Annotated in this window: 56 protein-coding genes (2 of these 56 cut by a window edge); 35 read left to right on the top strand and 21 right to left on the bottom strand. The window is 38.7% G+C overall.

What is annotated here, in order from left to right:
• Together M0G43_RS15250 and rlmB are read left to right on the top strand one after the other, a co-directional pair.
• A protein-coding gene (locus M0G43_RS15250) for an aryl-sulfate sulfotransferase (RefSeq protein ID WP_248027937.1) crosses the window boundary here: on the top strand, positions 1 to 753 show its 3' end. It extends 825 nt beyond the left edge of the window; 753 of the gene's 1578 nt are visible here — the last part of the coding sequence; its start codon lies off the left edge, out of view; it ends in the stop codon at positions 751 to 753.
• A gap of 63 nt (positions 754 to 816) precedes the next feature.
• Complete coding sequence (gene rlmB, locus M0G43_RS15245) at positions 817 to 1551, top strand: 23S rRNA (guanosine(2251)-2'-O)-methyltransferase RlmB (RefSeq protein ID WP_248027934.1); 735 nt, start codon at positions 817 to 819, stop codon at positions 1549 to 1551.
• Here the strand turns inward: rlmB and M0G43_RS15240 are convergent.
• Positions 1548 to 2294 carry a rhomboid family intramembrane serine protease gene (locus M0G43_RS15240; RefSeq protein WP_248027932.1) on the bottom strand — a complete coding sequence of 249 codons (747 nt, stop codon included), beginning with the start codon at positions 2292 to 2294 and terminating at the stop codon, positions 1548 to 1550. The genes rlmB and M0G43_RS15240 overlap by 4 nt on opposite strands.
• Before the next feature lie 86 nt (positions 2295 to 2380).
• Here M0G43_RS15240 and M0G43_RS15235 point away from each other — a divergent pair, with 86 nt between their 5' ends.
• Entirely contained in the window at positions 2381 to 3661 is a 1281-nt protein-coding gene (locus M0G43_RS15235; protein ID WP_248027930.1) for a replication-associated recombination protein A, read from the top strand.
• On the opposite strand, the gene M0G43_RS15230 is transcribed toward M0G43_RS15235, so the two are convergent.
• The 5 genes from M0G43_RS15230 to radC all read right to left on the bottom strand — a co-directional run bounded on the left by M0G43_RS15230 (position 3658) and on the right by radC (position 7951).
• Positions 3658 to 4503 carry a hypothetical protein gene (locus M0G43_RS15230; protein WP_248027928.1) on the bottom strand — a complete coding sequence of 282 codons (846 nt, stop codon included), beginning with the start codon at positions 4501 to 4503 and terminating at the stop codon, positions 3658 to 3660. The two genes, M0G43_RS15235 and M0G43_RS15230, sit on opposite strands and share 4 nt — an antisense overlap.
• Positions 4504 to 4590: 87 nt before the next feature.
• Positions 4591 to 5151: a hypothetical protein gene (locus M0G43_RS15225; RefSeq protein WP_248027926.1), complete on the bottom strand. Its 561-nt coding sequence runs from the start codon at positions 5149 to 5151 to the stop codon at positions 4591 to 4593.
• Between the two features lie 46 nt (positions 5152 to 5197).
• Positions 5198 to 5887 (bottom strand): YjjG family noncanonical pyrimidine nucleotidase, encoded by a 690-nt coding sequence (locus M0G43_RS15220; RefSeq protein WP_248027924.1) that lies wholly within the window; start codon positions 5885 to 5887, stop codon positions 5198 to 5200.
• Positions 5877 to 7178 (bottom strand): polysaccharide deacetylase family protein, encoded by a 1302-nt coding sequence (locus tag M0G43_RS15215; RefSeq protein WP_248027922.1) that lies wholly within the window; start codon positions 7176 to 7178, stop codon positions 5877 to 5879. Before M0G43_RS15215 ends, M0G43_RS15220 begins: the two co-directional genes overlap by 11 nt.
• Positions 7179 to 7252: 74 nt before the next feature.
• Positions 7253 to 7951: a RadC family protein gene (radC, locus tag M0G43_RS15210; protein WP_248028123.1), complete on the bottom strand. Its 699-nt coding sequence runs from the start codon at positions 7949 to 7951 to the stop codon at positions 7253 to 7255.
• A 54-nt stretch (positions 7952 to 8005) separates the two neighbouring features.
• On the opposite strand from radC, the gene M0G43_RS15205 reads away from it, so the two are divergent.
• The 5 genes from M0G43_RS15205 (at position 8006) to M0G43_RS15185 (ending at position 10729) form a co-directional block, all read left to right on the top strand.
• Positions 8006 to 8458 carry a DUF1569 domain-containing protein gene (locus tag M0G43_RS15205; protein WP_248027920.1) on the top strand — a complete coding sequence of 151 codons (453 nt, stop codon included), beginning with the start codon at positions 8006 to 8008 and terminating at the stop codon, positions 8456 to 8458.
• 115 nt (positions 8459 to 8573) lie between these two features.
• Positions 8574 to 9167 (top strand): FMN-binding negative transcriptional regulator, encoded by a 594-nt coding sequence (locus M0G43_RS15200; RefSeq protein WP_248027918.1) that lies wholly within the window; start codon positions 8574 to 8576, stop codon positions 9165 to 9167.
• Positions 9168 to 9180: 13 nt separating this feature from the next.
• A complete protein-coding gene (locus M0G43_RS15195) occupies positions 9181 to 9390 on the top strand; it encodes a putative signal transducing protein (RefSeq protein ID WP_248027916.1) in 210 nt (69 codons plus the stop codon).
• Between the two features lie 26 nt (positions 9391 to 9416).
• Positions 9417 to 9785, top strand: coding sequence for a DMT family protein (locus M0G43_RS15190; RefSeq protein WP_248027913.1), 369 nt, complete (start codon positions 9417 to 9419; stop codon positions 9783 to 9785).
• A 56-nt stretch (positions 9786 to 9841) separates the two neighbouring features.
• Complete coding sequence (locus M0G43_RS15185) at positions 9842 to 10729, top strand: dienelactone hydrolase family protein (RefSeq protein WP_248027911.1); 888 nt, start codon at positions 9842 to 9844, stop codon at positions 10727 to 10729.
• 110 nt (positions 10730 to 10839) lie between these two features.
• On the opposite strand, the gene M0G43_RS15180 is transcribed toward M0G43_RS15185, so the two are convergent.
• Positions 10840 to 12270: a hypothetical protein gene (locus M0G43_RS15180; protein ID WP_248027909.1), complete on the bottom strand. Its 1431-nt coding sequence runs from the start codon at positions 12268 to 12270 to the stop codon at positions 10840 to 10842.
• A gap of 297 nt (positions 12271 to 12567) precedes the next feature.
• On the opposite strand from M0G43_RS15180, the gene M0G43_RS15175 reads away from it, so the two are divergent.
• A complete protein-coding gene (locus M0G43_RS15175; RefSeq protein ID WP_248027907.1) occupies positions 12568 to 12852 on the top strand; it encodes a helix-turn-helix domain-containing protein in 285 nt (94 codons plus the stop codon).
• Positions 12853 to 12985: 133 nt separating this feature from the next.
• On the opposite strand, the gene M0G43_RS15170 is transcribed toward M0G43_RS15175, so the two are convergent.
• Positions 12986 to 13627, bottom strand: coding sequence for a DUF6266 family protein (locus M0G43_RS15170; RefSeq protein ID WP_262917188.1), 642 nt, complete (start codon positions 13625 to 13627; stop codon positions 12986 to 12988).
• Between the two features lie 411 nt (positions 13628 to 14038).
• Here M0G43_RS15170 and M0G43_RS15165 point away from each other — a divergent pair, with 411 nt between their 5' ends.
• The 5 genes from M0G43_RS15165 to M0G43_RS15145 all read left to right on the top strand — a co-directional run bounded on the left by M0G43_RS15165 (position 14039) and on the right by M0G43_RS15145 (position 16820).
• Complete coding sequence (locus tag M0G43_RS15165; protein WP_248027905.1) at positions 14039 to 14821, top strand: DUF6090 family protein; 783 nt, start codon at positions 14039 to 14041, stop codon at positions 14819 to 14821.
• 113 nt (positions 14822 to 14934) lie between these two features.
• On the top strand, positions 14935 to 15441 hold the full coding sequence (locus tag M0G43_RS15160; RefSeq protein WP_248027904.1) for a hypothetical protein: 507 nt from the start codon (positions 14935 to 14937) through the stop codon (positions 15439 to 15441).
• A 123-nt stretch (positions 15442 to 15564) separates the two neighbouring features.
• Entirely contained in the window at positions 15565 to 15975 is a 411-nt protein-coding gene (locus tag M0G43_RS15155) for a hypothetical protein (RefSeq protein WP_248027902.1), read from the top strand.
• 60 nt (positions 15976 to 16035) lie between these two features.
• On the top strand, positions 16036 to 16479 hold the full coding sequence (locus M0G43_RS15150) for a VOC family protein (RefSeq protein ID WP_248027900.1): 444 nt from the start codon (positions 16036 to 16038) through the stop codon (positions 16477 to 16479).
• 2 nt (positions 16480 to 16481) lie between these two features.
• A complete protein-coding gene (locus tag M0G43_RS15145; protein ID WP_248027898.1) occupies positions 16482 to 16820 on the top strand; it encodes a hypothetical protein in 339 nt (112 codons plus the stop codon).
• A 123-nt stretch (positions 16821 to 16943) separates the two neighbouring features.
• On the opposite strand, the gene M0G43_RS15140 is transcribed toward M0G43_RS15145, so the two are convergent.
• Positions 16944 to 17657 carry a hypothetical protein gene (locus M0G43_RS15140; RefSeq protein WP_248027897.1) on the bottom strand — a complete coding sequence of 238 codons (714 nt, stop codon included), beginning with the start codon at positions 17655 to 17657 and terminating at the stop codon, positions 16944 to 16946.
• 178 nt (positions 17658 to 17835) lie between these two features.
• On the opposite strand from M0G43_RS15140, the gene M0G43_RS15135 reads away from it, so the two are divergent.
• The 3 genes from M0G43_RS15135 to M0G43_RS15125 all read left to right on the top strand — a co-directional run bounded on the left by M0G43_RS15135 (position 17836) and on the right by M0G43_RS15125 (position 19523).
• Entirely contained in the window at positions 17836 to 18291 is a 456-nt protein-coding gene (locus M0G43_RS15135) for a hypothetical protein (RefSeq protein WP_248027895.1), read from the top strand.
• A gap of 77 nt (positions 18292 to 18368) precedes the next feature.
• Positions 18369 to 19097: a phosphatase PAP2 family protein gene (locus M0G43_RS15130; protein ID WP_248027893.1), complete on the top strand. Its 729-nt coding sequence runs from the start codon at positions 18369 to 18371 to the stop codon at positions 19095 to 19097.
• Between the two features lie 81 nt (positions 19098 to 19178).
• Positions 19179 to 19523 carry a glyoxalase gene (locus tag M0G43_RS15125; protein WP_317231462.1) on the top strand — a complete coding sequence of 115 codons (345 nt, stop codon included), beginning with the start codon at positions 19179 to 19181 and terminating at the stop codon, positions 19521 to 19523.
• A gap of 48 nt (positions 19524 to 19571) precedes the next feature.
• Here M0G43_RS15125 and M0G43_RS15120 read toward each other — a convergent pair whose 3' ends face one another.
• Positions 19572 to 20927, bottom strand: coding sequence for a UDP-N-acetylmuramate--L-alanine ligase (locus M0G43_RS15120; RefSeq protein WP_248027889.1), 1356 nt, complete (start codon positions 20925 to 20927; stop codon positions 19572 to 19574).
• A gap of 91 nt (positions 20928 to 21018) precedes the next feature.
• Complete coding sequence (locus M0G43_RS15115) at positions 21019 to 21972, bottom strand: tetratricopeptide repeat protein (RefSeq protein WP_248027887.1); 954 nt, start codon at positions 21970 to 21972, stop codon at positions 21019 to 21021.
• 199 nt (positions 21973 to 22171) lie between these two features.
• On the opposite strand from M0G43_RS15115, the gene M0G43_RS15110 reads away from it, so the two are divergent.
• The gene (locus M0G43_RS15110) at positions 22172 to 28234 is read left to right on the top strand and encodes an alpha-2-macroglobulin family protein (RefSeq protein ID WP_248027884.1); all 6063 of its coding nucleotides are present in this window, start codon (positions 22172 to 22174) and stop codon (positions 28232 to 28234) included.
• A 171-nt stretch (positions 28235 to 28405) separates the two neighbouring features.
• On the opposite strand, the gene M0G43_RS15105 is transcribed toward M0G43_RS15110, so the two are convergent.
• The 3 genes from M0G43_RS15105 to M0G43_RS15095 all read right to left on the bottom strand — a co-directional run bounded on the left by M0G43_RS15105 (position 28406) and on the right by M0G43_RS15095 (position 31403).
• Complete coding sequence (locus tag M0G43_RS15105; protein WP_248027882.1) at positions 28406 to 29125, bottom strand: SDR family oxidoreductase; 720 nt, start codon at positions 29123 to 29125, stop codon at positions 28406 to 28408.
• 267 nt (positions 29126 to 29392) lie between these two features.
• Positions 29393 to 29920 (bottom strand): DUF4136 domain-containing protein, encoded by a 528-nt coding sequence (locus M0G43_RS15100; RefSeq protein ID WP_248027880.1) that lies wholly within the window; start codon positions 29918 to 29920, stop codon positions 29393 to 29395.
• Positions 29921 to 30668: 748 nt separating this feature from the next.
• Positions 30669 to 31403, bottom strand: coding sequence for a hypothetical protein (locus tag M0G43_RS15095; protein WP_248027878.1), 735 nt, complete (start codon positions 31401 to 31403; stop codon positions 30669 to 30671).
• Between the two features lie 156 nt (positions 31404 to 31559).
• Between M0G43_RS15095 and M0G43_RS15090 the strand changes: the two genes are divergently transcribed.
• The 3 genes from M0G43_RS15090 (at position 31560) to M0G43_RS15080 (ending at position 34081) form a co-directional block, all read left to right on the top strand.
• Positions 31560 to 31877, top strand: a complete 318-nt coding sequence (locus tag M0G43_RS15090) for a hypothetical protein (RefSeq protein ID WP_248027876.1) — start codon at positions 31560 to 31562, stop codon at positions 31875 to 31877.
• A gap of 371 nt (positions 31878 to 32248) precedes the next feature.
• Positions 32249 to 33076 carry a helix-turn-helix domain-containing protein gene (locus M0G43_RS15085; RefSeq protein ID WP_248027874.1) on the top strand — a complete coding sequence of 276 codons (828 nt, stop codon included), beginning with the start codon at positions 32249 to 32251 and terminating at the stop codon, positions 33074 to 33076.
• A 60-nt stretch (positions 33077 to 33136) separates the two neighbouring features.
• Positions 33137 to 34081, top strand: a complete 945-nt coding sequence (locus tag M0G43_RS15080) for a hypothetical protein (protein WP_248027872.1) — start codon at positions 33137 to 33139, stop codon at positions 34079 to 34081.
• Between the two features lie 444 nt (positions 34082 to 34525).
• Here M0G43_RS15080 and M0G43_RS15075 read toward each other — a convergent pair whose 3' ends face one another.
• Entirely contained in the window at positions 34526 to 36595 is a 2070-nt protein-coding gene (locus M0G43_RS15075; protein WP_248027870.1) for a T9SS type A sorting domain-containing protein, read from the bottom strand.
• Between the two features lie 188 nt (positions 36596 to 36783).
• On the opposite strand from M0G43_RS15075, the gene M0G43_RS15070 reads away from it, so the two are divergent.
• The 4 genes from M0G43_RS15070 (at position 36784) to M0G43_RS15055 (ending at position 40959) form a co-directional block, all read left to right on the top strand.
• Positions 36784 to 37479 carry a cyclase family protein gene (locus M0G43_RS15070; protein WP_248027868.1) on the top strand — a complete coding sequence of 232 codons (696 nt, stop codon included), beginning with the start codon at positions 36784 to 36786 and terminating at the stop codon, positions 37477 to 37479.
• Positions 37480 to 37641: 162 nt separating this feature from the next.
• Positions 37642 to 39042 (top strand): fibrobacter succinogenes major paralogous domain-containing protein, encoded by a 1401-nt coding sequence (locus M0G43_RS15065; protein ID WP_248027866.1) that lies wholly within the window; start codon positions 37642 to 37644, stop codon positions 39040 to 39042.
• Between the two features lie 126 nt (positions 39043 to 39168).
• Complete coding sequence (locus tag M0G43_RS15835; protein WP_248027865.1) at positions 39169 to 40095, top strand: helix-turn-helix domain-containing protein; 927 nt, start codon at positions 39169 to 39171, stop codon at positions 40093 to 40095.
• 96 nt (positions 40096 to 40191) lie between these two features.
• Entirely contained in the window at positions 40192 to 40959 is a 768-nt protein-coding gene (locus M0G43_RS15055) for an SDR family NAD(P)-dependent oxidoreductase (RefSeq protein WP_248027863.1), read from the top strand.
• Positions 40960 to 41026: 67 nt separating this feature from the next.
• Here M0G43_RS15055 and M0G43_RS15050 read toward each other — a convergent pair whose 3' ends face one another.
• The 5 genes from M0G43_RS15050 to M0G43_RS15030 form a co-directional block, all read right to left on the bottom strand.
• Positions 41027 to 42085, bottom strand: coding sequence for an NAD(P)-dependent alcohol dehydrogenase (locus M0G43_RS15050; protein ID WP_248027861.1), 1059 nt, complete (start codon positions 42083 to 42085; stop codon positions 41027 to 41029).
• Positions 42086 to 42199: 114 nt separating this feature from the next.
• Positions 42200 to 43108, bottom strand: coding sequence for an NAD(P)/FAD-dependent oxidoreductase (locus M0G43_RS15045; protein ID WP_248027859.1), 909 nt, complete (start codon positions 43106 to 43108; stop codon positions 42200 to 42202).
• 34 nt (positions 43109 to 43142) lie between these two features.
• Positions 43143 to 44141, bottom strand: a complete 999-nt coding sequence (gene obgE, locus M0G43_RS15040; RefSeq protein WP_248027857.1) for a GTPase ObgE — start codon at positions 44139 to 44141, stop codon at positions 43143 to 43145.
• A gap of 85 nt (positions 44142 to 44226) precedes the next feature.
• On the bottom strand, positions 44227 to 44439 hold the full coding sequence (locus tag M0G43_RS15035; protein ID WP_248027855.1) for a PLD nuclease N-terminal domain-containing protein: 213 nt from the start codon (positions 44437 to 44439) through the stop codon (positions 44227 to 44229).
• Positions 44439 to 45548, bottom strand: coding sequence for an adenylate kinase (locus tag M0G43_RS15030; RefSeq protein WP_248027853.1), 1110 nt, complete (start codon positions 45546 to 45548; stop codon positions 44439 to 44441). Before M0G43_RS15030 ends, M0G43_RS15035 begins: the two co-directional genes overlap by 1 nt.
• 162 nt (positions 45549 to 45710) lie before the next feature.
• Here M0G43_RS15030 and M0G43_RS15025 point away from each other — a divergent pair, with 162 nt between their 5' ends.
• The 8 genes from M0G43_RS15025 (at position 45711) to M0G43_RS14990 (ending at position 52851) form a co-directional block, all read left to right on the top strand.
• Positions 45711 to 46865, top strand: coding sequence for a 5-(carboxyamino)imidazole ribonucleotide synthase (locus M0G43_RS15025; protein ID WP_248027850.1), 1155 nt, complete (start codon positions 45711 to 45713; stop codon positions 46863 to 46865).
• A gap of 22 nt (positions 46866 to 46887) precedes the next feature.
• Positions 46888 to 47367, top strand: coding sequence for a 5-(carboxyamino)imidazole ribonucleotide mutase (gene purE, locus M0G43_RS15020; RefSeq protein ID WP_248027848.1), 480 nt, complete (start codon positions 46888 to 46890; stop codon positions 47365 to 47367).
• A gap of 197 nt (positions 47368 to 47564) precedes the next feature.
• Positions 47565 to 49598 carry a M3 family metallopeptidase gene (locus M0G43_RS15015; RefSeq protein ID WP_248027846.1) on the top strand — a complete coding sequence of 678 codons (2034 nt, stop codon included), beginning with the start codon at positions 47565 to 47567 and terminating at the stop codon, positions 49596 to 49598.
• Positions 49599 to 49695: 97 nt separating this feature from the next.
• The gene (locus tag M0G43_RS15010; protein ID WP_248027844.1) at positions 49696 to 50199 is read left to right on the top strand and encodes a GbsR/MarR family transcriptional regulator; all 504 of its coding nucleotides are present in this window, start codon (positions 49696 to 49698) and stop codon (positions 50197 to 50199) included.
• A gap of 389 nt (positions 50200 to 50588) precedes the next feature.
• A complete protein-coding gene (locus M0G43_RS15005; protein WP_248027841.1) occupies positions 50589 to 51020 on the top strand; it encodes a hypothetical protein in 432 nt (143 codons plus the stop codon).
• 4 nt (positions 51021 to 51024) lie between these two features.
• Positions 51025 to 51909, top strand: coding sequence for a methyltransferase domain-containing protein (locus M0G43_RS15000; RefSeq protein ID WP_248027838.1), 885 nt, complete (start codon positions 51025 to 51027; stop codon positions 51907 to 51909).
• Positions 51910 to 51999: 90 nt separating this feature from the next.
• Positions 52000 to 52551: a sigma-70 family RNA polymerase sigma factor gene (locus M0G43_RS14995; protein ID WP_248027836.1), complete on the top strand. Its 552-nt coding sequence runs from the start codon at positions 52000 to 52002 to the stop codon at positions 52549 to 52551.
• A gap of 21 nt (positions 52552 to 52572) precedes the next feature.
• A complete protein-coding gene (locus tag M0G43_RS14990) occupies positions 52573 to 52851 on the top strand; it encodes a hypothetical protein (RefSeq protein ID WP_248027834.1) in 279 nt (92 codons plus the stop codon).
• On the opposite strand, the gene M0G43_RS14985 is transcribed toward M0G43_RS14990, so the two are convergent.
• A complete protein-coding gene (locus tag M0G43_RS14985) occupies positions 52828 to 53658 on the bottom strand; it encodes a hypothetical protein (protein WP_248027832.1) in 831 nt (276 codons plus the stop codon). The genes M0G43_RS14990 and M0G43_RS14985 overlap by 24 nt on opposite strands.
• A gap of 149 nt (positions 53659 to 53807) precedes the next feature.
• Here M0G43_RS14985 and gcvP point away from each other — a divergent pair, with 149 nt between their 5' ends.
• Together gcvP and M0G43_RS14975 are read left to right on the top strand one after the other, a co-directional pair.
• The gene (gene gcvP, locus M0G43_RS14980) at positions 53808 to 56657 is read left to right on the top strand and encodes an aminomethyl-transferring glycine dehydrogenase (RefSeq protein WP_248027830.1); all 2850 of its coding nucleotides are present in this window, start codon (positions 53808 to 53810) and stop codon (positions 56655 to 56657) included.
• A 188-nt stretch (positions 56658 to 56845) separates the two neighbouring features.
• Positions 56846 to 57671, top strand: partial view of a 3-oxoacyl-ACP synthase III family protein gene (locus M0G43_RS14975; RefSeq protein ID WP_248027828.1) — the 5' portion only. It continues 233 nt past the right edge of the window; 826 of the gene's 1059 nt are visible here — the first part of the coding sequence; the start codon lies at positions 56846 to 56848; the stop codon falls past the right edge of the window.

Raw genomic sequence — 57671 nt, 5'->3', positions numbered from 1 at the left:
AAAACGTTATTCAGCCAACACTACCCTCATTGGATTCCTAACGGACTAGTGGATGCAGGTAAAATAATGGTATTCAACAACGGAAATTCAATAAGATATTCAACTGTTAACATTTTTTCTCCTCCAATGTCTTCTCCTGGAGTATATATTTATGACCCTGTCAATGGTTATGGCCCTTCAGGGTCAGACTGGGTATATACAGATCCCGTCGACCCATCCAACTTTTTCTCGGCTATATTATCCAGTGCTCAACGCTTACCAAACGGAAATACTCTTATATGTGATGGTGATTCTGGTTATTTTTTTGAAATTGATCCTTCAAACAATATTGTATGGGAATATATAAATCCGGATTCTGCAGATGGCATTCTTTCTCAAGGCGAAACATCGACGCAAAATTTAGTATTCAGGGCCTTCAAATATGCACTTGATTATCCAGCCTTTACAGGAAGGGACTTGACACCTGGTGATCCAATTGAGATCAATCCTGATTTAATTAACTGTGAAAATTTAAGTATCAATGAATCTAATATAAATAATATCAAAATTTATCCAAACCCAACATCAAAATTATTGACATTTGATTTCGATGGCTTGATAGAACGAATAGATATCATAGATATGATGGGAACATTGATTATTACAGCCAGCAATGTCCACGAGTTAGATATAAGTCATTTAAATTCTGGTGTTTATTTTTTGAGATTAGAGATCGACAAGCAATTCTTAATCAAAAAAATAATCAAAAAGTAGCTCAAAATCGAACCTTTTTCAAAACCATCCTTTTTTAAGGATGGTTTTTTTTACCTTTGAGCCATGCAAAAGGAAACTACCATTTTCGGTATAAGAGCCATCATTGAAGCTATTAAGTCAGGAGAAAATATTGATAAGATATTTTTACAAAAAGGTTTGAGAGGCGAACTGTTTATAGAGTTGGAACAACTCATCAATAAAGAACGATTAAATGCCTCTTATGTGCCAGTTGAAAAGCTCAACAGATTGACCAAAATGAACCATCAAGGTGCAGTGGCTCAAATAGCTCCTATTGAATTCCATGACCTCGAAGAACTGGTAATGTCTGTCGTTGAATCTGGAAAAGCTCCATTATTCTTATTGCTCGACCAATTAAGTGATGTCAGAAATTTTGGAGCCATTATTAGAACTGCTGAATGCACAGGTGTATCTGGAATTGTCATTCAGAAAAAAGGTGGCGCTCCTGTGAATGGTGATACCGTCAAAACTAGCGCAGGTGCGATTTTCAAAATTCCTATTTGTAAAGTTGATCATATCAAAGATGCCGTTTTCCATATGCAAGCATCTGGCATAAAGGTCATAGCTGCTACCGAAAAGACAGAACAAAACCTTTATGATATATCATTCACACAACCTTGCGCCATTATCATGGGCTCTGAAGGTAAGGGCATCAACCCTTCTATTTTAAAAGTTGTGGATGAAAAAGCGAAGCTTCCAATTTTAGGCGAAATCGAATCCTTAAATGTTTCGGTAGCTTGCGGAGCTTTTCTCTATGAGGCAGTAAGGCAGCGCCTCTAATCTTCCTTCTTTTTGAAATAATAAGTAATCTTTGGTGGTTGATTTGATTGTATTTCAGATTCAATCTCAACTTCTGGCTCAATTTTCTCAATAAAGTTTCCATCTTTATCAAAATGTTTTAAAAACGGATCATCATCTTCATTGTAACCTGGCTGTTGCCACACATATTTTTCTGGTTTTGCAATTGTCTTTCGGAAAATAAATGCGAATAAAATTCCTGTTATCAAACCTCCTAGATGTCCTTCCCAAGAAATCTTTTCTTCCACAGGGAAGACATACCAAATCATACTACCATAAAGAAAAATTACCAATAATGAGAGTGCCACAAGGCGATAATGTTTGGCTAAAATTCCCTTGAAAAATATAAAGCTGACCAATACATAAATCAAACCGCTCGCCCCAATATGGTTTGCAGGCCTTCCGATAAACCAGGTTAATAAACCAGACAATAAAATGCCATATAAGATTACTTTCCAGGCTATGTCTCGATAAAAATAAAACAATGCCATGGTGAGAATAAAAAGAGGAATGGTATTATGATAAATGTGCTGAATATCTCCATGAATAAAAGGGCTGAAAACAATCCCTCTTAACCCTTCGAATGTTTTGGGATAAATTCCTAAATTTTTAATCTCTGGAAAAAAGCGAACCTGTGCCCAGAAAACTACCCAAATCAGCATTACAAATGCCGTCGGATAGCCTACAACACCTGTTGAGTATTTGAACTGTTGCTGATTTTCCATATTTAAATTTAAAACAATCCTTCAAAATGTCGACCAATTGTTAATTGTATGAAATATTGTCACATCTTATTTTGTAATTTTACCATATGAATGAGCCTTTAGCAGAACGTTTACGCCCAAAAAACCTTAAGGATTATGTAAGCCAAAAACATCTAGTTGGTGACAGAGGTGTACTAACACAACACATCAAACAAGGCGTCATTCCATCCATGATTTTTTGGGGACCTCCTGGAACAGGAAAAACCACTTTGGCAAATATTATTGCTAACGAGTCCAACAGACCCTTTTATGCGTTAAGCGCCATCAACAGTGGCGTCAAAGATGTCCGTGATGTCATAGAAAAGGCAAAACATAGTGGCGGACTTTTCACTAGTAAAAATCCAATTCTGTTTATTGATGAGATTCATCGATTCAGTAAGTCGCAACAGGATTCTCTATTACAAGCGGTTGAAAAGGGTTGGGTAACCCTCATTGGCGCCACCACTGAAAATCCAAGTTTTGAGGTAATTTCGGCACTGCTCTCTCGCTGTCAGGTATATATTCTCAATTCGTTTGAGAAACATGATTTAGAGCTACTATTGAAGCGTGCTCTCAAAGATGATGATATCCTTTCGAAATTGGACATCGACCTTAAAGAAACTGAAGCGTTAATACAATTATCTGGTGGTGATGCCAGAAAACTGCTCAATGTATTTGAATTGGTGGTCACAAGCTATCCTCCGAAAGGAAACATAACCATTACGAATGACGGTGTTCAAGAGCGTGTTCAGAACAACATGGTTCGGTACGATAAAACAGGTGAACAGCATTATGACATCATTTCAGCATTTATAAAGTCTATTCGAGGTAGTGATCCAAACGCGGCAGTTTATTACTTGGCTCGCATGATTGAAGGTGGTGAAGATGTGAAATTCATAGCGAGACGGTTGCTAATTTTGGCCAGTGAAGATATAGGAAATGCCAACCCAACAGCTTTGGTTATTGCCAACAGCACTTTTCAGGCTGTTTCGGTTATTGGCAATCCTGAATCACGGATTATTTTGAGTCAATGTACCATCTATTTGGCAACCTCACCTAAAAGCAATGCATCCTACGAAGCCATTAACAAAGCACAACAATTAGTTCGGGAAACTGGCGATTTATCGGTGCCTCTTTCCATCAGAAATGCACCAACGAAACTGATGAAAGATTTAGGCTATGGAAATAACTATCAGTACGCTCACAATTATGAAAACAACTTTATAGCACACGAATTTCTACCTGACAATATCAAAAATACCCAATTATTTTCGCCAGGCAACAATCAAAGGGAAAATGCTCTACGGGATTTTTTAAGACAACGTTGGAAGGATAAGTATGGATATTAGAATTTAATGTTTATCGCTTTTCCTCTTAAAATGTTTCCGTCTTTAGAATACATCCAAACATCATCTTTTTTGTAAACAATGGCATCACTTTCTTTTACAGAAAAGACATCCTTCACTCCTGTTTTGACCAATAGCATGACCACTTTTGGAGTACTATCTACCAGCTGATAGCCTTCATCTATAGGTTGTGCATAAAGTATTGCATCTAAAGGGTTATCGGTTCGAATAGTTACAGTTGTTGTCTCATCTTTGGATTCTATAACTTTTATGTCCTCCTTCACCTCCATATTTTGCTGTTCCTGTTTTAGTGATTTTATTTCCTCTTTTAACCTCTCTATCTCTTGCTGCTGCTTTTTGTCTTCGACGGTTGCTACTTTTACTGTAGATTTAGATACAATTTCTTCGTTTGGATGATATTCATAAGGCATATTTTGAAACGTCTCAAAGGCATCTCTTAAAGCCAAATTATAGGCTTTCGCAAATTCTTTCTCTTTTGATTCCCCTACTTTAGAACTTTGGATAATTGTTCCATTGCAATCTTTGAGGTCTATCCTAAGTTTTGTTTTGAAAAGACCGCTATCTTTATTTACATCTGCTAACAGAGCCAAACAGCCGTTATTATGTAAATCTGCCGGTAAATCCTCACCTTCCATATAGGCAGTGTATCCGTATTTGTTGAACAAAAACTTTGCAAGCGAGTTGATTTGATATTGATCCTTTTCTTTTTGGAACTCGAACTGTTCTGGGATAAGAATATATTTATAATCATTAATGCTGTTTTGTGAAAACGAACTGAAAGAAACAACAAAAAGGACTGAAAGAATATAAAGCGTTTTAGTCATTGGATAAAAAAATTAAAAATGTTGTGAATCGTAAAGATACGCTTTGTAGCGTAAAACTATTTTCAAATGGTCAAAAAAAGTATAAGGCTATAGATTGAAATAACGCGTGGCTGTAGAATACAACTCAAATGAGCCATCGTCTTCCATTATCACTTCCTTTTCATTGGGTTGTGGCACTACTTTGTAAATCATTTTTGTAGCTTCCTTGAAAGTTGTCAACTCTGGTATTTCTATCACCACAGAAGTTTCAACTTTTGAAGGGTGAAGTTTTGAACCTGCCGATACTGGCGTATGAAAAGAAAATTGAAGCTTATCAAAATCGTTCAAAAATTCAAATTGAACATTGAAATCTGTGTTCAAACTGTTTTTAAACAAAAAGGTCATACTGATTTTATTCAATTCACCTTTTAGATAATTGAATCCCAATTGTTCAAGGTAGGTTGTATCGGAATACACTGTAAATTCATTCACATCGATATCAGGCTGAAATGCTGACTTTTCCAAAGAAGAAACAATAACATCTGATGTTATAATGGCTGAAGGCTCAAGAGAATCCTCTTGCAGTGATACGCTGTCTTTTACACAGGAACTAAAAGCCATAAAAAGGCTCAAGAGCGCACAAAACACGAAAAATTTAGATACCTTCATTTGGATTGGTTATGCATGCATAACGTAAGGAAGTCATTAAAAGTATTTACAGATACTTTTTTAACTCTATTAATTTCGAGACTTGTTTGACATGTGGCTCACTTTCATCTTTTCGATAATTGAAAAAAATCGCATCATAGCCCACATTGAGGGCTCCCAATACATCGGCTTCATAGTTGTCGCCAATCATGATGCTTTCTGCTGGTTTTGCATTTGCCAATTGCAAGGCATGATTGAAAATAATCGGATTGGGCTTTTTGACACCGGCCATTTCCGCATTTGTAACGGTTTTAAAGTAATGTGAAATGTTTGAAACTGTCAGTTTCTTTTCTTGTGCCGTACTAAATCCATTGGTAATGATGTGCAACTGGTAGTTGGGCTGTAGATAATTCAACACATCAATGGTATCCTCAAACAGATGGTCAAATGTGGTTAAGTGCGTGATGTAATCTTCAGAAAGCAGATGAATCAACTCTTCTTCTACAGTAAATTCCAGAGCATCAAAAGTATCCTTCAAACGTCCATAACGAAGCTGCTGCTGGTCTATTTCGGCATTACGATAGAGTTTCCAATAATTTAGATTTACTGGCTCATAGATATTCAAAAAACTTCTGATGTCCACTTCAACATTATTGAGGGAAAAGACTTTCTCAAATGCCAAGGCAGAGTTCTTGTCAAAATCCCACAAGGTATGGTCTAAATCGAAAAAAATATGCTTGATGTGCTTAAGCTTCATTGACTGAATCTAATACGTCTGAAAATAATTCCCTAAATCCCTTCCATCGTTCTTCATTGCTAAATGAATGGTTGTGAAATACAGGTGCAAATGTACCATTTACTTTTTTTACTTCATCCATAAGCCGTTGTAGTTCTTCTTTTTTGTCCAATAACGATGCTTTGCTTAACAGTGCGCTATCAAACAAATGAAATGTATTGATTTGCAATGGTGTTTGTACTTCATAATCAAGATCATAAAACTGAAATGGCGTACAGGTACCTGCCCTAAAACCTAAAAGATTGATATAACCCATGGTGAAATCCTGTTTCACTTCGAGTTCAATCAAGTTGCGATAGGTTTCAGGCAAATTGAGTTTAGAGAACGAGTTGCGGCTGGCTTCCAACTCATAATTGACTACTGATTCCATCATTCGTTTTTCTTTTTTGATGACTTCAAAACTATCCAACGCAAAATAGGACACCTTCAGCCCTACCTTACAATAGTCTGCCACCGACTTTATCAAGCTTACGAACTCCTTTTTATTAATATTGATGTTTTTATCATAGGTGGAATAATCTCCTATCAAAAAGAAGACAATGAACTTAAAATCGCATTGTTTCTGCTTGGTAATGATCCATTTAAAAGTGTCGTAAGGGTCGCGACGCAAACCTGCAAGCACCAAATAGCGCTTATAAAAATGACGCAATCGTAATCTGTACAAGTCTTTTACAGTGCCACCAAACGTGCGCAACAAACCTTTTTGGTCATAATAAAACGCCATTGGCACATCGATAATCGGCTGCACCTTGTACTTTCGTGTTGGAAATTCATATTCACCATAAAGCGCTTGCAAGGCATCTTTAAAAAGATAAGCCCAAATATCTACAACAGGTTGACGCAAAAAGCCTTCTTTGTAGCCCAAACTTTCGGTGCCAACAAAGCGACCGTAATCATCTTTAACATGCGGTAAATATTCTTCATAACGGCTCAACAAATAAAAGGACGCTGCGAAAATATCGTAAGGCAAGCCGCTTTTTTCATTGGTTGGAAAAAACCCTTTGGTATGTTCCCACTCTTGTACGTGTATATCGATATCTGATAGACCTTGCTCATACAACAACTCATGACTACGGATAAAGAACTCATTGCCAAGCGGTTGTTTGGTATAGGACATCTTTAAGCTATCGTGTGCAATAAATTCTTCGACAGAGGTCGTTAAGGATACCTTTATACCCAATATACGTGTGCAGATATGTTTAAAGATATAGCTGACGCGTGGCGTTATTTTATGGGTGTAGACGAGTAACATGGTCTTAAGTATTCAGTATTCAGTGGGCAGTTGCTGTTGTTTTATCTATCTATTGATGTGACAGTTTAATTTCATCATAACAAGCCTTCATCTGCAAAGCTAAAATAAGCCTTTTCTGTCACAATGAGGTGGTCCAACACTTTGATGTCCAAACTTTCTGATGCCGTTTTTAGCTTTTTTGTGATTTGCTTATCGGCTTCACTAGGTTTTAAGGTTCCTGATGGATGATTATGTGCCAGAATCAATCCCGTGGCACCCACTTCAATGGCAGTTTTCATTACCAAGCGCACATCTACCAAAGTCCCTGTGATGCCACCCTTGCTCAATTGGCTTTTCAAAATGACTTTGTTTGAATTGTTCAAATAGACAATCCAGAATTCTTCATGAGGCAGTTCGCCAATGATGGGCTGCATGAGCTCAAATACCGACTGACTCGAGTCTATTTTATGCAACTGTAGCGCCTCCTCTCCTCGTCTTCTCCTACCTAATTCCATCGCGGCGACAATGGTGATTGCCTTTGCTTCGCCTATGCCCTTAAAGTCCATCAACTGTTTAATGGAAAGCTTGCCTAGACTGCTCAAATTGTTATTGGTGCTTGCCAGAATACGTTTGCACAAATCTACCGCACTTTCATTACGGCTGCCAGACCCAATGAGTATGGCTACCAATTCGGCATCGCTCAAGGCATCCTTGCCTTTGTTGAGTAACTTTTCCCGCGGACGGTCATCTTCCGACCAATGTTTGATGGAAAAAGAAGGCATTTTTTCTGACATATGATAACTATAAATATTGTAAATTTCAGAACCAAAACTATTAATAGCAATATTATGAAATCTTTGTTTGATTCTGATACTCATGAAGAGGTTTTAAAACGTCTCGATCAACTAGACGAGCACAAGCAGCCGCTTTGGGGCAAAATGAATGTGGCCGAGATGCTTAACCATAGCCAACGCCCTTTAAAGGTCGCCAATGGTAGAATGACGCTTACTGAAAGTCCCAATGCTTTTATGCGGTTGATATTCAGATTTTACAAATCTGAAATGTATAATGATAAGCCTTGGAAACAAAATATTCCCACAGTAAAGGACTTTAAAGTGGTCGAATTTGATACGTTTCAAAAGGAAAAAGAAGGCCTTATCGAATGCATCAACGAGTTTCAGAAAAAAGACCTCAACCTGCATTGGCCCAAGCATCCGTTCTTTGGAGAGTTTACTACCGACCAATGGGGCAAAATGCAATACAAACACCTCGACCATCACTTAAGACAGTTTGGAGTTTAAACAAGGAAGAATGAACAATTACCAATTAATGGTTAATGATAGATTACGCATAATGACGTCCAATTTCTAATCACCACTTATGTTTTTGTTGTTCATTGTAAATCATTGATTGAATATGTATCCACCACCACATCATCAAGACGATCATAGAGACCATCTTATAGAAGTCATTAAAACGTACCCGCTTGCCGCGGTCATTTCGGTGAAGGATGATGAGCCCTTGGTGACGCATTTACCATTGATTTATGCCAACAATAAATTGATAGGTCACATCGACATCAACAATCCACAGGCCGCACTTATGGCTAATGGCCACAAGGTGACCGTTATTTTTTCAGGGCCACAGTGCTATATTTCACCAAGTATTTACAGCACTACGCAACTGCCCACATGGAATTATGTAAAGGTACACCTTAAAGGCACCGTACAGGCTATAGACGACCCCATGGCAGTAAAACAGTCGATTGTAAGCATGACCGAACATTTGGAAGCTCCAACCCACAAATTTCAGTTGCCCTTAGACCACCCACGTATGCATGCCCTTATCGATTACATCAAGGGTTTTGAAATAACCATAAGCCACTGGGAAGGCAAATTCAAACTATCACAGGATAAAAATCCAAAAGATATTCGCAACGCTCGTGCAGAACTGATACGAGCCAATCAAGAAAGCATCCAAAGATTTTTGGATAGCGTATTTACTATATAAACACACACATACTATGGAAGACGATAAAAAAAATGTATATCATGGCACCTCACAAGTTCAGGCCATGGGTTTTAAAAATGCACTTACAGAAGCTGGTATCGACTATCATGAAGTTGATAAAACTGATTCGGCTTATATCGGTCTCTTTGATGAGATACAGATTTATGTAGATGCTAAAGACGAAGCAGAAGCATTGGCCATTTTAAAATCATTGAAGTACTAATAGTCAGGTTGTAGCACGTCTTAACGATGAAAGCCTTTGCAACCATCGGTCTATTGGTATTGAGCAATATCTTTATGACCATTGCCTGGTATGGGCACCTAAAGTTCAGTGAATGGAAATGGTTCAGCAAGCTTGGACTGCTTGCCATCATCCTTATCAGTTGGGGAATTGCCTTGTTTGAATATATCTTTCAAGTGCCTGCCAATAAGATGGGCTTTAAGGGCAATGGCGGACCATTTACCCTTATTCAGCTTAAAGTGTTACAGGAAGTCATTACCCTGTCGGTCTTTGCGGTTTTTACCTTATTGGTCTTTAAAACAGAAACCTTCCGCACCAACCATATCATTTCTTTTATCTTTTTGGTTTTGGCGGTGTATTTTATGTTTAAGAAATAGACTATTGTTCTGCACTTCAATATTTCATAACTTGTAGAACATTAAATTCTCAAGCCATGAAACCCATCAAAAAAGAAGACATCAGCCAGGAAGTGTTTGACCTTTATGACGATTATGCCCATAACAAGCTCACCCGTCGGCAGTTTGTAGAAAAGCTGTCGCTCTATGCCGTGGGCGGACTCACCGTAGGCTCGCTCTTGAGCTTTATGTCGCCCGATTATGTCACCACGCTATTGGTGCCCAAGGACGACCCACGTGTGGCATCTGATTATGTCAATTACGAGTCTCCAAAAGGTGGTGGTACTATCAAAGCCTTGCTATCGACACCCGACAACATAAAAGCACAACTGCCTGGCGTCATTGTGGTACATGAAAACAGAGGATTGAATCCGTATATAGAAGACGTGGGCAGACAGGCTGCTTTGGCTGGGTTTATCAGCATTGCTCCCGATGCTTTAACGCCGTTGGGCGGCTATCCTGGCAATGACGACGAAGGCCGTGAACTGCAACGCCAGCGCGACCGTAACGAGATGCTCGAAGATTTTATTGCTGCTTTTGATTATCTTAAAAAGCACCCTAGTTGTAATGGCAACATCGGCGTGGTAGGCTTTTGTTTTGGCGGATGGATATCCAATATGATGGCCGTGCGTGTGCCAGACCTAAAAGCGGCAGTACCTTTCTATGGCGGGCAGCCCACAGCCGAAGAAACCAAACAGATACAAGCGCCGTTGCTTATACACTATGCAGAACTCGACACACGCGTCAATGAAGGTTGGCCTGCTTACGAAGCCGCTTTAAAAGAACACGATAAGGCATACACCGTTCATTTTTACCCTGGTGTCAACCACGGATTCCATAACACCACAACACCGCGTTATGACAAACCAGCCGCAGACTTGGCTTGGGAGCGTACAGTGGCGTTTTTTAAGGAGAAGTTGAAATAAGAAGATAACAACCGACAGCAGATTTAAAAAGCCACCTGTTGAAAGTGAACTAAAGACCAAAGACTGGCCTCTTTGGTCTTTTGTATTTTATATCATCTCAAAGAAGTATTTTACCTTCGAATGCTATCTAGCTTTATGATGGGAAACAATTCTTTTAAAGAATCTTGTTGCGCTTCATACTTTTTCCTTGTTTCCGCATCAAAGTCATATAGGCTCCCATTTATTTTGATGGTTTCATTAGCTTCTCTTAAACTATAAGTGGCTTCAAAGTGTGCAGAGAGCACCTTTATATAATTTTGGTATTCGGTAGCATCTGTATAGCTATAAACAAACAGCGTATGGTCATTGATGGTGTTTTTAAACTTTCGTGCCAACATATCATTTGGTATAGCCACATCATCAATGGTAATGGTTTCACCAATGGAGAAAACCAGCCTATCAAAGCCTTGATATCTTTCATTCACAAAGTTTAGTTGTTCTAAACCGATGTCTTCAGGTACATAAACGGGTGATGTCATCACCATCAAATCATTACAATAATAGGGTAAACATCCTCTTACTTCTATGCCATTATAATCAAAGCGCATAGCAACATTGTCACCATCATTGATAACGTATGTATATTTATTAATACCACCTCTGCAAACCATATTTTGAAACTCAATAATATGTTTCATTGGTAAATGCCTGTCGGCAATGATACCTGCAATGTGATAGGATCTTAATTCTTCCCTTCTGCTTTGCAATTCAGATTGTATGACATTAAACATATCATCTATCTTATAATGCTTATAATCTTCACTGATAATTTCCAATTCCCCATTTTTATCCAATCGTAATTTATAATACAAGTATAGATCTGAACGAGATTTCTCTTCTATATAAAATGATGAAGATGGCACATCAATAATCGGGTTTGCTTCTAGCATCCCCGCATCCAAGGCTTTATAATCTACAATATTTATTTTAGAAAGACCAAAGCTTAACACACACATAGCAACAAAATGCAATAAAAGATAGATGTATTTTTTCTTGCTCAATATTCTCAATAATGACATCCAACCATTTAAATAGAGCACCAGTAATATCAGTATACCAACAGGAAACAAATAAGGTAAATATTCAAAATCCATCATACCTATTGAAAACACACCAAAAGTTAGAGCCATACGAAGAAACCAATGTACAAATCCACCATTAAGAAATGACTGGTCATTTAAAATACGATGTCTGTATCTGTTTGGCTTAAAGAAAGAACTGTATGATGTACTAAAAATGTAGTTTATGGCAATGCTATTGCCAAAAATCAATGAAAGACCTGCAAAGAACAGATTATACAGCGAACGGTTAGCATCACTTATGATGAGCGGATCATTTTGCATCACAAAAGACATACGGCGCAGCCCTTCGATAAGCACGTAAATGAATGCGTAAATCATAAAGGCATATGCCAATCCAATGACAACGGCAAGTATCCACCGCTCTTTGCTGATGGCACTTAAATCTAGCTTGGTGGTATGAAAGCGTCGATTGATGGTCATGGTGTATTGTGTCTATAAGATAAGTACCGTATTCTTTCTAAATGTTACATCATCCTACAGCTCTAATGGTATGAATACTATAAATCTATCGAATTTATGTTAAGCATTCCTATTAAAAATCAACATTCAATTTAAAAGTCAAACATCACCAATTTAAAAGTGCTGTTGGCTACATAAAATATTCAGAATACTACTACATAACTGTTCAAAACATTGCTCATAACTTGTTTTTACAGCAGTTATAGATTCTACGGCTTCTCTATCTTTGGGTTAATAACCAATAAACATTGATTTTAAATGAAAACAAACGCTAAAACTTTTTTAGTGGCGCCTAAAGGCGCGGTCTCCCATGCCAACGTTTCTCAAAATCAATTCAGTTCTTCTACAGATGGTATTGAAATCTGGATCAACACTGCCGAAATCATGAAGTTTTTAGGAGTGGATGAGCGCACCGTTAAACGTCTGCGCAAAAAAGGATGCCTACCGTTCTATAAAATGGGCGGCGTCATTCTACATCCTTTAAAACTCACCAATGAGTTGATGCTTGCCAAGGTGCAAAGCGATTATTGGCGAAAAATCTAGCCACCATACATTTGTAGTAGAAACACACGGCACTAACAAAGCCACGCTAACCAGCAACAAAAAAACCGCTCCTCCCAGCTTAAAAAGCCTATGGAGGAGCGGTCTCTTTTTACGGAAACCCAAGCGGTCTCTTTTAACTAACGGTCACTACACCCAGATAGCTACTGGTGGCAGCATCCTTGCCATTACTGGCAATAAATGTGGCCCAAACATGCACCACCTGACCCGAAAAATAGGCAGGCATCTGCAGGTCGGCACCCCTATCATTGCGTTTGGCAGCGTCTTCAAACAGTTGGTACAAATCAGTATCTGGCGCATAGGTAGCCACCCACAGTTGGTCTTCTTCAGAGGCATAGCCTTGCCCACTATTGTCTGTCCATGCCAGTTGTATCACCTGGTCAGCAGCAGCCGTAGCAGTAACGTCTACCAGACCACGCAGTTCGCCCTTGCTGATGAGCACCTTTTCATAATCCATCTCATAGGTATTGTTCACCACAGTGATGGCCTCTTTGAGATGATAGCCCGTAGCCAAGTTATACACCGATTTGTCACCCTGTTTTTTGCCAAAGTATTTGCCCACAATGGGTTTTAGCCAATACAGAAAGTGTGCCACCAGCGCAAAACGCATGCGCTGGTCTAGCTGTGCCGGTGTAGGCACATAGCTGCCACGCTGTGGCAAGCTGCGCATGATGTCTTTGCCACGCCAGCGTGCACCTACCACATTACCTACTTTGCCTGAAAATCCTCCAAGGATCCCTTTTTCAAATGTTGCCATAATTTTAAGATTTAAAAAGTTAATATTTTTTTGATTTTCAGCGAATGTAGACGACTGTTTTTCAATGCGCAAGAGAGTGTCCCTAACTGCCCCTTTTTGTCCCTAATTGTCCCTAATTGTCACCTATTGTCCCTTTTGAGCGATTTTTAGGGGGTTTTGTTGCAGTTTTGTTCGGGTGTTGTTCGGGTAAGGGTTGGGTGTATATGGTTTAGATGGGTCGTTTACCGAAGGATGGTGGGGTGATGGGTAGACAATGTGTGGAGATTTAAGGTTTTTAGCAAGTAAATGGGCCAATAACAAAAAAGGGAAAAGAGCCAATAAAAGTGCAGATATCCCGCCAATAAGAGGTAAAAAACATTATTTTAGTGCAGATATAACAAGTTGTGCATCATTATAACCAACCGCTAACCAATGATAAAATTCTTTAGAAAAATTAGGCAAAACCTTCTCGCTGAAAACAAATTCAGTAAGTACCTGATTTATGCGATTGGAGAAATAATTCTTGTGGTAATTGGAATTTTGATTGCATTACAAATCAACAACTGGAATGAAAATAAAAAAGCAAGCAATTCTGAAAGAGCAATCTTAATTGGATTAAAAAGCGAATTTCAAAATAATCTTATAACAATTGACAGCACAATACAAGCAAATAAAAATGTAAGTCAAGCCTGCGCATTACTTACTCAAATTATCCGTTCTGATGAATTGGAGGAAAAAACAAAAATTGTCGACAGCCTTATTCTGCGAATGTTACTCGTTTCATCATTTGATGCAAATACTGGTGTTACAGATGAAATTTTAAATTCAGGAAAACTTGAACTTATAAAAAGTAAAATAATTCGTGATAGAATTACAGGGTGGACTGGAAAACTGAATGACATCGAAGAAGACGTTGAATTTAGGTTTGTAAATTATAATGAAAGTCTTATACCGTTTCTTACAGAATATTTTCCTCTATCAAACGGAGACATATATAAGAAAAACATTAATGGCTTAAATGAGAAATATATTAATAACTATAAATCCTATTCAAATTTTAAACCAGATTACAATGAAATCAATCTTATGAAAATGGAAAATGTAATTTGGCATCACAAACACAATAATGATTATGTTATTTCGCAAGATTATTCTATTAGAAAAGAAATTTTGAAAATTATTGATATAGTTAATAAAGAACTTGAGAAAAAATAACGAAATGCCAACAATGTATAACCGCAATTTGCTTTGCCAGATGCTATGCTCGGGTCGGCGGATTAAGTTTTGCTGAATAAAACTTTCAAGTCGAATAATTATATTAACCGTAAATGACCTATAACAATGACTTTTACAACTATTTAAAAAACCATAAGCGTATTGTGGATTTTGAATATAACTTGGTTATTGATTGGGCTGTCAGTTTATTGATGAATGGTCATAACAGTATAAGCCTAGCAATGATAGCTGGCTATAGCAAGCCTGTTGACAAAGAGCATATGCAAGACCTGGTGTCGCAAGCTTTAAAAGATTTAGGAATTAGCGAAACTGAAGTAAATGACCCTTACGATAGTTTGGTGCTCTATCATGTCACTAAAATTATCCAGAAGCAAAACATACGTAAACATCTCAAAAGTCTGTATCAAATCTCTATGAATAGTGACCTAACCGATTGCTTTGTGTTTTACAGATTGCACCATGCTTGGAAGGATCTGGAAGATGACTATGTTCAAAAACAATTGAATGGTGTTCAGTTTTATTATGAAGGTGCCACTCTTGATACTATAGAATCATTGGTGATTAAGGAAGCACAGCAGTGGATGGATGCTAATTATTAAAAACTGGCATTGATGCATACAAACAAACTCATTTAGCACCTAAAACTTTTTAACAACAAACCTTCAGTACCGCGATTTATTAGTATCATTGTAATACTAACATTGATAACAAAACACTCTAAAATGAAAAAAACACTTTTACTGGCGCTATTGTTTATGGGCGCTATGGCAACTGTGAATGCTCAAAAGATCAAATTTAAAAAAGGCGTGGTCACTGTAGATGATGTAGAATGTCTTAATTACGACAGCAGTGCCACCAATGTGGAATACAACACCCTAGACAATAGCAATACCTTTATACTCAAGTTCATCAGAACAGGCGTAGGACAAAACGGTGGCTTATATACAAAGGTAGTTTTTGTGGAACAGGACAAATCGTTCACATCAAAGTCTTATATTTTCAGTAAAAGTCTTTTGGTAAAGAAATTAATTGCTGATGAAGTCCTAAAAGACTGTAAGATTGATGAAAGTAAATTAGACAAGTTTATCTTGAAATATGATGAAGGCGTTGAAGAAACTTTGGTTAGGCATTAATATAAATTACAACACGGATAAACATCCGTGTTTTTTTATATCATCTTTAATAATTAATATATGGCGCAAATAAACCCTTACCTCCACTATAACGGCAATGCCGAGGAGGCGTTCAACTTTTATAAGTCCGTTTTTGGTGGCGAGTTCGCCAAGGTCGCTCGTTTTAAAGACATGGCCAATGAAGACAATCATCCCATAGATGAAAGCGAAGGCAACAAGATCATGTACATTGCCCTCCCCATCGGAAAGCATAATGTTCTTATGGCAAGTGATGTGCCTACTTTTATGGGCACCGTCAATGAAAATGAGAACCGTAGCAAGATCTCCATCAGTGCCGAGAGCAAAGAAGAGGCAGACCAATTGTTTAATGGATTGTCTAAAGGTGGCAAGGTTGAAATGCCTATTGGTGACAGCCCTTGGGGTTCTTATTTTGGGATGTTCCGTGACAAATATGGCATTGAGTGGATGATAGACTTTGACAAGAATCATAAAGGCCATCCATAACCATGCAGCTCTACACCCATTGCAATTCTTGTAAAAGCACCATTAAGATTGCTTCTAATGCTACTACCCGACCCGACTTACAAATGGAAAAGGGTGATGAGTTCACCGTCAATTGTCAAAACTGCGGTGCCATGCAAAAGAAACACGTCAATGATATCAAAGCCGAACCCAACAAAACGGTATTGTGGATAGGCGTTGCCGTTGCAATTGTAGCGACGGCGTTCTTATGGATGTTCTTTGGACTTATTGGCACCTTGGGTGTTGCGATTGCTCTTGGTGTATCTTACCAACAAATGAACGCTACCAGAGGATTTAATAAGTATATGATTCGTAGAAAATAAAAAACAACCGTCAAGTCCTGGACTCCGAACAACAGAAGGAGAATTACTGATGTTCGGATTAAGAATTCTTACAAGCTCTTTATGAAGCAGATCGTCGAAAATCTTTAAGCAGGCTTCCTTACGCTAATTAATTTGCAGTCGATGCTGCATCAACAAGCACTCATATTCATCTTCGGTAATTATCTTATCAAACAATTGTTTGCGCAACGCGTTGTACATCGCAATTTGAATGCTAGATAACTCGGTCATTTTTTCATAGATGGTCCTCGCCAGCCTTTGTTCTTTTTTGTCTTTACGAGCTGCGTTGTTGTAAAACGTGGTGACGACGATGCACTGATGACGTTTATCACGTACGCCCCATATAAAGCCTTCGTTCAGTTTTGCAACACTTCGCTTTGTACGCTCATCTATTGAAAATTGAGATTTTATAGGGTTATTGACCAACAGATGTTTCAAAATGTCTATGTTGCTTTTTAAAGAATTGCGGTGTATGCGTTGATTATAGCGGTCCAAAACATGCTGGGTGTATATGATGGTTTTAGTTTTTAGATCATCCCCTATTTGAATGAACTCCATTTTGGAGTCACCAATGGGTGTTGTATTGAACACGATGTCATAAGAACTGTTGTTATGAACAATAATATAAATCGTTGCTCCTTTATAAACTATGGACTCCATGGCATAAACGGGCTCTTTCCACTGACTGAAACTTTTCTGCCCTTTTTTCTTTTCTTCAACACTGTTTTTCAATTGTTGCAGAATAGGATGCAAGCGATTGCTGTCTTTAAGTTCCTTATACAATTTTAAACATAGATTGGAACGTTGATGACGTTTCATGTAGGTGGTAAAATCGTTGTTACACATGGTATCAGTAGATTAGGTACTACATATGTACGAAATTATTCGACTCGCTCCAAATAAAATAGTATATTTTTATCGTTTATAAGTGCTTTTATTCGATATATGGTTGAATATTGTAAGAATTAATCCTCTTTTTGCATTCAAATTACTTCAGATGCTCAACCTACAAAATTTGGAAATTCGCCACACATGTTGCATCTTTATAAAACTGATAACCCACACACCTTTGGACTCCGAACAACGCATTATAAAAAAACGAGCATTGCTCTCTACCTTAAGAGAGATAGACACCATACGTCGGCATGAGAATTTTATTGTCAAAAATCTATGGCGCGTTGTAGCTTTGGGAGCCATTCTCACGCTTGCTATCCCTGCACAGGGACTTGGTGGATTTGAATACAAAGGCACCAGCGTCCTCACCTTGATGGAGGCCACTTATTGGGAAGCCGCACTAATTATTGCCTCACTTTATACCATCTTTTGCTTTGTAGGTCACATCGGTTGGAAGATAGAAGACGGCTTGCGTTTAAGGGAGTTACATGCAAAAAAACAACGCTTGATGCGAGAGCTGGGAATTACAGTGGTTCATGGGGAGCCAGAAGAATTATAGTGTCACTAATGACTCATGTTTTCTCAATTACTAAAATGCGTTATCTTTAACACTTCAAACTCCGTAGTCCCAATTTCATGAGAAAGGCGCTTATTGCATTATTACGAAAACTCCGTGAGGTGTTAGTCCGCAGATTTCATCAGTATGATGTCAAGTTGCCCTATATCATCACTGTAGTAATCGCATTGATAGTGGTAGTAGGTGGCATCAACCTCTTCATTGAATTAACGGATACGCTCAAAAGCAAAGCCCTAGCTGATTACGATTTTCAAATTACAGAATATGTGATTTCCTATCGATCTCCCATGCTTACGGAATATTTAACTTTCGTAACGCATTTGGGTGATGTGTATGGTTATCTCATTGTTTTGGTGCTGTGCAGTTTTGTGTTTTTTAAAGCCCTCAACCGTTGGAAACTGATGATACAATCCATTGTGGTATTGGCATTGGCCAGCTTATCAAACGTCGTATTAAAGCGCTTTGTAGACCGCGCACGCCCAGATATAGAACATCTCGTGGTGGTTGAAACCTTAAGTTACCCTAGTGGACACGCGATGGCGGCCATGGCGTTCTACGGGTTTTTATCCTATTTGGTCTATCGTTTTGTTAAAAACAAATACTTAAAGACTGGTTTGATATTACTGTTTATGATTTTGATATTTAGCATTGGCATCAGTCGTATTTATTTGGGAGTTCACTTTCCGTCGGACATTGCTGGTGGTTATATTGCTGGGTTTATTTGGGTTATTTTCTGTATTTTGGTGTTTGACTTGATTGAAGTATTCCGCCGCGACCCTCGCACCTAATTTCTATAGTATTATTGATTCTTTTTGTATTTTTAGATTGATTATCTAAACACATATGTGATGCAACACAACGGTAGGTCTATGAGACCTTTTATAGGCAGTAAGAATTTTAATATTTCAAGAAGTTTTTATAGAGATTTAGGCTTTAAGGAAAATGTATTGGGCCCTGACTTTTCAGTCTTTCATAGTGGTAAGTTGTCTTTTTACCTTCAAGCGTATTATGTGAAAGATTGGGTAGATAATACGATGGTCTTTATGGAAGTTGAAGACGTGGAACAGTTTTATAAAGAATTAATCGCTCTTGATTTGCCTTCACAATATGGAAACGTGATAGTAAAGCCTATCGTTCACCTCGATTGGGGCAGTGAATGCTTTGTACACGACCCAAGTGGTGTGCTGTGGCATTTTGGGCAGTTTAATGATTAGACTTTAGACGTTAGACGTTAGACGTTAGACGTTAGACAAAACTATTCATTATTTAATCAACTCCTTTACCTCATCAAAGTTCAATCCACCGTAATTACCGGAACTCATCAGCAATAAGGCTTTGTTATCGAAGTTTTGCGAAAAGAGAAAATCTTTAAACGCTTCTGGATTAGTATAAATCATCAAATCATCACGTTCAAAGGCAGAGGCAATCTGTTCGTGGGTCACTTCTTCCAACTTCTTTATTTCAACAGCATGCGGTGAATAGAATACCACAGCTACATCTGCTGCATCCAAAGCTCCTTTGTATTCCTTTAAGAATTCGGCATTGAGACTGCTGTAGGTGTGCAGTTCCAAACAGGCTACCAAGGTACGATCACTGTACTGTTCTTTGACCGCCTTTGTAGTCGCTTCCACTTTACTTGGCGAATGCGCAAAATCTTTATAAGCCACACTTTTTCTACTTTCGGCTATCTTTTCGAGTCGTTTGCTGGCACCTTTAAACGTGGCAATGGCTTCGTAGAAATCATCTTCATCAATGCCCATATGCTGACAGATCCATTTGGCACCTGCTAAATTGTTCAGGTTATGCTTACCGAAGACTTCAATAGGCAATGGTCCTTCTGGCGTTTCCAAAAGCGTCTGGCCATCTTCCACCGCATAATCTGGTGTATGGTATGGCAGTTTGCGTATAGTATTTTCTGAAGCTTCCACGACCCTCACCACTTCTGGATCTTCAGCATTGTAAGTGATGCTTCCGCCTTTTACGATACTATCCACAAATATCTTGAATTGCTCAACATAATTATCATAGGTCGGAAACACATTAATATGGTCCCAAGCAATGCCGCTCAATAAGGCAATATTGGGTTGGTACAAGTGAAACTTCGGGCGTCTATCAATCGGCGAACTCAAATACTCATCACCTTCCAAGACCATAAAGTCATTCTCTTCAGTCAATTTCACCATTACATCAAAACCTTCCAGCTGTGCACCTACCATATAATCGACATCCTTATCGTGATAGTGCATTACGTGAAGAATCATAGAGGTAATGGTTGTTTTACCGTGACTGCCACCAATCACCACACGGGTTTTGTGTTTGGATTGTTCGTACAAAAACTCTGGATAGCTATAGATTTTAAGTCCTAGGCTTTGTGCTTTCACAAGTTCTGGATTGTCGGCCTTGGCGTGCATACCAAGTACTACCGCGTCCAGCATTGTATGGATTTTCTCTGGAAACCATCCGTAAGGTTCTGGCAATAAGCCTTTGGCTTTCAATCGTGATTTTGAAGGTTCGAAGATTTCATCATCACTTCCTGTAACTCTATATCCTTTATTGTGAAGTGCCAAAGCGAGGTTGTGCATTGCACTGCCTCCTATCGCTATAAAATGTACATTCATACTCCTGTTTTGTAGTCTTCAAATATAGGATTTTGCTTTGGAAGTTTGAAGGGCAAACCCACAGGAATTTGAAAACAAAGCGCAGCAAAGGTTATAATTTCAATATGGCAGTTTTCTCTTCCTTAAACGGTTTGATATCTGGAAGCTCCGCAATGGCAATGTCAATATATTTCAACGCCTCCGATTTGTTGCGTTTGTGTTTATAGATTTGGGCCAATCTATAATAAGCCCAAGCTTTTGGCACGCCATCTGCAGCCGAATAGTTTTTGACATAGGTGTGCAAACATTGTTCGCCTTTAGCAAGTTCCACATTGTATTCAGCAGCTACTTTGCCTATTTGATAGTGAAGCGCATTGCGTTTGTGCACATCATGATTGGCTTGAATGTTGGCAATGGCTTTTTCGGGTTGCTTTTGCTTCTCATAGAAGTTAGTCAACTTTTCATAACAGGTCATTGAGCCACCTTCGGTGATGGCCATTTTATAGTATTTCTCTGCCAGTTCTGGTTCGTCATCATATTCGTAGATATAGCCTTTCGCCAAATAACCATCTACTTTAGAAAGCTTCTCGAGTTCATTGGCATAAGTCAACGCTTTATCGACACTACCACCCACAATGCCAGGTAATTGTATATAAAGTTCCACAAGTGCCCAACGCGCGTCAATGTGCTTGGGGTCGAGGTTTGCAGCCGTATGAAAAGCGTCTTTGATATCGCCAATCATCCCTACCGCTTTTAGCTTGCTTACTTTTAACGCTTTCATCCCCAAAGCACCACCATATTTGTAATGGTAATTGGCTGATTTGGGATTGGCGTCTACCAAACGTTTGTATTGTGTGATGGCATCGTCCCACTTCTGTTGCTGACCGTACGCATCTCCTAAAAGCTCAATCCCTTTTAAATCATTCGGATTGTTTTTAACATAAGATTCCATTGTGGTTTGTGCCTTTGCGAATTGCTTTTGCTCAAGCATTCGTTCAACATCTGACAATTCAGACTGTCCCAAAAGCATCAGAGGCACTAGCAAAAAAAATAACAATACTTTCATATAAGTAGGTACGAAAAAAGGACCAAGAATGGTTTATTTGATTTAACTTTAAGGAATCAAATATAAAACCTTTAATGACAAAAACCTTGCCTTCACTCATTGAAAACCCAGGTTCGCTCATTCTCTTTGTGAAAACTAAAGATTGGCATTTATATTGCAGAGAACTGATGAAACGAACATCAACAAACACTGTCAAACAATGAAATATTTCTTATCCACCCTAATGATTATATTATTTGCACACACTTCACAAGCTCAATCCAAAGATTACAATGACCTATGGGAAAAAGTCGAAAAGTTAGAAAATGATGGTTTGCCAAAGTCAGCATTGGACATTGTCAATCAAATAGCCGTTCAAGCCAAGAAGGATAAGAATGCGCCACAGCAAATAAAGACGCTCATTTATCAAAGCAAATATGCGATGACACTTGAAGAGGAAGCGCAATTAAAAGTGATGGATGATTTCAAAAAGGCTATTGCCAGCAGTGAAGCCCCTACTACCAATGTGCTGGAGAATATGCTGGCTACGATGTATTGGCAGTATTTTCAACAGAACCGATGGAAGTTTTACAATCGCACCAACACGGCTTCGAAAGTGGATGCAACCGACTTTCAGACTTGGGATTTGCAGACCTTGTTTGATGAAATACAGCTCTATTTTCAGAAGTCGTTAGCAAGCGAAACACTGTTGCAACAAACAAAATTAGAAAGCTACAGTGCCATTCTTACGGAACAAAAGGGCTCAAAAACTTTTAGGCCAACGCTTTATGACCTGTTGGCACACAACGCCCTGGAGTTTTATGAATCGGATGAAAACAGCATTACCAAGCCAGCTTATAAATTTATTATCGACAACGCTGATTATTTGTCTGATGCTAAGGCTTTCACTAAGTTAAGCATCACTTCTCAAGATTCTACCTCATTACAATTGAATGCGCTCAAATTGTATCAAAAGCTGATTGCCTTTCATTTAAAAGAGAATAATACCGATGCTTTGGTAGATGTGGATATCGACCGATTGAAGTTCGTCAGAACAAATACCACAGTCACTAACAAAGATGAAGTCTATCTTCAAACCTTAAAAAATTCAAGTAATCAATACAAGGACAATGCCGTATCAGGATTGTATGATTTTGAGATAGCATCTTTATACTTCGAACAAGGCGAAACGTATCAACCTAAAACCAATGAAGAACATCGTTGGAAAATAAAAGAAGCCTTGGAGTTTTGCAATGCAGTGATTGCTAAATTCCCCAAAAGCCTTGGCGCACAAAAATGTGAGGTTTTAAAGCAGGAAATACTTCAACCGTCCTTGCTCATTTTGTCTGAAAACCGTCTTCCGATACAGCAAAATGCGTTGATGGACGTGACCTATAAAAATCTGGAGCAGCTACAGTTCAAAATATACGCCTTCTCCAGAAGTCAATCAGATAAGTTCAAACAGATATATCGCAAGGAAGAACAATGGGCTTTCATCAGTAAGTTGACTGCTACCAAACAATTTCAAAGTACACTCAAAAACGAGTCGGATTATCAAGATCATTCCATAGAAGTTGTTATTCCTAAATTATCAAACGGAACGTACCTCATCGTGGCTTCCAAGCCTAATAGTGATTCCAATTTCTTTGCTCACAGAACCATTCAGGTGACGAATATTGCTTTGGTGAACACTTCTGAAAACACCAAAGAAATATTTCAAGTCATTGATAGAAATAACGGCAAACCACTTTCTGGGGCAACCGTCAAACTATCTTATAAAAATAAATACAACGGTCCCGTTACGAATGAAACCAAAACTACAGACAGTAATGGGCAATTCACTATTACCAAGAATACCAATCGTCTGATTGATTTGGATATGGAGATTCATCACAATGATGATGTGGCTTATGTTGAAGACTATTATGTGACCCAATATTACAAGAACAACCAAGAGAAACCTGTTCAGCACAATGCCTTTTTGTTCACGGACAGAAGCATTTACCGACCTGGTCAAGTGGTGTATTTTAAAGGTATTGCGATGAGCACAGAAAATGGGAAATCGCAGGTAACGCCCAACTTGGATAGCAAAGTGGTACTATACAATGTCAATCGTGAAGTCATTAAGGAATTGAAAGTGAAGACCAATGAATTTGGTTCTGTGGCTGGTGAATTTATTTTACCAAGTGATGGATTAACGGGACAATTTACCATTGAGTTTTTTGCTGGTGTAACTGCTGCCACATATTTTTCGGTGGAAGAATACAAACGTCCGAAATTTGAAACCAAGTTTGAACCTATTACCGAAACATTCAAAGTCAATGATTCCATTACCGTTAAAGGAACAGCGCTCGCCTACGCTGGCAGCAATATAACGGATGCAAAAGTAGTGTATCGTGTGAGTAGACAAGTGCAATATCCTTCGTGGTATTATTGGAGACGCCCTTGGTATAACAGTGAACCGCAAGAAATCGCCTATGGTGAAGGTGTTACCAATGAAAAAGGTGAGTTCGAAATCATCTTTAAAGCCATTCCAGATGAAAGTGTGGATCAAAATAACCTGCCTGTATTTCAATATGAAGTCACAGCAGACGTTACGGATATCAATGGTGAAACCAGAAGCGCCACAACCATTGTCAACGTTGGTTATCATACCTTGTTGGCAACCATCAACGTTGCCGAGCAACTGGATAAAACCAAAAAAGACCATAAACTCTCCATTGATACACGTAATCTTAATGGTGAATTTGTTCCAGCCACTGGCAGCATTAAAATTTACAAACTCAAAGCGCCTCAAGCAGTCTTGAGGCCTCGACCTTGGGCAGCACCAGACTTTAGGTCGATGACCAAAGAGGAGTTCAAGGTAATGTTTCCGCACGAAGCTTATGATGATGAGCATAACCCAAACACTTGGGAGAAAGGCACGTTGGTACTCGATACCACGTTTGACACCTCCAAGTCAAAAGAATTGGAATTGGGCAACATCAAAAAGTGGGAATCGGGTCGCTATGTGATTGTGTTGGAAAGCAAGGATAAATTCGGTCAAGAGATTAAAGAAGAGGCGATTACAACCTTATTTGACGATGATGACAAAACACTTGCTGACCAACAATTGTTTAGTGTGACGACTGATAAAAACGCATACAGTATCGGTGAAAACGTGTTGCTGACCTTTGGTTCTTCCGCAGAAGATATGACGGTAACGGTTGATGTTGAAAAAGACCACAGCATTGTCAAAACCTTTATTATCCCGTTGAGCAATAATAAAAAGACCATTGCCATTCCTGTTGCCAAGGAAGACTTGGGTGGTTTTTCCGTGCATTACAGTTATGCCGCATTCAATAGCTTTGATTCGGGAACGGTTAATATTAGTGTTCCTTATCCAAAAACAGATTTGCAAATTGAAACTGTCACCTTTAGAGATAAATTGCAACCAGGTGCAGAAGAAACTTGGAGCTTCAAAATCAAAGGTCCGAAGGGCGACAAAGTCAGCGCTGAACTCTTGGCAAGTATGTATGATAAATCATTGGATCAGTTCACACCACACGATTGGAGTTTTTCGCCTCTTGTGCAACCGATTTACAATTCGTACTCTAGACGCAATGCAGGCCGAAGCTTTGGCATCAACAGTTTCAGTATCTACTTTGACAATTCTGATTACAAAGGCTATCCATCACAATATTATGATGAATTGAATTGGTTTGGGTTTTATTTTGGGTATGATGGTTTACTTTATGAAACCAGGCGTGCTTATGCACCAAGTGGAGTTCAAGTAAAAGCTGATGCTGTGATGATGGTGGAAGAAGCAGAGTTAGATGCAGGTTATGAAGATTTCAGAACAGAAAGCAAAAAAGCATTGGTTTTTAATTCAAGAACTGAACAAAGTGGAGGAAATATCACGGCTGAAATAATTAAAAAAGAAGAAAAAGAATCTTTCGACAACATTGCCGTCCGTAAAAACCTCAACGAAACGTCATTTTTCTTTCCACAATTGCAAACTGATGCAGAAGGTAATGTCAGTTTTAGTTTTACAACACCTGAAGCATTGACGTCTTGGAAATTGCAACTCTTGGCACACACCAAGAACTTGGAAAGCGCCACAACCTCAATGGAAATGGTTACCCAAAAAGAACTGATGGTCATCCCAAATGCACCTCGATTCTTACGTCACGGCGACCAAATTACCATCAGCACAAAGATTTCAAATCTTACCGATAACGCATTATCTGGTTCTGCTACGTTGATTTTGACGGATGCGTTTACAGGTGATGATATTTCGGCGACGCTTATCAAGTCGAGCGCAGTCGAGACCTTTTCTGTTGATGCTAAAGGCAACACTCAAGTGTCTTGGAACCTCAACATTCCAGAGAATGTCAATGCCGTGCAATACAAAGTGGTGGCAAAGGCTGGCGACTTCAGTGATGGTGAGCAAAACGCTTTGCCAGTGTTAAGCAATCGAATGTTGGTAACAGAGACCTTGCCTATGTGGATACGTAGCAACGAAACCAAAACCTTCACTTTGGACAAGTTGAAAACCAACAATTCATCCACCTTAAAGAACCACAAACTGACGTTGGAAATAACGTCTAATCCTGCTTGGTATGCCGTTCAAGCCTTGCCATATTTGATGGAATATCCATACGATTGCAACGAGCAAACCTTTTCTCGTTATTATGCGAATGCATTGGCAAGTCATATTGCGAATAGCAATCCGAGGATTCAAGAAGTTTTCAATCAGTGGCGAAATACAGATGCCTTGCTTTCAAATCTTGAAAAGAACGAAGAGCTGAAAAACATCCTTATACAAGAAACACCTTGGCTTCGTGATGCACAAAGTGAAACGGAACAGAAAAAACGCATCGCGCTGCTATTCGACTTAAATAAAATGAACAACGAATTGGCTTCGGCAAAGCGTAAACTTCAAAACAATCAGATGAACAATGGTGCGTGGCCTTGGTTTGAAGGCGGTCCATCGAATCGTTATATTACGCAACACATCATTACTGGTTTTGGACATTTAAAGCATTTGAATGTAGATTCGAAAGACGCTTCACCTATGATTCAAAACGCCATCAACTATCTTGATGCTGAATTCGTTAAGGAATACAAAGACCTGAAGAAATATAACAAAGATGTCGACCTGTCTAAAGACCATTTGAGTTATACGCAGTTGCATTATTTGTATATGCGCAGTTTCTTCCCGGAGATTGCCAAAAGCAAAGAGGTACAAACGATTGTTGATTATTACCAAACGCAAATCCAGAAATACTGGTTGAGCCGTTCGCTGTACGCCAAAGGTTTAATGGCACTGGTTTCACACAGAGCAAAAGACAAGTCTACTTCTGATAAAATTCTGAAGTCGCTAAAAGAGACCAGCATCACCAATGAAGAATTAGGTATGTACTGGAAAGACAATAAGGCTTCTTGGTTCTGGTATCAAGCGCCTATTGAAACGCAAGCGCTGATGATTGAAGCTTTTGGCGAAATTCAAAACGACACCAAAACCATTGACAACTTGAAAGTATGGTTATTGAAACACAAGCAAACCAACAGTTGGAGCACCACAAAATCAACCACAGAAGCTGTGTATGCTTTGTTATTGCAAGGTAGTGATTGGTTAAGTGTCACGGATGCCGTGGAAATATTGGTGGGTGGTGAAACGATTGAACCGCGCCAACTTGAAAACGTCAAGGTCGAAGCTGGCACAGGCTATTTTAAAACTGCATGGAATGGCAGCGAAGTCAAACCTGAAATGTCAACAGTGCAAATGACCAAGAAAGGTGAAGGCATTGCTTGGGGCGCGTTGTATTGGCAGTATTTTGAAGATTTGGATAAGATTACCACTGCAGAAACGCCATTGAGTCTGAAGAAAAAGTTATTCTTAAAAACCAATACTGATCGTGGTGAGCAAATTTCTGAAATCACTTCAAGTACGAAACTCAATGTAGGCGATTTGGTTCGTGTTCGTATCGAGTTAAGAAGCAATAGAGATATGGAGTTTTTACATATGAAAGATATGCGTGCTGCGGGCTTTGAGCCGGTGAACGTGCTATCGCAATACAAATACCAAGATGGTTTGGGTTATTATGAAAGCACCAAAGATGCTGCCACTAATTTCTTTTTCGACTACTTACCAAAAGGCACTTACGTTTTTGAATATGATGTGCGTGTCAACAATGCCGGAAATATGAGCAATGGCATCACCACCATTCAAAGTATGTATGCTCCAGAATTCAGTAGTCATAGTGAAGGTGTGAGGGTTTCTGTAGATAGTGGTCAGTGATCAGTAATCAGTTGGCAGAAATCAGTAATTCATACTGGTAAATTCAAAAATAAAAGACCTGTAGGTATTTGAGCTTACAGGTCTTTTTTAATTTTAAAGTAGTAATATGTTCAACTCGGTTAACGAGTCTCACTTTCTCAAACGTCTAACGTTCTCATCCGTCTAACTAATCTATTTGGGTGTGGTGGGTCTTACCTCGATTTTGCTAGGCAAGGTTCTTTCATTCATTTTTAATAAATCGACTACCAATTGTCCTATATCTTCTATCTGGATCTTCCAGGCATCGCTATCATCGGGTTCGTTGCCGTTGAAATGTGTCGCTACTGACCCTGGCATAATCGTACTTACCTTGATACCATACTTTCTTAAATCAAGCATCACAGCTTGGGTAAAACCTGTCACTCCAAATTTACTCGCATTATAAGCAGATCCATTGGCAAAAAAGTTAGTACCTGCCAAACTGGAGATCGTGATGTAATAACCCTTCGATTTTTTTAAGGCGTCCACGCTGGCTTTGATGGAATAAAACGCTCCTGTAAGATTGGTGTCGATGGTTTCTTGCCACTGCTCTGCCGTTAAGTCTTCAATAGATGCAAAATGCCCCAAACCTGCATTGGCAATGACAATATCAAGTTGGCCAAACTGTTCCACCACTTGTTTAACCGCCTGTTGTTGACTTTCAAAGTCGCGCACATCGGCTTGAATACCGTAGGCCTTTACATCGCTGGTAGTTTCTTTGTCCAAACGTTGCGATGCCTCCAGGGCACGGTCTTCATCTCGACTGGTTATAACGACTTTAACGCCTTCATTCATCAGGCTTAAAGCTATACCATATCCTATACCCTTACTACCACCTGTAATTAGGGCTACTTTATCTTTTAATTCTTTCATTTTGTGTTGATTTTAGCCATTGACTGCGTGCCATTGGCGATTTCTAATTGAATTCACCCTAAAATTACGATATACATTGCACACCCATTAACGCAAAAGGGTTAAACTTTTCATAAGAAAGAGATGATGGCTGATGATTTACAGTTTACAGTTGACGGTTTACAGTTAAATCACTTAGAGAACACACGACCTAACGAACTCCGTCTACTAAATACTAATGACTGATCACTATACACTGCCAACTGAACACTGAATATTGAACACCGCTTACTTCACTTCGGGTGGATATTGAGCCAATACTTTGGTGACGATTTTTTGAAATTGTGCTTCGCGTGCTTCGGGGGTGGCTTTTGGACTGTAGCCACTTGCACTTACGGCTTGCCAAAAGAGGCCTGTTTTACTATCATCTACAAAATCAAAAATAATCTCGCGGTTGATGTCTGGTTGCCCTACTGGAATACCGATGGAGATGCCACCTCCTACATTACCGCCGCCGCCACCTACGCCAACGCCAACGTTATTTCTCTGAACGTCTTGGAATTCTTGACTTTGAATGTTCACCAGAAAATCCGGGGTGTCAGAGAGGGTAAACCCTTTGGCTTGCATGGCGGTATCAAAGGCCGTCAATAAACGCTTGGTATCGAGCTCGCTCAAGCCTGTGTTAAGCGGCGAATAGTAGTTGTAAGTCTTGTAGGTACTGAAGTTGGTGGTTTTGTCATAATCGTAGTCCACACGTACGGGTGCGCAGGCAGACAGTACCAAAAACAGGATGAGTAGATAAGGTAACTTTTTCATAATTTTTTATTTTAAAGATAGGGAAAATTGGGGAACCCTAGAAAGATCTTAACAGTCATCACTTATACCTTGCGAGGGGACAGCTTTGGTTATTGAGGGGCTAGGTGTTTCTATAAAGTGATTGCTTATAGCATAAAAGCTTCTACATCATGATGCCAAGCATTACAGCGTTAGATTCGAACGTGCGGCGGTTGTGCACAAGACATTGCCCAATTCTCAAGGGACGTTAACCTTTGCTTTCAAGCATTCCTATAATAATACCAAGCATAGACAAATTACTTGCGATACATTGGGTATTTACTGAACGGTGTTAGGATGTGCAACAACTGTTTAATAATACATATTGTATGTGTATTCATATACCTTGATGCTGTTTTAAGGTGCAAGAATCATCTGTCAGTATTCATCAAACGTGTCTTTGAATTAATCAAAGGTGTATCGATATCTCATTAGAGGTTTAAGGATATACAACCATCATGTAGGTTTGTGCAAAAGAGGTTTACCAAAGTACATTGCATATCTAGGGATGTGCATTCGAGGGGTACGGAATTACAGTGGTACAGTCATTTTACAACTGCAAATATTAATACCATGAATTGTGAATGTGAAGTAGTTCTTGATACATGCATCCAATAGTATTCCATCTGTAATAATGAGACTGCCCGAAGTATTATATTGATTACGTGAGATGCTGAAAGAAGTTCAGCATGACAGCAAATCTTAAACTATCATCATCCTGAAAACTAGTCTACAACTTCCTAACAATCCTCGTAAAGCGTATGCCATGCATAGCCTGATAAAAGCCGCTGCTGAACCCAAAGACGGCTTTAGTATAGGCTTTGACATCGGCTGCAAGCGAAAGCATGCCCGTGACAGGTGCGTAAAAAACCTTATTTCGGTTGACGCGCGCCAACTTTAACTCGGCATTGGCAGTATCTACAGCCGCATTATAGGCAAGCAACTCCTCTAGCCTAGTCTCAAGTGCCTCAATGGTCAAATCGGCTTCGTTGGATGCATAGCCTTCCAGACTCTTTAAGACTCCCAGGAAGCCTTGGAAATGAAAATATCTGTTGCCATACGAACGCTGGCAAGCACTGATGGCTTTTTGTGAACTGTTTGGGTCGATGGCTTTGGCACGCCGCCCCTCTAGCTTGCGTTTATAAAACCGAGCATCTTCGAGCATTGCCGTGCTGGCCCCTAGCGCTTGCATCAAACCCATAAGCCGCGTGGTGAGTGGCTCAAGAGCCAAAAATGCCAACTGGCGTTCCCCTGCTACATTCTTAAATGCCCCGACCTTGGCAGTTACCATTTCTAGGGCTGCCTTGGCATCTTCAAAAAAATTCTCGAGAGCGTTAAGCGTAAGCCTAATGGCAGCTGGATTATACGGAGCGCCATAGTTGCGAACAAAACTAATTTGCAGACCGAAATTGTCAAGGTTTACGGCGTGGCCTGTTTCCTGATAGACACGTTTCTTTTTAGACATGGGACTTTGGGTATTAGTAGGTTAAAGATTTTAAATGTGAATGTAGGAAATAAAATGATAGGTTGTTATGTACAATTAATTTAAAATATTATAATTATATAACAGTTAAATATTTAAATGTAATTTAACAAGGCTTTAACATGGTATCTTTGAGGTATGAATATGAACATTCCTCTTTCTCATACCGGTTTTAAGTTTGCTGTTTTGGCACTCGCATTGTTGGCGGGGTTTACCCTTATCAGTTCGGTGCTTTTTATTGAGGGCATACAGCTATCGAGCATACTGTATGGATTGATGACGCTTACGGTCATCATCATGGCCATGGTAGGGCTGGTGGCATCGATTCGCGGACTTAAAGACACCAATACCTTTCAAAAAATAGTTGGTCTGTTTCTTAACCTCGGCTTTCTGGCTCTTGTGGGCTCGCTTATGCTTGCGAATGTTACCGATTTGATCTCGGTTTTTGGGGCATAAAACGACCTCTTATTCTATTTTTTCTGAACACAAAACACTTGCTAGAGCCATGCCACACATTTACTTGAAAATGATGTAGGCCCTGCACTTTTTACAAAGCTTATTGGGCCATGCACGGCCAGAAACCACCATGATCTATACCCATGTAACAAGAAAAGATTAGGTAGTGATAAGAAGCAATTAGACCAGGCGATAGAGAAATTAAAAAAAATTGATAATGAGGCACAAAAGGTGCATATATCCGGTGAAATTATGGGGTAAATGTGTATATTTATTCCACATATAACAAGTTAGCAACAAGCAAATCATACAACATCAATTTGAACACGAAAAATCGTTAGGGATATTGTTAAAATTTAAGACGCGTATATTTGGAAGTAAAGATATATATACCGCATCCAGCTCTACAAGAATATGTCTTGAACATATCTACTGTAAACGTCTTACTTCCTGAAGGAATTAAAGATGTGGTGACACCTTATCCTCCTACGCCTTTTCAATCACTGATGTTTTATTGTAATCATGCCGTATCTATTGGAAGGGTAGAAAAAGGCGATTTTCGTAAACAACCACTTACGGTATTGGTAGGTCCACAATTTTCACGTGTGAATATAAAAGTGCATCGTCAATTATCGGCCATACGCGTTGATTTTCTTCCGGGTGGTATGTATCGAATGTTGGGCATTCCCATGCACGAACTGTTCGATGGTGGATTTGATGCCCTTGACTTCTTTGGTAGAGAAATGAAGTCTATCAACGAACAACTACAAAACACACCCAGCCTGGAAGAGGGAAAAAACATTGTAGAAAAATTCCTTTTAAATGAGGTTAAAAACCTTAAAGGAATTTTACCTATTGATTCCGCTTTGGGTATGCTGTTAAGCTATCATGGAACGATGACTATCGAAAAAACGGCCTCGTTTTCCTGTTTAAGCTTAAAACAATTTGAAAGAAAATGCAAAGAACGGATTGGGATGAATCCAAAGCTCTTTGCACGCATTCTGAAATTTTCAAAAGCCTACAGATTGCACGAATCTTGTCCGCAACTTAACTGGACACAAGTAGCATATGACGCAGGTTACTTTGACCACATGCATATGATAAGGGATTTCAAAACCTTTGCAGGAGCAAATCCTTCCGTTATTGAACAGCAATTGCTTTCAACGCCTTTGCGTATGCAAAAAGACCTGAACTATTAAGTTGTCGATTTTTTACTATGCCAACGATAGGTGTGCCACATATCTTTGCTAAAAAAAATCATGACAACACATTCTAAACATCACATTAAGCACCGCAGTATTCGCATCATTGTAGGAGTGCTTTTGCTTTGCAATATTGCTTTTGCACAAGACACGTTAAAGTCCACCAACGAGTCTTTCCCACTCGAAGAATTAAAGGACTATACCCAAACATTCTATTACAGTCAGGGTTATGAAGAAAGAGCCATAAGCATTGCGATGTTTATGGAGGACGCAGGCACTTATTTTCAAAAAGAGATAGGATTTACACCCAAAACGACACTGTACATACTAGCTCCCAAACACTGGAAAGAATTTGCTGCCAAACCTCTCCGTGAGGTGTATGGATTTCCACATAATGCAACAAGCGGGCAATTGGTCATTGCAGCTGAAGACAATGACTTTTGGCGCAGTTTCTTACCGCCTGTTGACAGCCTTCATCCTTCAATAGCCGCAGATGTCACAACAGCATATGGCAAACTAGATGGTTCGTTCAGCATGATGCCCTTCTTTGATTTGCTTGCCCTTCACGAAATGGGACATTCCTATACATCGCAAGCGGGTCTGAACATGCATCGCTATTGGATGGGCGAATTGTTTGTGAACATAATGTTGCATACCTATATAGCCGAAAAACAACCTGAACTTTTGCCTGCTCTAGAGACGTTTCCAAATATGGTAATCGGAATGGGTAAGGCAGAGTTTAAATTCACAAGTCTAGAAGACTTTGAGGAGTTGTATCCAACTTTGGGAATGGGACCTAAAAATTACGGGTGGTACCAATGCATGCTACATTCAGCCGCAAAAGATATTTATCATAGTGGAGGGGAAATAGTATTGAAAAAACTTTGGAATGCTTTAGAAAAGCATCAGGAAGAGATGACCGATGAAGAATTTATTGATATGTTATATAAAGAAGTTCATCCATCTGTGGCAAATGTTTATTTAAATTGGAATAAAACTTAATAATAAAATACCAGTTGCTAACACCGCGTATAAACCATTGCTTGGTCATCGCTTATCTGGAAAATCCTATCGGATTTGCCAGCGGAGTTTTGTACTTTTAATGGTTCGTGCCGAGACACGACACAGCTCATATACATAAACGTTGTACGCAATTTTGAAATAATCAACAAGTTTGTAATTCTATTGCTTGGATTGTGATTTACAATAGTTCATTATCAACAAATTATATCGACACGTAACCATAAAAAAAAGCAGACAAAGATGTCTGCTTTTTTTTATATGCCAAATGATAAGTGTCATTTGGTCTTTTATAACTAACCAACCATTACAAAGATGCGATAATCTAAACTGGTTCGTCTTACACAATTTTCATTAGTTGTTATATAACTTGCATGTTTATTTATAAAATTGCAAAATCATAATGAAATTGTACAGTCTTTAGTATTATTCTTTCATGACCCTAAAGGTTGCTGCTTGATTACCGTTAATAATCTTTAGGATATACATACCGGACTGAAGTTGTTTGGTGTCTAAATCAGTACGTGCAGCTATTGGGTGAGATATCATCACCAATTGACCTAACATATTGTAGAGTTCTATTCTTTCTGTAATACTGTTAGCTTCTATGACCAATTTATCCTTGACCGGATTTGGATAGATAGATATGTTTTCGAGATTCGCTTCAGGCACGGAAAGTGTGGCATCTTCCACAAGGAGCTCGAACAATGTGTTGTTGCCGAGTCTTGGTTCTCCGATAGACCATACCTGAACATAATATGTGGTATTTGCAGTGATAGGGATATCTTGCAGTGACATCGCACCACAAGCATCAGTTACTTGGTTGAGGCTAGTGCAATCTCCTTGCCACAACTGTAGGTAATATCCACCATCTACTGATATATCTACGGAAGTAACATCTCCAGAATAGAACGCAAACCAAACATCCTGACGGTCTATAGCATCGTTACAACTTGGCGTTTGAGTAGATGCTGTACTATAATTTGTATAGGCATTGATGGGTGTACCGAACATGAGAGCCACAGCATCATTACATTCATCATTGCTGGGTATAATGCCACATGCCAATGCTACTTCTGGAATACTAGTGCAGCCAGGAGCATTGTTTTCGATTCGATAATTTGAATTATTAACGTTTTCGCTATAATAAGAGGCTATAGATGTACAAAATGGTGCAATGTTGCAAACATTCAAATTAGGATTGTTTCTAATAGACAATAGTGGGTAGTACAGAGGATCGAAATTCAGGCCTTCGAATGCAGAAATATCATTTAAAATTGGATTATTTTCAATATAAATCTGTATTGGCATATTACCTGTAAGACCATTCAAAGTTTGTAATACTTCATTATCTGTAATATAAATTTCTTCTGTGTAAATATTCTCCAAACCGACTAAATTCGTCAATGAATCATTATTATCAATGACTATATAATAGCCGAATTCACTATGCACCATATTTTGAAGTGCACTGATATCATTTAATAGTGGATTGTCTATGAGCATCAAACTCTCAAAATTGGTATCTAGTTCAACCACATTTTCCAATCCAGTGAGATTGGTCAATAATGGGTTGCTTTCTATTAATATATCAGAGGAAATTGATGTAATAGAAGACAGCGGTGATAAATCTGTAATGTCAGCACCAGTGATATAAAGACCATTTGAAAGTGCTGTGCAATCTGGATACATGGTGGCAAAAGCATCAACCTGTGCCTGTGAATTTAAGACTAATGGTCCTTCGGGACATGTGCCGCATGAAGCAGAAACTTCTGCTAGGCTATTACAGCCCGGAGCGTTGTTAGATACGGTAATCGCATCAATTGATGCCAAAGAACAGACCAATGCATTACTGCAAACGAACAATTGGGAATTGTTAGTAATCTCGGCTGTGAGAGCATTGTTCCATTGTGCCGTTTCAAGCATTGTAATATCAGAAAGCATATCGTTTTCAGTAATGTACAATAATGGAGATTGAAATCCGGTAACAAAATTTAAATTCTCATTTAGGCCATTTAGACTCGTTAGCGCATCATTGTTTTCTAAATAAAGAGTTACAAACTCTGTGATACTGTCAGCGCCTGCCAATGATGTTAGAGAAGACATATCCCTTATGACAAAAACGAGTGGTACATTGGCTAAATAATTATCTAAAAACTGAAGATTTTGCAGCATAGGATTATTGTCAATAACTAAAAATGCGTCTTCGTTATCCAAGCCTGTGATAGTTAGATCTTCTAATCCAACTATGTTTGTTAACGATGTCTGGTTGATTAACAGACTACCCACCGAATTTAACATAGATAAGGATGACACATCTACTATATCACTGCCCTGTATAATAACAAAACCTTGGATAGCCGTACAGTTTGGGTAAGTATTACTAAAATTATCAATATCCGATTGACTGAACAACAAAAGATTCCCTTCAGGGCATTGTGAGAATCCTAGAAAGGGCAGTAAAAATAAAGAGCAGTAAAAGTATAAGTGTTTCATTCCAAAAGGTTTTTTTTAAAGATATAAAATAAATAAGTAATTAAACATATAAGCTGGTCACATAAAACCCTTTAAAAAAAAACATAAAATTTGATGACATTGCACAGATCTTGTGTTTTGATTTACCGTCAATCCAAAATCATTTATCTTTGAACAGTATCAAATTTAAATTTGAAAAGTACTCATAGATGCCCGAAATTATAGACTTAAGTCAAGAAATATACGAAGGGATGCCTGTATATAAAGATCTTCCCCAAGTGAAGATGTCGGTTCATAATTCGCATGAGGAATGGGAAGGCGTTAAACATCCCGATAAACGAACTCCAGCTGTGCATAAACTAGAACTTGGGGAGCATACAGGTACACATGTAGATGCCATTAACCATATGGCGAAACAGTATGAAGGACAGTCGATAGACACGATGCCTTTATCTATGTTTTATACGGAAGGTATTTGTTTAGACTTCTCGCATAAAGAGCTAAAGGAATTGATAGAGCCTTTTGAGATTGAGAAAGCTTGCACAAAAGATCATCTTGAGATTAAGAAAGGTGATACAGTATTGATTTATACGGATCATTTTCGAAAGTATTTTAATAGTGATGATTGGGGGAACGGACCCGGTATTTCTGTAGCTACCGCTCGATGGCTAGGTGAACAGGGCGTATCAGCTTTTGGGGTTGAAACCATGTCGCCCGGAGTGCCCGGTGTGTCCAATAAGGAAGTGCATCATATTTGTGGAGAACTGAATTTTACACATTACGAAAATATGGTTAATCTTCATTTGTTGATTGGACGAGGACGCTTTCGGTTTATTGGACTTCCTTTAAAAATAAGAGGTGGCACAGGCTCTCCTGTTAGAGCAGTAGCGGTGTTTGAGGATTAAGAATTTTATACTTCATTTTTAGCAAAACACTCACTTCCAATCAGATATACATTTCACTAAATTTAAGTACCATCGCTTCATCGAAAACCCATTGAGATATTTTCCAAACACCAGTGTTTTCTTTATTTTAGCGTCTAAACCCAATTTTTAAATACTTAACCTATGAAAAAACTGATGACGGCAGCGTCTTTAGTAGCATTGACACTCTTTTCGTGCTCTGACGACCCTGTAACCCAAAACGATCCGACAAGCAACAATCCTGTTGAAACGCCCACATCCAATACTCTTTATAGAGGTGTGTTTACAAACACCGAAGGCACTAAACGAGGCTCTATTGAAATGACGGTAAATGACACTGATGGTATGGCAACTGCCGTATTGACTTTAAAATCAGGTGCAACTATCGAATTGAGAAGTACGGCGGCCCTATATGGCAGTAATGACCCTATACTTTTTAATAGTACAGGTTCTTCTGATGTCTCATGGATGTTGATTACTGACAGCGATGGCAACAATCCTATCGTAACAGATGTAAGATTTAATAATGAAGATGCGGATGTGCTGATGGCACGTTCTACAGCAGCAGCTCCCGCAACTCCTGTCACTGGAAGTTACAACTGTGATAATTGCGGCAGTATAGGTGTCGGGTTTCCGAACACCAACCTGACATGGAATGTGATGACCATTGGCGAAGGCGATCAACAAAACATCATGACCCAAGTGGCATATGGAGGTCGTGTTTATACAGCTTCTACAGGCTCTCAAAGCAACTGCACTGCGGGCGCTTTAAAAACCGACTGTGACGTTGATGGCACATTTAGCATTTTAGGATATGATGTGACATGGAGTGGCACTCACACCTATGGTGTTTATGCAGATTGCTCTGAAATATCAGGAACTTGGGCAGCACCAAATTACGGCTCGGCTCCTGGTGCTCAAGGTAGTTTTGTAAGCGATAGCGATTGTAATTTAAATGTGGTGGATGTTGATGGTAATGTCTACACTTATGTCACAATCGATGGGATGTCGTGGTTAAGTTCTAATCTTAATGTATCGCACTATCGAAATGGCGACCCTATACCTCATGTACAAGATGCAGCAGCATGGGCCAGTTTAACTACTGGTGCGTGGCGCTATTACAACAATGACCCTAGCAATGAAGCTACCTACGGTAAGCTTTATAACTGGTATGCCGCAAATGACCCAAGAGGTTTAGCACCAGAAGGATGGCATATACCAACTGTTGAAGAACTGTCTGATACAGCACAGTTTTTAGGAGGTGCAACTGTAGCGGGCGGTAAACTAAAAAGCACGACGGGCTGGAATGCTCCTAATACTGGTGCGACCAACGAGTTTGGCTATTCAGCCCTGCCGGGAGGTTTAGTGAACAATAATGGCGCGTCAAGTGGCATTGGCAACAATGGAGTCTGGTGGACTTCTTCAGCAACGGTTTCCAACCCTCAAAATGCCTTTAAATTTACGATGTATTACAATCAAGCGTCAGCAGACCCCGGAGTACAAAATAAAAAGTCAGGATTGAGCATTCGTTGTGTGAGAGATTAATTGTTTCCTTTAATGAAATCCAAGACCCTTCGTTTTTGCGGAGGGTTTTTTTTATTAAAAACGCAATGTCAAGATTCTCAAATAATAAATTTCTATCTTTGCATTATTTGATTTTAATAACAGATTGTGGAATCGGTATCGGTAAAAGCGTTTTATCAGGAAGTTTTTGGGAAACCCTGTAATGACCTTTCGCAGTTTTTAGAGCAACAGAACGGTCAAAATATTGGGCACTTTAATGTGTTTGATATTGAAAAACTTAAAAATTACTGTAGTAAAGGCAGTATGCCTTATAATAGGAGGAGCTATTACAAAATCAGTCTCATCATCGGTGAAAACCGTGTGGAATATGCAGATAAGGTGATTGACATTAAGGATTCGGCTATTTTGTTTGCCACTCCGAAGATTCCGTATCGGTATGTCCCTTTGAGCGAGCAGCAAACTGGGCATTTTTGTGTCTTCACTCCTGAATTTTTATTGAAATCAAAAACAGGATTCAACATAGACAAGCTACCAGTTTTTCAACCGCAAAGCAACTTTATTTATCAGTTGGCACCTAATCAAGTCGATATCTATAAGCACATTTTTAAGAAGATGCACGAGGAAATGAGCTCCGATTATCCATTTAAATATGACCTACTTCGCAACCAAGTGATGGAACTGATTCTGCAAGGGCAAAAACTGGAGCCGATGGCATATGATAATACTAACCAGAATGCTTCCACACGCATTTTCACCTTATTCATCGAACTGCTGGAGCGACAATTCCCCATAGAATCTACCACGCAAAGTCTACAATTAAAAACCGCCAAGGATTTTGCCAATACGTTGCGCGTTCACGTGAACCACCTCAACAAAGTCTTAAAAGAATCCACTGGAAAAACCACTACGGAAATTATTGCCAGTCGTGTAACCCAAGAAGCCAAGGTGCTTTTACGTCAAACTTCTTGGAATATTTCGGAAATTGCATATAGTCTTGGATTTGATGAAGTTTCCAACTTTTCAAACTTCTTCAAGAAAAACACAGATATCTCCCCAATGGCATTCAGAGAATGATTATTTGAATTTAATAAACATCGGTTTGAAATTCATAACTCGAATCACAACCTATTGCTGAACTTTGTACCATCATTAATTTTAAAACTTTAAACGATGACAACAACAGCAAACAAAACGGCCTTGGTAACAGGAGGCAGTAGAGGTTTAGGCAGAGATATGGCACTTCAATTGGCACTCAAAGGATTCAACGTTGTGCTCACCTATCACAGTAAATCGGATGAGGCAGAATCTGTGGTAAAAGAGATTAAAAGTCTTGGGCAAAATGCCGCGGCACTTCAATTGGACGTTGCAAAAAGCGAAACATTTGATAGCTTCAAAGAACAACTAACAGAGGTTTTGAAAAACAACCTTGGAGTGAATGGTATCGATGCTTTGGTGAACAATGCAGGCGTTGGTTACCACTCCGATTTCAAATCAACCACCGAAGAAGGTTTTGACCAAATGGTAGACATCCATCTAAAAGCACCTTACTTCTTGACTCAAAAGTTGCTTACCGTTTTAAAGGATGGCAGTAGCATTGTGAACATTTCGTCAGGATTGACGCGTTTTTCTTTCCCTGGCTATTCGGCATACGCCATTATGAAAGGCGGTGTGGAAACATTATCCAGTTATCAGGCGAAAGAATTGGGTGGTCGTAAAATCCGTGTGAACACGGTTGCTCCAGGTGCCATTGAAACTGATTTTGGTGGAGGTGCCGTTCGTGACAACAAAGAGTTAAATGACAATATTGCATCCTTAACGGTATTGGGTCGTGTGGGTCTTCCTGATGACATCGGTGGCGTGGTTGCTTTCCTTTGTTCAGATGATTCAAAATGGGTGAACAATCAACGCATTGAAGTCTCTGGAGGAATTTTTGTTTAGTGAATGAAACTCTATGAATGAAAAAAGCCATCTTATATAGATGGCTTTTTTCATGTTAAGTATAGAATTAATTGAGCGACTTCATATCAATGACAAAACGATATTTTACATCACTTTTTAGCATTCGTTCATAGGCTTCATTAATGTTTTGTATGTCAATCATTTCTATATCTGATACGATATTTTTTTCTCCGCAGAAATCCAATAATTCCTGTGTTTCCGCAATACCACCTATCAAAGAACCCGAAATTGCTTTTCTCCCCATCACCATGGGTGCTGTGTTCAGGATTGATTCCAACGGACCTAGAAAACCTACGAGAACTAAAGTTCCGCTATGATGTAATGTTGCAATGTAAGGATTCAAGTCGTGCTCATAAGGAACCGTATCGATGATGACATCAAACTTACCTGCTACAGCCTCCATCTGGTTTTCATCGGTTGAAATGATTACGGCATCGCAGCCCAACTCTTTCGCATCCTGCTTCTTTTCTGGACTTCTGGAGAACAAAAACACTTCAGCACCAAGGCCTTTAGCCAACTTAATCGCCATATGACCTAGTCCGCCAAGGCCCACAACCGCCACTTTGCTACCTTCCTTGACATTCCAATGACGTAAAGGCGACCAAGTCGTAATGCCAGCACATAATACTGGCGCCACCGCAGCGAGGTCTAGATTTTCAGGCACTTTGAGTACAAAATGTTCATCAACTACCACTTTTTGCGAATAGCCTCCGTATGTTTGCTGTCCTTCCAAATGCTTATCAGGACCGTTATAAGTACCTGTCCATCCATTTTCGCAATATTGCTCCAAATCATCTTTACAGCTTGAACATGCTCTACAGCTATCTACCAGACATCCAACAGCCACCGTATCGCCAACTTTGTATTTGGTAACGCTGTCACCAACATTTGTGACTTTACCAACTATTTCGTGACCGGGAACAGCTGGGTATACTGTATTCTGCCAATCATTTCTGGCAGTGTGTAAATCAGAATGGCAAACACCACAATAAAGGATGTCTATCTCGACATCTTTAGGTGTAAGTTCTCTTCTTTTTATAATAATTTCTTTTAAATCGGCATCAGCAGCTTGCGTGCCATAGGCCTTAACTTGTGTAGTGCTCATTATCTATTGGTTTTACCAACAAGTTAAGCAATTAATCAGAATTGCAGGTGAAATACCTTGGATATTAAAGATAGTTTAACGTTTCAAAAATCAGCTCGTATTCAGAATCTAAAACTAGAAGGCTTCCTCTGAAAGTTCTTTATTAATAATAGCACCCGTGAGGTTACCAGTATACACTGCATTTGCCAAGGAACGCATCATCGCAGAATTGTCGCCACAGGCATACACCCCTTCGATTGTTGTTTGTTGGAAAGCTGTGATTCGCAAATGTCCGAGTTCTGTCAATTCACAACCCATTTCTTCTGGAACAGAACAATGTTGCTCAAAAGGAAGTGCTGCATACATAGCGTCAAACTCTTCCTCACTATCGTCAGTATAAATAACCTTTTCAATTTGTCCGCCTCTGTGAATGATTTCCTTGACTGATTTTTCTATGATTCGAAGTTTGTTATTTTTCAATTTTTCCAATTGCTCTTCTGGAAAATCAACTTTATCGGAGGTTATGATACTCAAATCGTCGGTTAGATTTGATACCAAGGATGCCAAATGAAAGGCTTTATGTGGCTCTGCAAATAAAGCCGTTTTTTTGCCGCGGAGTTCATAACCATGACAATAAGGGCAATGCACCACAGAAATGCCCCAACATTCTGAAAAACCCGTTATGCCTGGCATTATATCCTTAATTCCTGTTGCAAAAATCAATTTTTTTGAATTGAACACGTCTCCTTTTTCAGTAGTTATGGAAAAGCCACTTTTCGTTTTCTTTCCTTTTATTGCCAATCCATCGTAGAAAGTAACGGTTTTATATTTCAACACTTGCTTTTTGGCTTTTTTGGCAATGGCGGCAGGTGCTTCGCCATCTTGTGTCAAAAAATTTTGTGAGTGAGGTGTTTGCCTGTTGCAAGGAAGTCCGCTATCGATTACTAAAACATCTCGTAAGGTGCGGCCAAGTGACATCGCTGCTGAAAGTCCTGCATAACTGCCTCCTATAATAATCACTTCAAAATTTTTCTTGCTTTTCATATTCTAAAAAAAACAATGTGAGAAGAATAAAAAATCAATCATTCAGCATTTTCCACAACCGGTCCTTTAGTTCGGTAATGCCTTGCTGCGCCACTGAAGAAATCAGCATATAGTCAATTGGCAAGGTTTTATCGAGTTCAGCTTTGAGTTCAGCCTTTAATTCGGCATCAAGCATATCGCATTTGGAAATAGCAATGAACCGCTCTTTGTCCAACATTTCAGGATTGTAACGGCGCAGTTCATCCAGAAGAATTTCGTATTGTTTACTAATATCTTTTGCATCTGCCGGAATCAAAAACAACAAAATTGAATTGCGTTCAATATGACGCAAAAAATAATGACCAAGTCCTTTCCCTTCAGCCGCACCTTCAATAATACCTGGAATATCTGCCATTACAAAGGTTTGGAAATCGCGATATTCTACAATGCCAAGATTTGGTTTTAATGTGGTGAACTCATAATCTGCAATTTTTGGCTTTGCAGACGTGATTACCGACAACAATGTAGATTTTCCAGCATTTGGGAAACCAACCAAGCCAACATCCGCAAGAACTTTTAGCTCCATCAAGATATCCTTTTCAGTCTTCGGAAGACCAGGCTGTGCATAGCGTGGCGTTTGATTGGTAGAGGTTTTAAAATGCCAATTACCCAAACCGCCTTTACCGCCTTCTACCACTATTTTCTCTTCATTATGTTCGGTAATTTCAAAGAGTACCTCGTCTGTTTCAGAATCTTTGACAACAGTTCCCAAAGGCACTTCAATATAGACATCTTCACCGTCGGCACCTGTACTTCTTGACGCACTACCGTGTTCACCATGACCTGCCTTCACATGCTTTTGAAATTTCAAATGAAGCAACGTCCAAAGGTTTTCGTTTCCTTTGACAATGACATGACCTCCTCTACCACCATCGCCACCATCAGGGCCACCTTTAGCCACAAATTTCTCGCGATGTAAGTGCATAGAGCCTTTGCCTCCATTTCCAGAAGCCACATGCATTTTTACATAATCTACAAAATTCCCTTCAGTCATGAGTTCTTTCCGCGAAAGCAGAAATTTATTTTAAAAAGTTATTATATCCTTTTCGAAAGCAAACAACATTAGCTACTTGATCTATTTATTTTGTTATCCGTCTTGATTTTCCAATTATAAAGTAAGCTATTGCACCAAACAAAGGAGCAAATAAAATAACTAACACCCAAATAAGTTTTTCATTATTTGGAAAACGATTTGAAAGCACTGAAATCAAGGCAAATAGTGGAAATACAATGACAAAAACTATAAAAAAAATCCAAAAGAATAATCCCAATTCAGAAGTTACTAAATCCATTATAATTGGTCTATAACTTTACTCAATCTTTGAGTGATTTCCTCAATGCTCCCTACACCGTCCACACCATAGTATTTATCTTGTGCCTTGTAGTAATCCTTAAGAATAGCCGTTTTTTTGTAGTATTCCTTAACGCGATTTCTGATGATATTTTCATCAGCATCATCTGGTCTACCACTTGTTTTGCCTCTTTCCAACAAACGCTCTACTAAAATTTTATCATTAACCTCAAGTGCAATCATAGCATTGATCTCAGAATCTTTTTCATCTAGCAAATCATCCAACGCCTTGGCCTGCGCATCCGTACGTGGGAAACCATCAAAGATAAAGCCGTTAGCATCTGCATTTTTTTCAACTTCAGCAGCCAACATATCAATGGTCACCTTATCAGGCACCAATTCGCCTTTATCCATATAGGACTGCGCTAACATTCCTAAAGCTGTTTCGTTCTTGATGTTAAATCGGAACACATCGCCTGTAGAGATATGGATCAGATTGTATTTTTCCTTTAAAAAATTGGCTTGCGTGCCTTTTCCAGCACCTGGAGGTCCGAAGAGGACAATGTTTGTCATGTGTTGCGTTGTTTTGAGTTGGTACACTTCGGGAAGGTCTCTTCCCAATCCGTCGAAATCCAAACCGTAACCTACGATGAATTTGGTCGGAATCTCGATACCAACGTAATGTAATTTAAAATCTTTTTTGTATGCTTCTGGTTTGTAAAAAAGCGTTGCTATTTTTAGTTCCTTGACGTTCTCATTTTTAAAAATTCGGTGCACTTCAGCAAGCGTTTTACCCGAATCAATAATGTCTTCAAGAATAATGACAGTTCGTCCCGTCAAATCTTGTGTCAAACCTATCAAACGCTGAATATCATCTGTCGATTTCAATCCTTCGTAAGATGCTAATTTAATGAATGTGACTTCACAAGGTTTTGGAAATTTCTTCACAAAATCACTCACGAACATAAACGATCCATTAAGAATCCCAATAAACACCGGAATTTCATCTCCCAAGTCATTGGCAATGTCATTCGCCATGCGCGTCACAACATCCAATATCTCTTGTTCAGAAATAAAAGGTTTAAAGTATAAATCGTGTAATTTAATCAAGAAAAATAGCTTTTAAACAACAAAGATAAGATTTTGATTCACGATTTACGATTTTTGATTTACGATTTTCACAGTTTAAATGTATTTTTGTAGGATTAAAGGTCAAACCTTTTCTCAACTATCTTTTAAACAAAAAATCTTTCGCTTTAGTAGCAATACATCATGAATTATTTTTCTTCAGATTTCAAACTCGGTATTTTAGGTGGTGGACAATTGGGGAAAATGCTGCTCAATGACACCCGAAAATTTGACATTTACACCTGTGTTTTGGATCCGAGTGCTGATGCGCCTTGCAAGATTGCCTGCAATGAATTTTTCCAAGGAGATTTAATGGATTACCAAACTGTTATTGATTTCGGAAGGAAAGTGGATGTGCTGACCATAGAAATCGAGAATGTGAATGTGGACGCTCTCGAAACCTTGGAAAAAGAAGGCAAAAAAATCTATCCAGCATCCAAGACCTTACGCACCATTCAAAATAAAGCCACACAAAAGTTGTTTTACGTAGACAACAGCATTCCAACTGCTGATTTTGTGCGTTTTGCTTATGTTTCAGAAATTGAAGATGCCATTGACAATGGCGGAATACAATTGCCATTTGTTTGGAAAGCTGCACAATTTGGCTATGATGGCAATGGCGTAAAAATTGTACGGAGCAAAGACGATTTAAAAGACTTAAAGGATGGCGAATGCATTGCAGAAACAATGGTGCCGTTCAAAAATGAATTGGCAGTCATCGTAAGTCGCAATACAAGCGGTGAAGTAAAAACGTTTCCTGTGGTGGAGATGGAATTTCACCCCGAAGCAAATCAGGTTGAGTATGTGATTTGTCCTGCGAGAATTCCCACCAAGGTGGCTTTAAAAGCGCAGGAAACTGCAATGAAAGTATCCAAAGCATTTAATCACGTTGGGTTGCTGGCTGTTGAAATGTTTCAAACCGAAGATGATTATATTTTAGTGAACGAAGTTGCGCCCAGACCTCATAATTCTGGTCACCATACCATTGAGTCGAGTTTTACCTCACAGTTTGAACAACATTTGAGATGCATCTTGGATTTACCATTGGGAAAGACGGATAATAAAGTGGCTGGCGTAATGGTGAATTTGGTTGGTGCCGAAGGATATACAGGCAATGTGGTGTATGAAAATATTGCTTACATTATGCAAATGGAAGGCGTAACACCTCATATTTATGGAAAAAAGCAGACACGTCCATTCAGAAAAATGGGCCACGTTACTATTGTAAATGAAGATTTGAATATGGCAAGGTCTATTGCGGAAGATGTGAAGAACAGTATTAAAGTGATAAGTGAATAATCAATTATAGAATTGTGATTTTATGAGCAAAATAGGAATCATTATGGGAAGCAGGAGCGACCTACCGATTATGCAGGAAGCCATTGACATTTTAAAGGAATTTGGTATTGACACCGAAGTAGATATTGTATCTGCACATCGTACGCCAGAAAAACTTTTTGATTATGGGAAACACGCTCATACTAGAGGCATTTCTGTGATTATTGCTGGTGCAGGCGGCGCAGCCCATCTGCCAGGAATGGTGGCATCGCTTTCTCCGTTACCAGTCATAGGTGTACCCGTAAAAAGCAGTAACAGTATCGATGGTTGGGATTCTGTTTTATCAATACTTCAGATGCCTGGAGGCGTTCCTGTGGCGACTGTGGCATTAAATGGCGCAAAGAATGCGGGGATTTTGGCAGCACAAATCGTTGGAAGTTCTGATGAAGTGGTTCGAAATAAAGTCATTGCTTATAAAGAATCGCTGAAAGAAAAAGTGATTGAATCTTCAAAAAACTTATAAAAAAACCTCGGCTTTTGGCCGAGGTTTTCACCGCTATTAATCAATTATATATGAATAACATTACAAATGTTCCTATATAACTGTGGCAAAAATAGAAATATATTTTAATGATTTAAAAAAAATCGAAATTAATTTAGAACAATGTTTTAAACTTAACAAAGTTTAACATCCGGACAATTAAAATTCTTACAAAACAAATGAATATTTTAAATACTCCATTTTCAACAACTTATAATACCGCACCTTTTTCAAAGATAAAAAATGACCATTTTATGCCTGCGTTTAAAAGTGCCATTGAAGAAGCTAAAAATGAAATAGATGCCATTACAAATTCTTCAGAGAAGCCAACTTTTGAAAATACCATAGAAGCTTTGGAATTTTCAGGACAGCAATTGGACCGAATCTCCAGTATTTTTTTCAATCTGAATTCAGCTGAAACTAATGATACGCTGCAACAAATAGCTCAAGAAGTGTCACCATTGTTATCAGAATTCAGCAATGACATTACTTTGAATGAAGAATTATTCAAACGCGTCAAAACGGTTTATGACCAAAAAGATTCGTTGGATTTGACGGTTGAACAGCAAACCCTTCTTGACAAGAAATACAAAGGTTTTTCAAGAAATGGCGCAAATTTATCCGAAGTAAAAAAGAAACGTCTCCGCGAAATTGATAAAGAGTTGAGTCAGTTGAAACTGAAGTTCGGCGAAAATGTCCTGGCAGAAACGAATAATTTCGAAATGTTAATCACCAATGAAGACGACCTGTCAGGTTTGCCAGAAGGCACAGTGGAGGCAGCAAAACAGCTTGCCGAAAGCAAGAACAAGGATGGCTGGATGTTTACGTTGGATTATCCAAGCTACATTCCATTTATGACATACGCCGATAATCGTGAGTGGCGTAAAAAACTATCGATTGCAGCAGGAAAAAAGGCGTTTAAAGGTGATAAATTAGACAATCAAAACAATGTGCTTCAAATTGCAAAACTTCGATTTGAACGCGCACAATTGTTAGGTTATCAAACGCACGCGCACTTTGTACTTGAAGAACGTATGGCGAAAACACCTCAAAAAGTTGAATCATTTTTAGATGAATTACTTCAGAAAGCAAAACCTGCCGCTACGAAAGAGTTCGTCGAGCTACAAGAATTTGCCAATGATGCTGATGGTATCAATCAATTGGAGAAATGGGATTCCGCTTACTATGCTGAAAAATTAAAGCAAAAGTTATTTGATTTGGATGATGAAAAGCTCAAACCCTACTTCAAGCTGGAAAACGTCATTGATGGTGCGTTTACGATTGCTCAAAAGTTATATGGTTTACATTTTGAAGAAATTACAACTATTGACAAATATCACGAAGAAGTGTTGACTTATAAAGTGACGGATGAAAAGGGTCAGTTGGTTTCGATTTTTTATGCCGACTTTTTCCCAAGACCTGGCAAACGCAATGGTGCCTGGATGACGTCTTACAAGCCACAGTTTGTGAAAAATGGTGAGAATGAACGTCCGCATATTTCTATCGTGTGCAACTTTACAAAACCAACCAAAAGCAAACCCTCCCTTTTAACCTTTAACGAGGTGACCACACTTTTTCACGAGTTTGGCCACGCACTCCACGGTATGTTAGCGAATACCAACTACCCTAGTCTTTCTGGAACGAGCGTATTTTGGGATTTTGTAGAATTACCAAGCCAAGTATTGGAAAATTGGTGTTACGAGAAAGAAGTGTTGGAATTATTTGCGAAGCATTACCAGACAGGTGAAGTGATTCCGATGGATTTAGTTCAGAAAATAAAAGATTCCGCAGCCTTCCACGAAGGAATGCAAACGTTGAGACAATTGAGCTTCGGGTTTTTGGATATGGCGTGGCACGGTATTGACCCAACTGATGTTGTAGATGTCAAATCACACGAACTGAAGGCGTTTGAAGGCACACAATTATTTGCGGATGTTGCTGAAAATTGTATGAGTACTTCTTTCTCACATATTTTTCAAGGTGGTTATTCTTCAGGATATTACAGCTACAAATGGGCGGAAGTCTTGGATGCGGATGCTTTTGAGTTTTTTCAGGAAAAAGGTATTTTTGATCAAGAAGTTGCGACCAAGTTTAAGGACAATGTGCTTTCAAAAGGAGGCATCGAAGACCCAATGGTGCTTTATAAGCGCTTTAGAGGTAAAGAGCCAAGACCTGATGCCTTGTTAAAACGAGCAGGTCTAATAGAAAAATAAAATATTGATAAAGGCTGAACTACAACTTCAGCCTTTTTTATTCAATTAAACTTTCAATAATTTTTGAAAGTTTAAAATTTATTTATACATTTGTTCTATGGAATATCAAGAAGCAAAAGAAAAATTCATCAATACTTGGGGAAGTCTTGGTTCGCTATGGGGAATCAACAAAGCTATGGCGCAGATACAGGCATTGCTTTTTATATCTCCTAAAGCTTTGTCCATGGAAGATATTATGGAAGAGCTTCAGATTTCTCGCGGCAATACAAGTATGAATTTGCGCCAATTGATGGATTGGGGCATTGTAAGTAAAGAGTTGGTGCCTGGTGAGCGAAAGGAGTTCTTCACCACACAAAAAGATGTTCAGGAGTTGGCACGTATTGTAGCAAAAGAGCGCAGTCGAAGGGAAATTCAGCCTGTTGTAAAAGTATTGCAGGAAGTTTCATCCATTAAGGACGATGGCACAGAAAAGACGAAGGAATTGATCAAACAAACACAGGCATTGCACGAATTGACAGAATCGGCTGATGCGATGCTAAATACTTTGGTCAATCAAAAACAAAATTGGATTACCAAATCATTGGTAAAACTATTAAAGTAAAAATTTTTAAATAATACTTTCAATATTTTCTGAAAGTTTAATATTATAGAAATGAATATACTGATTTCAATTAATAGAATATTGCTGATAACTACGTTCATTTTATTTGCAACAATTTATCTTGGTTTTATGGCCGAAATAATTCTGGGTAGTTTTCAAATATTATGCTCATTGATAATAGTATTATACTGGAAAAAAATCAATCACAAATCACAAAAGAATCTAAAAATATACTGGTTTCTCACCCTTTTATATGCCTTAGGCTTTTTTATTGATTGGGGAAAATTAAGCGACTACTTTATATCTTTTTTCATAGGCTTGGCTATAATTCCGATGGGTCTAGCCGTCTATTTTACCAAAATCATTGAAAATATTAAAAAGCAACTATTATGAACATTCAAATTCCAAATTGGCTTATCGTTCTTGGAGGATGTGGGCAAATCTTCACAGCACTGATTTATCCATATATTCGGCATCAAGTTTTTGATTGGTATAATGATGTGAAACAATTAAAACCTTTGAATCAAGAAATTGCCAAAACTTATGGTCGATACATTCAAGGACTCAACTTTTCATTTGGTTTGATTGCCATTTTGATTCCAAATGATTTAAAAAATGCCACTAACCTCGCCATCGCTATCACAGGTTTGATTGCCGCTTATTGGGTTGGAAAAGTTGCTACACAAATAGCCTACTACCCAATGTACGAGATTCCGAAGAGAAAATTGTTCAAAATCGGAAATTATGGAATGAATGCCTTGTTTGTTCTATTTGCCGTCGTTTATTCTCTTCTATTCATTACTAACGTCTTTAATCACTAAAACAATGAAAACAGCAGCCATCAACATAAAAGACCTTTCAAAGTCGAAACAAATAGAAATGGTTGACTTCTATAATGAAGCAACCGAAGACTATCAATTCTGGAGCCAAGATTTTAATATGCATTTTGGTTATTTCATCCCATTTAAAACCTGCGTTTTCAAAAGAGATGCAATGCTGAATGAAATGAACAATCAAGTGATTAACCGTTTAGGTATTTCAAACAACCACTCCCTCCTAGCCGATCTAGGTTGCGGAATGGGTGGCACGATGCGATACGCCCTTAAAAAACATTCGAATCTTTCAGCTTTCGGTGTGACTTTATCTGATTTTCAAGTGACCAAAGGAAACCAACTTTTAAAAAATCAAAAAGGAACGATTCTAAAAGAAAACTACAACCACACCTCTTTTCAATCCAACACGTTTGATGCAGCTGTGGCCATCGAGAGCTTTTGCCATTCAGGACATAGCAGTGAATCTTTAAAAGAAGCCTATCGGATACTAAAACCAAATGGCAAACTGGTTATTGCAGATGCCTTTTTAAAGAAGGAGGAAGAAGAGCTTTGCTATGGAAGCCATCTTTCCTATAAAAAACTTTGTGACCATTGGAGTCTTTCAAAACTGGAAACTATTGATAAAATGGTCGCTAAACTCAAAGCAGAAGGTTTTTCAGAAATCAAAGTCGAAGACGCTTCGTTTAGAGTGGCACCATCCGTACTTCACGTGCCTTTTGCCATCCTTGGTTTTATGCTGAAGAGTTTATTTGGCAAAGGTTCGCTAAAACGTGAAAGTCTGCACAACTTAAAAGGTTCATTCTATGCATTAGTATCTGGTTTGCATATGAAAAGCTTTGGATACTATATCATAACTGCTAAAAAAGCAAATCAATAACAATACTCTTTAATGCGGCAAAACGATTTTTCATTCGATTAAAAACATTCACTTTTTTATCCTATTTTTGATAAAAATTGCGATACCTAAATGTCAAACCATCAGCTCAATCCCAATAACTGGATAGACCTGTATTCCGATTATCTTTTTAATTACACCATCACTCGTGTAAATGATAGAGAGATTGCCAAGGATTTAATACAGGACACGTTTGTTGCTGGATTGAAGTCTATGAAAAATTTTAAAGGTGAAGCCAACGAACGCACCTGGTTGATCTCTATCCTTAAACGTAAAATCATTGATTATTACCGAAAAATCAATTCGAACAAAGGCAAAGCCGAAGTGCGAATGACCTATGTGAATGATGACCAAGAAGGTGATTGGCTCGAAGAACGTGCGGAAGATGACGGTCAATTGAATGCTGAAGAAACAATTGAGAATTCAGAACTTGGAGATGCCATCTATAATTGTATGGATAAGCTTTCCGAAAAAGAGGCCACCGTTTTTAAAATGAAGACCATTTTGGGCTATGAAACAGAAACCATTTGTAATGAATTGGGCATCACTGCGTCTAACCTATGGGTTATCTTGCATCGTGCCAGGACACAATTGGCCGAATGTCTTGAAAAAAAATGGCTCTAACTAACAATTAATTCTTTCAAAATGGAAGAGATATCGAAACGAAAAAGTCTTTTGTTTATTTCTTGCGAAGAGGCATTTCATATTTGTGATAAAAAACAATATGGCGAAGCATCATTTTGGGAAATGCTCAAACTGAATCTGCGACTTATTTGGTGTAATATGACAAAGAGTTATGTTAAGAAAAATAATCAACTTACGACTACCATCAAAACTTCAAGAGTAGAATGCCTCCACAAGTCAGAGCGTGAAGTGCTTGTTGAACGTTTCAATGAGCATTTAAAAAATGAAATGCAATCCTAGCCAGAGTATCGGCACTCCTTCTACCCAAAAAGAGCTATAGTAATCACTTCGCTCCTTCTTCGAAAATATCACGAACATCATCAATAAAACCGTAATCATCAAAGACATCAAAATTTCGTTGGAATTTAATTCATCTTTAAAAAATTCAATGAAAAAGAATACCATAGTCAACAAAACACCTATGGTCTTTGTCTTTTTGACACCGATGGTTTGAGGAATCGTAGATAGTTTTAGGCTGTCATATTTCAAATCGCGTATTTCAAAAGGTAGCATTAAAACTATCACAAAAATAAAACGCTGAAATGCGGTCAGCCACACATCATCATTAAACTGAAAATTACCATTCAAAAGAGGAAGCAACACCGTAACTCCAGACCAAACCAATCCGATCACATAAACTTTCAAACCACCAATACTACGAAGATTTTTTTGCTTGTCCATAAAAAATCGCTTCGGAAAAAATGGGATGGCATACAAAAAAGTGATGACACCAAAGATGGCAATATAGGCCAAAGATTCCCACTGCAAATGCCAAGCACAAAAGCACATCAACAGGAAACACAACATTGAAAATATCTGAATTATTTTGAGCCAACTTGCCAAACTGCGATGATGGAATTTCGCCAGACCGAAGTACTTAACAAAATTATAGCCCGTAATGGTTGCAAAAATGATGAAGCTCAACACCCAAAAATCAAATGGCTGCTCAAACTTTATCAAAGTGATATAAGAGAGTGCAAATGCAGATAATGCTACGTGAATGCTACTGTTGATGTAAAAATCAAAAATCTGCTTTAAAATCTTCATTTAGTAAAAATACGCATTGTGTTAATAAGACCGTTTAATCGTTAAAAACTTTAGTTTTACTTAACTAAAAATGCTCTTTAATTGCGTAATTTTGCGCTTGAAAAAATGCCTTTCCAGCACACGCTGGAATTTAACACAACTTTGCATTAATGAATACAAACGCTTTCGCACTTCGCCACATTGGTCCTGATGAAAACGACCAAAATCAAATGTTGAAGACTATTGGAGTTGATTCTCTTGACCAACTCATTTATGAAACCATTCCGGATGATATTCGCTTGAAAAAAGAGTTGGATCTTGATGAGCCAATGACCGAATATGAGTACCTCAACCACGTTTTGGAATTATCAAAAAAGAACAAGGTTTTTAAATCTTACATTGGTTTGGGATACCATCCTACCATCGTTCCAGCGGTTATTCAACGCAACATTCTTGAAAACCCAGGATGGTACACAGCTTACACACCTTACCAAGCAGAGATTGCCCAAGGACGTTTGGAAGCTTTGTTGAATTTCCAAACTATGGTGACCGATTTGACCGGAATGGAAATTGCGAATGCATCGTTGTTAGATGAAAGTACAGCTGCTGCGGAAGCAATGAGTTTACTTTTTGCCGTGCGTGAGCGTGATCAAAAGAAAAACAACGTCAATAAGTTTTTCGTTTCTGAAGCGATTTTGCCACAAACTTTATCCTTATTACAAACTAGAGCAACGCCTATTGGTGTTGAATTGGTAGTTGGCCCTGAAGAATCCTTCAATTTTTCTTCGGAATTCTTTGGTGCTATTCTTCAATATCCAGGAAAAGACGGATTGGTTAGCGATATCAAATCTTTCATCGAGAAAGCCAATGAAAATCAAATTAAAGTAGCAGTTGCTGCCGATATTTTAAGCTTGGTAAAACTAGAGGCTCCTGGGAAATTTGGTGCAGATGTCGTTGTCGGAACCACCCAGCGTTTTGGAGTACCAATGGGTTACGGAGGTCCACACGCAGCGTTTTTTGCGACTAAAGAAGCTTACAAAAGAGATATTCCTGGACGTATCATCGGTGTTACAAAGGATATGAACGGCAACAGAGCATTGCGTATGGCTTTGCAAACTAGAGAGCAGCATATCAAACGTGATAAAGCGACTTCAAATATTTGTACGGCACAGGTTCTTTTGGCTGTGATGGCTGGTATGTATGCTGTTTACCACGGACCGAAAGGCCTTCAATTTATTGCTGATAAAGTTCACAATACTGCTTCCAGCGTCGCCAAGGCCTTAACAGAACTTGGTTACAAACAGAAAAACAGCTCTTATTTTGACACTATCAAGGTGGAGGCTAATGCTGAAAATATCAAAAAGATAGCTGAACAACACGAAGTCAATTTCTATTATCCTAATGCGGATACCGTTACCATTTCATTCAACCAAACAACATCTCTCAAGGATGCCAATGAAATTGTTTCGATTTTTGCCAAAAACAGAGAAAAAGAGACAGTCAAAATCACTTCGATTAAAGACGTCAATAACATATCAGAACCTCTCCAACGTCAGTCTGACTTCTTGACTTTGGATGTCTTCAATAAACATCATTCTGAAACTGAATTGATGCGTTACATCAAGATGCTTGAGCGCAAAGATTTATCCTTGAATCATTCGATGATTTCATTAGGTTCTTGCACTATGAAACTGAACGCAGCCGCGGAGATGTTGCCTTTGAGTTGGCCAAATTGGGGCACAATGCATCCATTTTGTCCAGTTGAGCAAGCTGAAGGTTATCAAATTATGTTGAAAAAACTGGAAGATTATTTAACCGAAATTACTGGTTTTGCCGCTACTTCATTGCAACCAAATTCTGGTGCACAAGGTGAATATGCTGGCTTGATGGTCATCAAAGCCTATCACGAATCACGAGGCGATCATCATAGAGACATTTGCTTAATTCCGTCTTCAGCGCACGGCACCAATCCTGCCAGTGCTGTGATGGCAGGAATGAAAGTAATCGTTACAAAATCAACTGATGAAGGTAATATTGACATCGATGATTTACGCGAAAAAGCATTACTTCACAAAGACAACCTATCCTGTTTGATGGTTACTTATCCATCTACACACGGTGTGTACGAGTCAGCCATTAGAGAAATCACGAAAATCATTCACGATAATGGCGGACAGGTGTATATGGATGGCGCCAATATGAATGCTCAAGTTGGGTTGACAAATCCAGGAAACATTGGTGCTGATGTGTGCCATTTAAACTTACATAAAACATTTGCCATTCCTCACGGAGGTGGCGGACCAGGTGTTGGACCAATTTGCGTAGCAAAACAATTGGTACCTTTCTTGCCTGGAAATCCAATCATCAAAATAGGAGGTGACAAAGCCATTACTGCTATATCTGCGGCGCCATTCGGTTCTTCTCTGGTGTGCTTGATTTCTTATGGATACATCAAAATGCTTGGAGCTGAAGGTTTGACACAAGCTACTAAAACTGCTATTTTAAATGCAAATTACATCAAGCAGCGCCTTCAAGGTCAGTTTGATACTCTTTATTCTGGTGAAAGAGGTCGTGCAGCACACGAAATGATTGTGGATTGCAGACCATTCAAAGAAAATGGCATTGAAGTAACAGATATTGCAAAACGATTGATGGACTACGGATTCCACGCTCCTACAGTATCATTCCCGGTAGCTGGAACCTTGATGATTGAACCTACGGAAAGCGAAAGTAAGGAAGAAATGGACCGTTTTTGTGATGCGATGTTATCCATCAAAAAGGAAATTGACAAGGCGTCCAAAGATGACGCCGAGAATGTTCTCAAAAACGCACCGCACACTTTGGCTATGTTGACAGCTGATACTTGGGATTTTCCATATTCAAGACAAACGGCGGCATATCCTTTGGACTATATTCAAGAGAATAAATTCTGGCCATCGGTAAGACGTGTGGATGATGCTTATGGCGACAGAAATCTAATCTGTACTTGCGCACCTATTGAGGAATATATGGAAGCTTAAACGCAACCAAACTTTCAAGAAAGCTCTTTTTTAATAAATTTGAAAAAGGGCTTTTTTCATTTAAATTTGATAAGATTAATAGCTTTTCATTAAAAATTCAATAATATTCTTGAAAAAATAACCAAAATCAAAACAACAAATATTAATAATAAGTACATTAGTCAATTGAACTGTAATCATCCCTAAATATGTCCATCAAAATCACAGGAACAGGAAGCTATATACCAAGTAGCATCGAAAAAAACGAGAACTTTTACAAACATCAATTTTTAAATACTGATGGGTCCACCTTAACCCATCCAAATGAAGTAATTATTGAAAAGTTCAAGGCGATTACTGGGATTGATGAAAGACGTTATGCATTTGATCATTTGACAGCTTCCGATTTGGGATTTTTTGCAGCCGAAAAAGCAATTGCCAACGCTAAAATCGATCCTGAAGAATTGGATTATATAATTGTATCTCACAATTTTGGCGATGTCAAACACAATACCATTCAAAGTGATATTTTGCCATGCCTTGCATCACGAGTAAAGCATAGTTTACGAATCAAAAACCCAAAATGTGTGGCATACGACATTTTATTTGGATGTCCTGGGTGGGTTGAAGGTGTTATACAAGCCAATGCATTCATTAAAGCTGGTATTGCTAAAAAGTGTTTAGTTATTGGTGCTGAAACATTGTCGAGAGTGGTCGATAAACACGACAGAGACTCTATGATTTATAGTGATGGAGCTGGTGCCACCATCGTGGAGGCAACTGATGATGAAGGTGGCATTTTGGCTCACGAAACAGCAAGTTTTACGTATGATGAAGCTTATTTTCTGTTTTTTGGCAATTCAAACAATAAAGATTTATGCCCCGATACGCGATACATCAAAATGGATGGCCGTAAAATTTACGAATTCGCATTGAGCAATGTGCCATTGGCTATGAAAGCTTGCCTGGATAAGTCAGGCGTAGGTATTGAGGAGGTCAAAAAGATATTCATCCATCAAGCAAATGAAAAAATGG

Origin of the sequence: Subsaxibacter sp. CAU 1640 (assembly GCF_023156585.1) — a bacterium.
Lineage (GTDB): Bacteria > Bacteroidota > Bacteroidia > Flavobacteriales > Flavobacteriaceae > JBPOFM01.
This window is presented reverse-complemented; position numbering and strand designations above follow the sequence as displayed.

Coding starts and splice junctions, on each gene's coding strand:
- rlmB (WP_248027934.1), top strand. CDS start 817: ATGCAAAAGGAAACTACCATTTTCGGTATAAGAGCCATCATTGAAGCT.
- M0G43_RS15240 (WP_248027932.1), bottom strand. CDS start 2,294: ATGGAAAATCAGCAACAGTTCAAATACTCAACAGGTGTTGTAGGCTAT.
- M0G43_RS15235 (WP_248027930.1), top strand. CDS start 2,381: ATGAATGAGCCTTTAGCAGAACGTTTACGCCCAAAAAACCTTAAGGAT.
- M0G43_RS15230 (WP_248027928.1), bottom strand. CDS start 4,503: ATGACTAAAACGCTTTATATTCTTTCAGTCCTTTTTGTTGTTTCTTTC.
- M0G43_RS15225 (WP_248027926.1), bottom strand. CDS start 5,151: ATGAAGGTATCTAAATTTTTCGTGTTTTGTGCGCTCTTGAGCCTTTTT.
- M0G43_RS15220 (WP_248027924.1), bottom strand. CDS start 5,887: ATGAAGCTTAAGCACATCAAGCATATTTTTTTCGATTTAGACCATACC.
- M0G43_RS15215 (WP_248027922.1), bottom strand. CDS start 7,178: ATGTTACTCGTCTACACCCATAAAATAACGCCACGCGTCAGCTATATC.
- radC (WP_248028123.1), bottom strand. CDS start 7,951: ATGTCAGAAAAAATGCCTTCTTTTTCCATCAAACATTGGTCGGAAGAT.
- M0G43_RS15205 (WP_248027920.1), top strand. CDS start 8,006: ATGAAATCTTTGTTTGATTCTGATACTCATGAAGAGGTTTTAAAACGT.
- M0G43_RS15200 (WP_248027918.1), top strand. CDS start 8,574: ATGTATCCACCACCACATCATCAAGACGATCATAGAGACCATCTTATA.
- M0G43_RS15195 (WP_248027916.1), top strand. CDS start 9,181: ATGGAAGACGATAAAAAAAATGTATATCATGGCACCTCACAAGTTCAG.
- M0G43_RS15190 (WP_248027913.1), top strand. CDS start 9,417: ATGAAAGCCTTTGCAACCATCGGTCTATTGGTATTGAGCAATATCTTT.
- M0G43_RS15185 (WP_248027911.1), top strand. CDS start 9,842: ATGAAACCCATCAAAAAAGAAGACATCAGCCAGGAAGTGTTTGACCTT.
- M0G43_RS15180 (WP_248027909.1), bottom strand. CDS start 12,270: ATGACCATCAATCGACGCTTTCATACCACCAAGCTAGATTTAAGTGCC.
- M0G43_RS15175 (WP_248027907.1), top strand. CDS start 12,568: ATGAAAACAAACGCTAAAACTTTTTTAGTGGCGCCTAAAGGCGCGGTC.
- M0G43_RS15170 (WP_262917188.1), bottom strand. CDS start 13,627: ATGGCAACATTTGAAAAAGGGATCCTTGGAGGATTTTCAGGCAAAGTA.
- M0G43_RS15165 (WP_248027905.1), top strand. CDS start 14,039: ATGATAAAATTCTTTAGAAAAATTAGGCAAAACCTTCTCGCTGAAAAC.
- M0G43_RS15160 (WP_248027904.1), top strand. CDS start 14,935: ATGACCTATAACAATGACTTTTACAACTATTTAAAAAACCATAAGCGT.
- M0G43_RS15155 (WP_248027902.1), top strand. CDS start 15,565: ATGAAAAAAACACTTTTACTGGCGCTATTGTTTATGGGCGCTATGGCA.
- M0G43_RS15150 (WP_248027900.1), top strand. CDS start 16,036: ATGGCGCAAATAAACCCTTACCTCCACTATAACGGCAATGCCGAGGAG.
- M0G43_RS15145 (WP_248027898.1), top strand. CDS start 16,482: ATGCAGCTCTACACCCATTGCAATTCTTGTAAAAGCACCATTAAGATT.
- M0G43_RS15140 (WP_248027897.1), bottom strand. CDS start 17,657: ATGAAACGTCATCAACGTTCCAATCTATGTTTAAAATTGTATAAGGAA.
- M0G43_RS15135 (WP_248027895.1), top strand. CDS start 17,836: ATGCTCAACCTACAAAATTTGGAAATTCGCCACACATGTTGCATCTTT.
- M0G43_RS15130 (WP_248027893.1), top strand. CDS start 18,369: ATGAGAAAGGCGCTTATTGCATTATTACGAAAACTCCGTGAGGTGTTA.
- M0G43_RS15125 (WP_317231462.1), top strand. CDS start 19,179: ATGAGACCTTTTATAGGCAGTAAGAATTTTAATATTTCAAGAAGTTTT.
- M0G43_RS15120 (WP_248027889.1), bottom strand. CDS start 20,927: ATGAATGTACATTTTATAGCGATAGGAGGCAGTGCAATGCACAACCTC.
- M0G43_RS15115 (WP_248027887.1), bottom strand. CDS start 21,972: ATGAAAGTATTGTTATTTTTTTTGCTAGTGCCTCTGATGCTTTTGGGA.
- M0G43_RS15110 (WP_248027884.1), top strand. CDS start 22,172: ATGAAATATTTCTTATCCACCCTAATGATTATATTATTTGCACACACT.
- M0G43_RS15105 (WP_248027882.1), bottom strand. CDS start 29,125: ATGAAAGAATTAAAAGATAAAGTAGCCCTAATTACAGGTGGTAGTAAG.
- M0G43_RS15100 (WP_248027880.1), bottom strand. CDS start 29,920: ATGAAAAAGTTACCTTATCTACTCATCCTGTTTTTGGTACTGTCTGCC.
- M0G43_RS15095 (WP_248027878.1), bottom strand. CDS start 31,403: ATGTCTAAAAAGAAACGTGTCTATCAGGAAACAGGCCACGCCGTAAAC.
- M0G43_RS15090 (WP_248027876.1), top strand. CDS start 31,560: ATGAATATGAACATTCCTCTTTCTCATACCGGTTTTAAGTTTGCTGTT.
- M0G43_RS15080 (WP_248027872.1), top strand. CDS start 33,137: ATGACAACACATTCTAAACATCACATTAAGCACCGCAGTATTCGCATC.
- M0G43_RS15075 (WP_248027870.1), bottom strand. CDS start 36,595: ATGAAACACTTATACTTTTACTGCTCTTTATTTTTACTGCCCTTTCTA.
- M0G43_RS15070 (WP_248027868.1), top strand. CDS start 36,784: ATGCCCGAAATTATAGACTTAAGTCAAGAAATATACGAAGGGATGCCT.
- M0G43_RS15065 (WP_248027866.1), top strand. CDS start 37,642: ATGAAAAAACTGATGACGGCAGCGTCTTTAGTAGCATTGACACTCTTT.
- M0G43_RS15055 (WP_248027863.1), top strand. CDS start 40,192: ATGACAACAACAGCAAACAAAACGGCCTTGGTAACAGGAGGCAGTAGA.
- M0G43_RS15050 (WP_248027861.1), bottom strand. CDS start 42,085: ATGAGCACTACACAAGTTAAGGCCTATGGCACGCAAGCTGCTGATGCC.
- M0G43_RS15045 (WP_248027859.1), bottom strand. CDS start 43,108: ATGAAAAGCAAGAAAAATTTTGAAGTGATTATTATAGGAGGCAGTTAT.
- obgE (WP_248027857.1), bottom strand. CDS start 44,141: ATGACTGAAGGGAATTTTGTAGATTATGTAAAAATGCATGTGGCTTCT.
- M0G43_RS15035 (WP_248027855.1), bottom strand. CDS start 44,439: ATGGATTTAGTAACTTCTGAATTGGGATTATTCTTTTGGATTTTTTTT.
- M0G43_RS15025 (WP_248027850.1), top strand. CDS start 45,711: ATGAATTATTTTTCTTCAGATTTCAAACTCGGTATTTTAGGTGGTGGA.
- purE (WP_248027848.1), top strand. CDS start 46,888: ATGAGCAAAATAGGAATCATTATGGGAAGCAGGAGCGACCTACCGATT.
- M0G43_RS15015 (WP_248027846.1), top strand. CDS start 47,565: ATGAATATTTTAAATACTCCATTTTCAACAACTTATAATACCGCACCT.
- M0G43_RS15010 (WP_248027844.1), top strand. CDS start 49,696: ATGGAATATCAAGAAGCAAAAGAAAAATTCATCAATACTTGGGGAAGT.
- M0G43_RS15005 (WP_248027841.1), top strand. CDS start 50,589: ATGAACATTCAAATTCCAAATTGGCTTATCGTTCTTGGAGGATGTGGG.
- M0G43_RS15000 (WP_248027838.1), top strand. CDS start 51,025: ATGAAAACAGCAGCCATCAACATAAAAGACCTTTCAAAGTCGAAACAA.
- M0G43_RS14995 (WP_248027836.1), top strand. CDS start 52,000: ATGTCAAACCATCAGCTCAATCCCAATAACTGGATAGACCTGTATTCC.
- M0G43_RS14990 (WP_248027834.1), top strand. CDS start 52,573: ATGGAAGAGATATCGAAACGAAAAAGTCTTTTGTTTATTTCTTGCGAA.
- M0G43_RS14985 (WP_248027832.1), bottom strand. CDS start 53,658: ATGAAGATTTTAAAGCAGATTTTTGATTTTTACATCAACAGTAGCATT.
- gcvP (WP_248027830.1), top strand. CDS start 53,808: ATGAATACAAACGCTTTCGCACTTCGCCACATTGGTCCTGATGAAAAC.